This is a genomic window from Mycobacterium kyogaense (genome assembly GCF_036946525.1).
In the GTDB taxonomy this organism is placed as follows: domain Bacteria; phylum Actinomycetota; class Actinomycetes; order Mycobacteriales; family Mycobacteriaceae; genus Mycobacterium; species Mycobacterium kyogaense_A.
Window position 1 is genome coordinate 1 of record NZ_JAQIIY010000016.1, and the last position, 55,930, is coordinate 55,930.

At 65.7% G+C, this 55,930-nt stretch carries 58 protein-coding genes, 1 tRNA gene and 2 pseudogenes (1 of these 61 cut by a window edge); 32 read left to right on the forward strand and 29 right to left on the reverse strand.

Annotation, left to right across the window (positions count from 1 at the left end):
- Positions 1-350: pseudogene (locus PGN37_RS14035) on the reverse strand (hypothetical protein); the annotation flags it as partial.
- 199 nt (positions 351-549) lie between these two features.
- Here PGN37_RS14035 and PGN37_RS14040 point away from each other — a divergent pair.
- Positions 550-1,173, forward strand: a complete 624-nt coding sequence (locus PGN37_RS14040; RefSeq protein ID WP_335331634.1) for a TetR/AcrR family transcriptional regulator — start codon at positions 550-552, stop codon at positions 1,171-1,173.
- Here PGN37_RS14040 and PGN37_RS14045 read toward each other — a convergent pair.
- Positions 1,161-1,760, reverse strand: coding sequence for a TetR/AcrR family transcriptional regulator (locus tag PGN37_RS14045; protein WP_335331635.1), 600 nt, complete (start codon positions 1,758-1,760; stop codon positions 1,161-1,163). The two genes, PGN37_RS14040 and PGN37_RS14045, sit on opposite strands and share 13 nt — an antisense overlap.
- Before the next feature lie 110 nt (positions 1,761-1,870).
- Between PGN37_RS14045 and PGN37_RS14050 the strand changes: the two genes are divergently transcribed.
- The 3 genes from PGN37_RS14050 to PGN37_RS14060 all read left to right on the forward strand — a co-directional run bounded on the left by PGN37_RS14050 (position 1,871) and on the right by PGN37_RS14060 (position 4,671).
- Positions 1,871-2,872: a spirocyclase AveC family protein gene (locus PGN37_RS14050; protein WP_335331636.1), complete on the forward strand. Its 1,002-nt coding sequence runs from the start codon at positions 1,871-1,873 to the stop codon at positions 2,870-2,872.
- A 12-nt stretch (positions 2,873-2,884) separates the two neighbouring features.
- A complete protein-coding gene (locus PGN37_RS14055; RefSeq protein WP_335331637.1) occupies positions 2,885-3,667 on the forward strand; it encodes a hypothetical protein in 783 nt (260 codons plus the stop codon).
- A 194-nt stretch (positions 3,668-3,861) separates the two neighbouring features.
- A complete protein-coding gene (locus PGN37_RS14060) occupies positions 3,862-4,671 on the forward strand; it encodes a hypothetical protein (RefSeq protein WP_335331638.1) in 810 nt (269 codons plus the stop codon).
- On the opposite strand, the gene PGN37_RS14065 is transcribed toward PGN37_RS14060, so the two are convergent.
- Positions 4,668-5,336 carry a TetR/AcrR family transcriptional regulator gene (locus tag PGN37_RS14065; protein ID WP_335331639.1) on the reverse strand — a complete coding sequence of 223 codons (669 nt, stop codon included), beginning with the start codon at positions 5,334-5,336 and terminating at the stop codon, positions 4,668-4,670. The genes PGN37_RS14060 and PGN37_RS14065 overlap by 4 nt on opposite strands.
- 144 nt (positions 5,337-5,480) lie before the next feature.
- On the opposite strand from PGN37_RS14065, the gene PGN37_RS14070 reads away from it, so the two are divergent.
- From PGN37_RS14070 to PGN37_RS14150, 17 genes are all read left to right on the forward strand, one after another.
- Complete coding sequence (locus tag PGN37_RS14070) at positions 5,481-6,476, forward strand: DUF7064 domain-containing protein (RefSeq protein WP_335331640.1); 996 nt, start codon at positions 5,481-5,483, stop codon at positions 6,474-6,476.
- Between the two features lie 96 nt (positions 6,477-6,572).
- Positions 6,573-7,694, forward strand: a complete 1,122-nt coding sequence (locus PGN37_RS14075; protein ID WP_335331641.1) for a phosphotransferase family protein — start codon at positions 6,573-6,575, stop codon at positions 7,692-7,694.
- A gap of 54 nt (positions 7,695-7,748) precedes the next feature.
- Positions 7,749-8,564, forward strand: a complete 816-nt coding sequence (locus tag PGN37_RS14080) for an ABC transporter permease (RefSeq protein WP_442932933.1) — start codon at positions 7,749-7,751, stop codon at positions 8,562-8,564.
- Positions 8,564-9,412, forward strand: coding sequence for an MlaE family ABC transporter permease (locus tag PGN37_RS14085; protein ID WP_335331643.1), 849 nt, complete (start codon positions 8,564-8,566; stop codon positions 9,410-9,412). The genes PGN37_RS14080 and PGN37_RS14085 overlap by 1 nt, the downstream gene beginning before the upstream one ends.
- A 10-nt stretch (positions 9,413-9,422) precedes the next feature.
- On the forward strand, positions 9,423-10,547 hold the full coding sequence (locus PGN37_RS14090; protein WP_335331644.1) for an MlaD family protein: 1,125 nt from the start codon (positions 9,423-9,425) through the stop codon (positions 10,545-10,547).
- Positions 10,544-11,548, forward strand: coding sequence for an MlaD family protein (locus PGN37_RS14095; RefSeq protein WP_335331645.1), 1,005 nt, complete (start codon positions 10,544-10,546; stop codon positions 11,546-11,548). Before PGN37_RS14090 ends, PGN37_RS14095 begins: the two co-directional genes overlap by 4 nt.
- Positions 11,545-12,516 carry an MlaD family protein gene (locus PGN37_RS14100; RefSeq protein WP_335331646.1) on the forward strand — a complete coding sequence of 324 codons (972 nt, stop codon included), beginning with the start codon at positions 11,545-11,547 and terminating at the stop codon, positions 12,514-12,516. Before PGN37_RS14095 ends, PGN37_RS14100 begins: the two co-directional genes overlap by 4 nt.
- Positions 12,516-13,595 (forward strand): MlaD family protein, encoded by a 1,080-nt coding sequence (locus tag PGN37_RS14105; RefSeq protein ID WP_335331647.1) that lies wholly within the window; start codon positions 12,516-12,518, stop codon positions 13,593-13,595. The genes PGN37_RS14100 and PGN37_RS14105 overlap by 1 nt, the downstream gene beginning before the upstream one ends.
- Positions 13,592-14,587 (forward strand): MlaD family protein, encoded by a 996-nt coding sequence (locus PGN37_RS14110; protein ID WP_335331648.1) that lies wholly within the window; start codon positions 13,592-13,594, stop codon positions 14,585-14,587. The genes PGN37_RS14105 and PGN37_RS14110 overlap by 4 nt, the downstream gene beginning before the upstream one ends.
- A gap of 62 nt (positions 14,588-14,649) precedes the next feature.
- Positions 14,650-15,537 carry an MlaD family protein gene (locus tag PGN37_RS14115; RefSeq protein ID WP_442932934.1) on the forward strand — a complete coding sequence of 296 codons (888 nt, stop codon included), beginning with the start codon at positions 14,650-14,652 and terminating at the stop codon, positions 15,535-15,537.
- 28 nt (positions 15,538-15,565) lie between these two features.
- Positions 15,566-16,195 (forward strand): hypothetical protein, encoded by a 630-nt coding sequence (locus PGN37_RS14120; protein ID WP_335331650.1) that lies wholly within the window; start codon positions 15,566-15,568, stop codon positions 16,193-16,195.
- Entirely contained in the window at positions 16,192-16,821 is a 630-nt protein-coding gene (locus PGN37_RS14125; RefSeq protein ID WP_335331651.1) for a hypothetical protein, read from the forward strand. Before PGN37_RS14120 ends, PGN37_RS14125 begins: the two co-directional genes overlap by 4 nt.
- 19 nt (positions 16,822-16,840) lie before the next feature.
- Positions 16,841-17,299 (forward strand): hypothetical protein, encoded by a 459-nt coding sequence (locus tag PGN37_RS14130; RefSeq protein WP_335331652.1) that lies wholly within the window; start codon positions 16,841-16,843, stop codon positions 17,297-17,299.
- 11 nt (positions 17,300-17,310) lie between these two features.
- Positions 17,311-17,748 (forward strand): hypothetical protein, encoded by a 438-nt coding sequence (locus PGN37_RS14135; RefSeq protein ID WP_335331653.1) that lies wholly within the window; start codon positions 17,311-17,313, stop codon positions 17,746-17,748.
- Positions 17,745-18,266, forward strand: a complete 522-nt coding sequence (locus tag PGN37_RS14140) for a hypothetical protein (RefSeq protein ID WP_335331654.1) — start codon at positions 17,745-17,747, stop codon at positions 18,264-18,266. The genes PGN37_RS14135 and PGN37_RS14140 overlap by 4 nt, the downstream gene beginning before the upstream one ends.
- Before the next feature lie 23 nt (positions 18,267-18,289).
- Complete coding sequence (locus PGN37_RS14145) at positions 18,290-18,595, forward strand: hypothetical protein (RefSeq protein WP_335331655.1); 306 nt, start codon at positions 18,290-18,292, stop codon at positions 18,593-18,595.
- Between the two features lie 62 nt (positions 18,596-18,657).
- Positions 18,658-18,963, forward strand: a complete 306-nt coding sequence (locus PGN37_RS14150) for a DUF732 domain-containing protein (protein ID WP_335331656.1) — start codon at positions 18,658-18,660, stop codon at positions 18,961-18,963.
- Here PGN37_RS14150 and PGN37_RS14155 read toward each other — a convergent pair.
- From PGN37_RS14155 to PGN37_RS14165, 3 genes are read right to left on the reverse strand one after another with little or no spacing between them, the layout of a single operon-like run.
- Positions 18,927-19,208 carry a cytochrome C oxidase subunit IV family protein gene (locus tag PGN37_RS14155; RefSeq protein WP_335331657.1) on the reverse strand — a complete coding sequence of 94 codons (282 nt, stop codon included), beginning with the start codon at positions 19,206-19,208 and terminating at the stop codon, positions 18,927-18,929. The two genes, PGN37_RS14150 and PGN37_RS14155, sit on opposite strands and share 37 nt — an antisense overlap.
- Positions 19,205-19,801, reverse strand: a complete 597-nt coding sequence (locus PGN37_RS14160) for a cytochrome c oxidase subunit 3 (protein ID WP_335331658.1) — start codon at positions 19,799-19,801, stop codon at positions 19,205-19,207. Before PGN37_RS14160 ends, PGN37_RS14155 begins: the two co-directional genes overlap by 4 nt.
- On the reverse strand, positions 19,798-20,592 hold the full coding sequence (locus PGN37_RS14165) for a hypothetical protein (protein ID WP_335331659.1): 795 nt from the start codon (positions 20,590-20,592) through the stop codon (positions 19,798-19,800). Before PGN37_RS14165 ends, PGN37_RS14160 begins: the two co-directional genes overlap by 4 nt.
- A 148-nt stretch (positions 20,593-20,740) precedes the next feature.
- On the opposite strand from PGN37_RS14165, the gene PGN37_RS14170 reads away from it, so the two are divergent.
- Together PGN37_RS14170 and PGN37_RS14175 are read left to right on the forward strand one after the other, a co-directional pair.
- Positions 20,741-21,364 (forward strand): flavodoxin family protein, encoded by a 624-nt coding sequence (locus PGN37_RS14170; protein WP_335331660.1) that lies wholly within the window; start codon positions 20,741-20,743, stop codon positions 21,362-21,364.
- Positions 21,365-21,375: 11 nt separating this feature from the next.
- Complete coding sequence (locus tag PGN37_RS14175; protein ID WP_335331661.1) at positions 21,376-21,687, forward strand: hypothetical protein; 312 nt, start codon at positions 21,376-21,378, stop codon at positions 21,685-21,687.
- Positions 21,688-21,690: 3 nt separating this feature from the next.
- Here PGN37_RS14175 and PGN37_RS14180 read toward each other — a convergent pair whose 3' ends face one another.
- The 10 genes from PGN37_RS14180 to PGN37_RS14225 all read right to left on the reverse strand — a co-directional run bounded on the left by PGN37_RS14180 (position 21,691) and on the right by PGN37_RS14225 (position 31,811).
- On the reverse strand, positions 21,691-22,431 hold the full coding sequence (locus tag PGN37_RS14180; protein ID WP_335331662.1) for an amino acid ABC transporter ATP-binding protein: 741 nt from the start codon (positions 22,429-22,431) through the stop codon (positions 21,691-21,693).
- Entirely contained in the window at positions 22,428-23,255 is an 828-nt protein-coding gene (locus tag PGN37_RS14185) for an amino acid ABC transporter permease (protein ID WP_335331663.1), read from the reverse strand. Before PGN37_RS14185 ends, PGN37_RS14180 begins: the two co-directional genes overlap by 4 nt.
- Positions 23,252-24,109, reverse strand: a complete 858-nt coding sequence (locus PGN37_RS14190) for an ABC transporter substrate-binding protein (RefSeq protein ID WP_335331664.1) — start codon at positions 24,107-24,109, stop codon at positions 23,252-23,254. The genes PGN37_RS14185 and PGN37_RS14190 overlap by 4 nt, the downstream gene beginning before the upstream one ends.
- 69 nt (positions 24,110-24,178) lie before the next feature.
- Positions 24,179-25,114 (reverse strand): TAXI family TRAP transporter solute-binding subunit, encoded by a 936-nt coding sequence (locus PGN37_RS14195; protein WP_335331665.1) that lies wholly within the window; start codon positions 25,112-25,114, stop codon positions 24,179-24,181.
- Between the two features lie 19 nt (positions 25,115-25,133).
- Positions 25,134-26,504, reverse strand: a complete 1,371-nt coding sequence (locus PGN37_RS14200) for an MFS transporter (RefSeq protein WP_335331666.1) — start codon at positions 26,502-26,504, stop codon at positions 25,134-25,136.
- A gap of 121 nt (positions 26,505-26,625) precedes the next feature.
- Positions 26,626-28,044 (reverse strand): sensor histidine kinase, encoded by a 1,419-nt coding sequence (locus PGN37_RS14205; RefSeq protein WP_335331667.1) that lies wholly within the window; start codon positions 28,042-28,044, stop codon positions 26,626-26,628.
- Between the two features lies 1 nt (position 28,045).
- Positions 28,046-28,702, reverse strand: a complete 657-nt coding sequence (locus PGN37_RS14210; RefSeq protein ID WP_335331668.1) for a response regulator transcription factor — start codon at positions 28,700-28,702, stop codon at positions 28,046-28,048.
- A 67-nt stretch (positions 28,703-28,769) separates the two neighbouring features.
- The gene (locus PGN37_RS14215) at positions 28,770-29,789 is read right to left on the reverse strand and encodes an SDR family NAD(P)-dependent oxidoreductase (RefSeq protein ID WP_335331793.1); all 1,020 of its coding nucleotides are present in this window, start codon (positions 29,787-29,789) and stop codon (positions 28,770-28,772) included.
- 10 nt (positions 29,790-29,799) lie between these two features.
- Entirely contained in the window at positions 29,800-31,116 is a 1,317-nt protein-coding gene (locus PGN37_RS14220; RefSeq protein ID WP_335331669.1) for an MFS transporter, read from the reverse strand.
- 83 nt (positions 31,117-31,199) lie between these two features.
- Positions 31,200-31,811 (reverse strand): TetR/AcrR family transcriptional regulator, encoded by a 612-nt coding sequence (locus PGN37_RS14225; protein WP_335331670.1) that lies wholly within the window; start codon positions 31,809-31,811, stop codon positions 31,200-31,202.
- A gap of 71 nt (positions 31,812-31,882) precedes the next feature.
- Here PGN37_RS14225 and PGN37_RS14230 point away from each other — a divergent pair.
- From PGN37_RS14230 to PGN37_RS14240, 3 genes and pseudogenes are all read left to right on the forward strand, one after another.
- Positions 31,883-31,956 (forward strand) — tRNA-Leu (locus tag PGN37_RS14230).
- A gap of 738 nt (positions 31,957-32,694) precedes the next feature.
- Positions 32,695-33,375, forward strand: coding sequence for a recombinase family protein (locus PGN37_RS14235; protein ID WP_335331671.1), 681 nt, complete (start codon positions 32,695-32,697; stop codon positions 33,373-33,375).
- A gap of 115 nt (positions 33,376-33,490) precedes the next feature.
- A pseudogene (locus tag PGN37_RS14240) lies at positions 33,491-34,869 on the forward strand (tyrosine-type recombinase/integrase).
- Positions 34,870-34,900: 31 nt separating this feature from the next.
- Here the strand turns inward: PGN37_RS14240 and PGN37_RS14245 are convergent.
- From PGN37_RS14245 to PGN37_RS14260, 4 genes are all read right to left on the reverse strand, one after another.
- The gene (locus tag PGN37_RS14245; protein ID WP_335331672.1) at positions 34,901-35,350 is read right to left on the reverse strand and encodes a hypothetical protein; all 450 of its coding nucleotides are present in this window, start codon (positions 35,348-35,350) and stop codon (positions 34,901-34,903) included.
- A 3-nt stretch (positions 35,351-35,353) separates the two neighbouring features.
- Positions 35,354-36,301: an HAD family hydrolase gene (locus PGN37_RS14250; RefSeq protein ID WP_335331673.1), complete on the reverse strand. Its 948-nt coding sequence runs from the start codon at positions 36,299-36,301 to the stop codon at positions 35,354-35,356.
- On the reverse strand, positions 36,302-36,658 hold the full coding sequence (locus PGN37_RS14255; RefSeq protein WP_335331674.1) for a hypothetical protein: 357 nt from the start codon (positions 36,656-36,658) through the stop codon (positions 36,302-36,304).
- Between the two features lie 144 nt (positions 36,659-36,802).
- Positions 36,803-37,786, reverse strand: a complete 984-nt coding sequence (locus tag PGN37_RS14260) for a DUF2971 domain-containing protein (RefSeq protein WP_335331675.1) — start codon at positions 37,784-37,786, stop codon at positions 36,803-36,805.
- A gap of 1,173 nt (positions 37,787-38,959) precedes the next feature.
- Here PGN37_RS14260 and PGN37_RS14265 point away from each other — a divergent pair.
- Positions 38,960-39,751, forward strand: a complete 792-nt coding sequence (locus PGN37_RS14265; RefSeq protein ID WP_335331676.1) for a M15 family metallopeptidase — start codon at positions 38,960-38,962, stop codon at positions 39,749-39,751.
- A 164-nt stretch (positions 39,752-39,915) separates the two neighbouring features.
- On the forward strand, positions 39,916-40,365 hold the full coding sequence (gene cynS, locus PGN37_RS14270; RefSeq protein WP_335331677.1) for a cyanase: 450 nt from the start codon (positions 39,916-39,918) through the stop codon (positions 40,363-40,365).
- 9 nt (positions 40,366-40,374) lie between these two features.
- On the opposite strand, the gene PGN37_RS14275 is transcribed toward cynS, so the two are convergent.
- Positions 40,375-41,457, reverse strand: coding sequence for an FAD-binding domain-containing protein (locus PGN37_RS14275; protein WP_335331678.1), 1,083 nt, complete (start codon positions 41,455-41,457; stop codon positions 40,375-40,377).
- A gap of 68 nt (positions 41,458-41,525) precedes the next feature.
- Between PGN37_RS14275 and PGN37_RS14280 the strand changes: the two genes are divergently transcribed.
- The gene (locus PGN37_RS14280) at positions 41,526-42,890 is read left to right on the forward strand and encodes an MFS transporter (protein WP_335331679.1); all 1,365 of its coding nucleotides are present in this window, start codon (positions 41,526-41,528) and stop codon (positions 42,888-42,890) included.
- Between the two features lie 22 nt (positions 42,891-42,912).
- Here the strand turns inward: PGN37_RS14280 and PGN37_RS14285 are convergent, their stop codons facing one another.
- The 4 genes from PGN37_RS14285 to PGN37_RS14300 form a co-directional block, all read right to left on the reverse strand.
- Positions 42,913-43,806 carry a helix-turn-helix domain-containing protein gene (locus PGN37_RS14285; RefSeq protein ID WP_335331680.1) on the reverse strand — a complete coding sequence of 298 codons (894 nt, stop codon included), beginning with the start codon at positions 43,804-43,806 and terminating at the stop codon, positions 42,913-42,915.
- 53 nt (positions 43,807-43,859) lie between these two features.
- On the reverse strand, positions 43,860-44,648 hold the full coding sequence (locus PGN37_RS14290; RefSeq protein WP_335331681.1) for an SDR family oxidoreductase: 789 nt from the start codon (positions 44,646-44,648) through the stop codon (positions 43,860-43,862).
- 103 nt (positions 44,649-44,751) lie between these two features.
- Positions 44,752-46,191 (reverse strand): alpha/beta hydrolase, encoded by a 1,440-nt coding sequence (locus PGN37_RS14295; protein WP_335331682.1) that lies wholly within the window; start codon positions 46,189-46,191, stop codon positions 44,752-44,754.
- Between the two features lie 46 nt (positions 46,192-46,237).
- The gene (locus tag PGN37_RS14300) at positions 46,238-46,555 is read right to left on the reverse strand and encodes a WhiB family transcriptional regulator (protein ID WP_335331683.1); all 318 of its coding nucleotides are present in this window, start codon (positions 46,553-46,555) and stop codon (positions 46,238-46,240) included.
- A 280-nt stretch (positions 46,556-46,835) separates the two neighbouring features.
- On the opposite strand from PGN37_RS14300, the gene PGN37_RS14305 reads away from it, so the two are divergent.
- From PGN37_RS14305 to PGN37_RS14315, 3 genes are read left to right on the forward strand one after another with little or no spacing between them, the layout of a single operon-like run.
- The gene (locus tag PGN37_RS14305; RefSeq protein WP_335331684.1) at positions 46,836-47,537 is read left to right on the forward strand and encodes a hypothetical protein; all 702 of its coding nucleotides are present in this window, start codon (positions 46,836-46,838) and stop codon (positions 47,535-47,537) included.
- On the forward strand, positions 47,534-48,808 hold the full coding sequence (locus PGN37_RS14310) for an MFS transporter (RefSeq protein ID WP_335331685.1): 1,275 nt from the start codon (positions 47,534-47,536) through the stop codon (positions 48,806-48,808). Before PGN37_RS14305 ends, PGN37_RS14310 begins: the two co-directional genes overlap by 4 nt.
- Before the next feature lie 5 nt (positions 48,809-48,813).
- Positions 48,814-50,094, forward strand: a complete 1,281-nt coding sequence (locus PGN37_RS14315) for an SLC13 family permease (RefSeq protein ID WP_335331686.1) — start codon at positions 48,814-48,816, stop codon at positions 50,092-50,094.
- Positions 50,095-50,106: 12 nt separating this feature from the next.
- Here the strand turns inward: PGN37_RS14315 and PGN37_RS14320 are convergent, their stop codons facing one another.
- The 4 genes from PGN37_RS14320 to PGN37_RS14335 all read right to left on the reverse strand — a co-directional run.
- Positions 50,107-52,449: a hypothetical protein gene (locus PGN37_RS14320; RefSeq protein WP_335331687.1), complete on the reverse strand. Its 2,343-nt coding sequence runs from the start codon at positions 52,447-52,449 to the stop codon at positions 50,107-50,109.
- Positions 52,450-52,560: 111 nt separating this feature from the next.
- Complete coding sequence (locus tag PGN37_RS14325) at positions 52,561-54,024, reverse strand: FAD-dependent oxidoreductase (protein WP_335331688.1); 1,464 nt, start codon at positions 54,022-54,024, stop codon at positions 52,561-52,563.
- Positions 54,025-54,150: 126 nt separating this feature from the next.
- Positions 54,151-55,242 carry a glycerate kinase gene (locus PGN37_RS14330; RefSeq protein WP_335331689.1) on the reverse strand — a complete coding sequence of 364 codons (1,092 nt, stop codon included), beginning with the start codon at positions 55,240-55,242 and terminating at the stop codon, positions 54,151-54,153.
- Positions 55,239-55,930, reverse strand: partial view of a sugar phosphate isomerase/epimerase family protein gene (locus tag PGN37_RS14335; protein ID WP_335331690.1) — the 3' portion only. Its footprint extends 142 nt past the window's final position; the window shows 692 of its 834 coding nt (coding positions 143-834); its start codon lies beyond the right edge, outside the window — the gene reads right to left on this strand; it ends in the stop codon at positions 55,239-55,241. Before PGN37_RS14335 ends, PGN37_RS14330 begins: the two co-directional genes overlap by 4 nt.

Consider the following 55,930-nt stretch of genomic DNA (forward strand, 5'->3'; position numbering starts at 1 on the left):
GCCACGTAGCACGGGGGTATCAGGAGGGGCACCGTGATGCCGAAGTTCGTGAACGCCGGCATCAGGTTGTTGGCCCAGTGCAGATGGCCCAGCAGGTCGAGCATGGGCTCGAGCAGACTGCAGATGAGGCCGCTGGCCATGACGATCAGCGGGATGTAATTGCGGCTGCGGACCGCGGCCCTGATCGCCCAGGGCAGGGCGAACACAACCACCAGCGCACCGGCGACGAGAAAGAACGCGATCTCGGCGCCCAGGCTGACGCTGAAGTCGCCCGGGGCGGGCTGAATGTTCGGCGGCCAGCCCTGGCCCTGGGCCAGGATCGCCCAATTCGTGTTCGACAGGGGATTCATCGGCTCGACCTCTCGTTGTGGAGTACTCGCGCTGTCGGGTGGCGTGACCTCAATGACCAGCACGTCACAGCGGCGCCTCCGCTGTGCACCGGCTCACACTAACACCGTGTCCAGACAATGTGTATAGCAATCTGAAAATAGATTAGATTCGATGGTCAGCAGGCTCGGAACGTGCTTTCTCGCAGGTAAGGTGACTCCGATGACGGACGTGACGCGACGGCCGCGCTCGGTGGACCTCAACGGCGTGCCGGTCGAGGCCATCTATGCGGCGACGTCCCGGCTCATGGAGCGCACGTCTTTCGCCGACATCAGCGTGGCGCACATCCTGAAAGAGGCGAACGTTTCCCGAGCGACGTTCTACTTCTACTTCTCCTCGAAGTTCTCCGTTCTCAGCGGTCTGCTCGAGGCGGCGATGGAGGACATCTTCGGAACAGTGCAGCCGTTTCTGCAGCGTTCGCCCGACGATCCACCGGCATCGGCGCTGGAGCGCAGCATCCGGGCGGTCACGCAGGCGTGGCATCGGCACCGGGCGGTGCTGCAGGCTGCCAACCAGCATTGGCACAGCGAGCCTGCGCTGCAAACGCTGTGGCTCGCGGTCGTGGAGCGCTTCGTCGCTGCGGGTGCGGTCGAGATCGACCGTGAGCGAGCGTCGGGACTGATCACGACGGATCTGCCGAGCCGAACGCTGGCGGCCACCCTCTTCTGGAGCACCGAGCGGGTGCTGCACGTCGCGGGGATGGGGGTCGACCCCGACCTCACCGACGAGGAGGCGATGATCGGTCCCCTCGTCGCGATGTGGAACGGCACGCTCTACGGCAACTGAGAGTCTGTCGCGCGGGCCAGCGTCAGTGACGTCATCACGAAGCGTTCGATCATCGCGCGTTCCTCGTCCTCAGGGAGATTGCGGCGCAGGATGATCGACGCGTAGACGGTATGTAGCCAGTCGGAGAGGTCGCGATTCGACAGGTCGTCGCGGAGCAGCTTGCGCGCGCGGCCGATGTCCAGCCAGGGCCGCCAGAAGCGGACCGCCCGCTCGACCAGTTCAGGTGACCACAGTGCCTCGTGTGCGGTGACGGGGCTTCCGTCGCCCAGCAACGTCGACAGTTCGGGATCGTTGCGCAGCATCTCGATGATCTGGACGGACAGATCGACGAAGGACTCCCGGAAGTCGCCGTCCGGGATTGCGGCGCCAGGGACGGAGTCGTCGGCGATCTCGACGATCCGCTCGATGGCCGAGGCGAGGATCAATTCCCGCCGATCGAAGAAGACCTTGTACACCATCTGTCGGCTGTAACCGGCCTCCCGCGCAACATCTGTCATCGTCACCGCGCGTACTCCGTTGACGCGGAACAGATCTCGGGCGGCCGTCACGATGCGTTCCCGAGCGGCTGCGCGCGGCGTCGGAGGCATGCCGGAAGACTACTCGTTTTGCGAGGGGAGATTGACAATCCAGTCAATGTGGCGTCATTCTGCATCCACTGTTTACATCAAGCCCAGTTTGTCACCTGGAGGTGCATCCCATGCCGCAGCCCGCAGGCGCCGGCAATCCGGCCACCGAGGAGCGGATCGCGCCCGACCCGCCGCCGCTCGGGCGCCAAGGGCCCGCGACGTGCCTGGCGCTCATCGGCCTCGTGTGGTTCGTCGTCTGCGTCGACGTCGTGGTGCGTTGGGTGACCTCGGGCGAGGAATTCACCCCGGCGCCGAGGGTGGGGCCCGACGTCATGGCCGACTGGCGGCTGGTTGCGCTGCGGATCTTCGAGGTGATCAGTCTCGCGGTGATGGCGTTGTTCGTCTGGTACTGCGTGGTCAAGCCGCTGCGTACGACCGGAAAGTTGAGCCTCGACGGGAAATTCGTCATCGGCGGCATCGTCTGCTTCGTCGCAGACGCCTTCCTCAATGTGCAGCAGTACCTGTTCGCTTGGAACAGTGCGAATGTCAACCGCGGGGTATGGGTCCGCTTCCTGCCGTTCCACAATACGGATGCCCCGAGCCGCTACGCGGAATCGTTGATCTGGGGCCCGCCGATGTACATCTATTTCTGTGCGGGGGTGGCCATCGTCGCGTGTCACGAAGCCACGCGCATCCGGCGACGGTGGCCGGCCATCTCCAAGTTCCGGTTGTTCGTGCTGATCTTCGTCGCCGAATTCGTCTTCGACTTCGTGGTCGAGAACGTGGTCATCAGGACAACCCATGCTTACGCGTTCGCGAAAACCTATGAGCCTCTGACCCTCTGGCCGGGTGCGATCCATCAGTTCCCCATCTACGAGTCGATCCTGGTGGCCTTGGTCGGGTGTGTGTTCACCTGGGCCCGGATGGAAGCGGGTGAGCGACCGGAGGGGGAGTCGCCGATCGAGGTCGGCTCCGAGCGCTGGCGTCCGTCCCTGAGGCCGCACGTCCGCAACCTCGCGGTGCTCGGATTCTGCATGGTCACGTTGGTGTTCGTGTACCACCTGCCGTTCAACTGGCTCGGGCTGATCGGCACGTCGTACGCCGATCTCCCGACGTACCTGCTGCCGGGCTGATCGGTGGATGCCATGGCGCCGGTGACAACGCTGGGAACCGACTCTCCTGTCTGGCCGCTGGGTCAGTGGATCGCCACGATCCTGACCTTCACCCTCGCGGCCTGGGTGCTCGTCTGGGTGGTCCGTCTGTGCCGCCGCGAGTCGATCGTCTGGCCGGTGTGGGTGCTCGTCAGCGGCACTCTCACCTGCCTGATGGAGCCGCTCTTCGATCATCTGTACGGGCTGTGGTTCCGCGAGCAGGGGCAGTGGCATCTGTACACGACTTTCGGTAGCCACCAACCGATATGGGTGCCCGCGGCATACCTGGCCTTCTACGGCGGCGCCACCGTCTTCGTCGCGCGCACCATCGCACGCAGACCCACGGCACGCACGGTGTGGACCATGTACGCGTTCATCGTGACCATGGCGATCGCGGCCGAGATGACCTACGTCAGCGTGCTGAAAGTCTATGAGTACCAGGACAGCCAGCCGTTCGTCGTTCTCGGCTATCCGATGTTCCTCGGCTTCACCAACGCGATGTCGGCATTGGTCAGCGGGATCGTGCTCTACCGGCTGGTGCCGCAGCTGACGGGGTTGGCCCACGCGTGTCTGATCCCCCTGGTGCCGATGGCTTTTGCGGCAGGGCTTTTCGGCTCCGGAATCCTGTATCTGTCGGTACGGCATTCGGTCGATGATCCGCCGATGCTGCTCGTCCATCTCGCCGCTCTGACAGTGGTCGTGAGCATCGCGGGCACGGTGGGACTGCTGACACGGCTGGTCGTCGTGCCGGGCCGAGGCGTCCCCGCTGCGAAATGAATGACAATTCACTCTTGAAAACAGATTCAAAAAAGGGTTACGCTGCGTTTGCGCATGGGCTGTGACCGGCACCACCATCGGCCGCCGACCCATCGGCTGCCGGTGCGCGCGAGTACCCCGATCCAAGGAGTGAAGTGTCCGGACACGCGATTTGGCTTGCAGCGCCACCAATTCCACCGCATCCCACCACGCCGATGCCTTTCGTACCCGAGGTGATCTTCACGATCTTCCTGGGGATACCCGTCGTCGTCATGGTGTTCTTCGCCATCAAGCATTTGCTGACCGGCCGCGGCCCGTTGTTGATGTACTGCCTCATCGGCGGTGGGATCGCGTGCCTCTTCGAGCCGGTCGTCGACACGCTCGGGTTGGCCTACATCCGTGAGCAGGCCACGTTGACGACCTTCTCGTCGATGGGGCGCGACTTCCCGCTCTTCATCAACTTCGTCTACATCTGGTACGTCGGCGGCCTGGCCTACCTCGCGTACCGCGTCTTCAGCACCGGGGTGACGCGCAAGGCGGTCTTCCAGCTGTACCTCATCGACGTGTTCATCAACATCTGGCTGGAGAGCCCTGGCGTTCTGATGGGTGCCTACGAGTACTACGGTCCGCAGCCACTGAACTTCTGGGGATTGCCGCTGTGGTGGGTGTGCGTGAATCCCATCATGCCGTTGACGGCAGGGGCGCTGATCTACAAGATGGGCCCGCACCTCAAGAGCTGGCGACTCGCCCTGGTCATCGCGTTCATCCCGATGGCGGACGGTATCGGCAACGGCGCGACGGCGTGGCCGGTGTGGACGGCGCTGAATCTGAACGCTTCGCTGTGGGTCACCCACTTCGCCTGGCTTGTGACGCTCGGACTGGCGCTGACCTGCGTGTGGGTTCTCTCCCACGTCGTCGGGCGGCCCGAGGAGGAGGTGTTCATCACCTCCAAGGCCGGAATCCTCAAGGCGGCGATCTTCGGAACCGCGCCGGCGCCGACGCAGGAGCCGGCGGAGGTTCGCTAGTCCTGTGGATTCTGTTCGGCGCGAACGACCTTGTCGACCACGGCGGCGGCATCTGCGGGGGCGAGGCCCATCGAGGAGAGCACCTGCTGGGCGAATGCCCGCTCAGGGTGGGTGTCGAGCCGGCTTTCCAGGATCTCTCGAATCAGGGCGAAGGCGCCCCCGATCACCGACGTGAGGAGCACGCTGATGTCCGGAGTGACGAACCGGCCGCTCTCGAGACCCCGCTCGATGGCGACCCGTGCATACGGGTGGAGGGCTCGTCCGAACAGGGCATCGGAGTGGCCGATGTTGGCCACCAGGCGGGCGAAGTCGGGATCGACGTTGGCCAGGTCGATGATGCGGAGGCAGCCGAGAGCCACGACCTCCGCGGGATCGACGGACTCCTTCTCGTCGGTGACGACGGTGGCCGCGAGCTCCTGGAGGCTCTCGGTGAAGATCGCCTCCAGGAACGCTTCTTTGGAGTCGAAGTAGTTGTAGAACGAGCCCAGCGCGACATCGGCTGACTCGGTGACGTCCTGGATGCGAAGCTTCGCAACACCTTTCGCGGCCACCAAGGATCGACCAGAGTCCAGCAGCATGCGGCGGGTGCGCTGGCTCTTGCGTTCGCTACGGCTTCCGGACTGGCTTCCGGGCTGTTTCGTCGGCACCTCGATATTGTCGCCCATGAAAGCCAATTCACACTTGAAAATTGATTCAGTATTAGATAAATTTCCATCCGTGCAGGTGAGCTGGATCACGACGAAGGGACTGACGTGACCGCGGGAACACATTCGAGGAAGCTTCACGTTCATCCGGGAGCCACCGACCTGATGGCCCCCCTGCCGGCATCCGGGGACGCCTGGAATCCCCACCTCATCCACACGCACTACTTCGGCTTCTCGATCCCCGAGGCGGCGATCGGTGGGTTCCTCTACGTCCGGTATCAGCCTGCCTTCCCGCTGTCCCAGGGCGGGGTGTGCATCTTCGCGGGCAACGACAACATCGACTACAACGACATGGCCTTTCTCGACTACGAGATCACGATGCCGTGGCCGACGATCGAGAACAACACCGTCAGAACCGAGAACGGACTGGCGATCGAGTTCATCGAGCCCGGGCGGACGGCGCGGATCACGTACACCGCCGACGACGGGCGGGCCGAGATCGACCTGCGAGCCGATGCGGTGACACCCCTTCTGGCGCGGGGGCACGTGATGCCGGGGGAGGAGGACCACCACGGCGATGTCTCGCGAAACCCCGGCGGCAGTGAGCAATTCATGCACATGACCGGACATCTGACGCTGGACGGAATCACGCACGACGTCGACTGCTACGCGCCGAGGGATCGGTCCTGGCATCAGGTTCGGGTCGAGCGGCGCGGCGCCGTTCCGGTTCCCCCGGTGGGCTGGTCGCCCATGTATTTCGGACCGGACCTCATCTTCAACCAGATCAGTTTCGAGCCGCTGGACACCGAACCGCGGTGGGCGGGTCTGTACGACATGGGGGACAGGCCATCGCACCACTACGCATGGGTGCAGCGCGGTGCCGAGTCACGATCGATCACCTCGGTACGCCGGAACGTCCTCGAGTACCACCCACGCCTGCACATGGCGATGAAGCAGGAGATCACGGCTGTCGACGACACCGGCGAGTCGTATCGCTTCCAGGGCGAGGCGATCGCCAGCGCCTCGATACCTGCGTGGCCCAACGCGACGTTCCGCGACTCGGTGTACCGCTGGGAGGACCAGCAGGGCCGCATCACTCACAGCACCTACCAGGAGATCTGGTTCGACACGTACCAGCGGGCGATGCGTTCGGCGCACTAGCGCTGTCAGCCAGACGCACTGCTGCCCAACCAATTCGGCCACCGCGTAACCGGGATGGCCACTGTCACCTGACCAGACGACGAGCGGAGAAATCCCATGGCCATTCTGAACACGCTTGACGAAGCGAGCGCCGCGACAGCACTCGAGACCTGGTTGGCCCGCATGCTGCCGGCCGCCGACGATGTGGCGATCTCGGGTCTGTCCATCCCGCAGTCGGCGGGCATGTCGATGACGACGATCCTGTTCCGGGCGTCGTGGACAGAGAACGGCAACTCGGTGACAGCGGAACTGGTGGCTCGCGTCGCCCCGCCCCAGCCCGGCGTGTTCATGGATCCTGACCTCGAGAAGGAGTTCACGCTGCTGAGCTCCCTGGCCGAGCACACAGCACTCGCGGTGCCGAAAGCGCGCTGGTACGAGGCAGATCCGGCGGTCCTGGGGTCTGAGTTCGTCGTCTTCGACCGCGCCTACGGCGATGTCCCGCCCGACGACCCGCCGTACGTGCTCGAGGGGTGGGTGCTCGACCTGGAACCCAGCCGTCGTGGGTTGCTGTACGACCGCGCGGTCGACGTCGTCGCCGAGGTCGCGGCCGTCGATTGGCAGGCCCTGGGGCTCGGTGAACTCCTGGACAAGCCGCAGTACGGGCCGACGGGCATCGACCAGCAACTCGGCTACTGGGAGGACTTCTACCGCTGGGCATCACGTGACGGGAAGAGCAGCCCCACGGTCGAGGCTGCCCTGCAGTGGGCCAAGGCGAACAAGCCCGAGGGTGAAGACTTGACGGTGAACTGGGGAGACGCCCGGATCGGGAACATCATGTACCGCCCCGACGACCTGTCGGTGGCCGCTGTGCTGGATTGGGAGATGGCCTGCATCGCCAGCCCGGAGATGGATCTGGGGTGGCTGATCCTGCTGGTGCGGTACTACTCGGAGGGCATCGGCGTACCCATTCCCGAGGGCCTACCCGACGGCCAGGCGCTGATCGCGGCGTGGGAGCGCGCCACCGGCCGGACCGCGCGCCATGTCGCGTTCTACGAGGCCTTCGCTGCACTTCGCCTGTCGATCATCATGGTGCGGGCCGGCAACCTGCTCATCAGTGTGGGGGCCTTTCCTGCCGACCACCAGATGCCGGTGTCGAACCCGGCCAGTCAGCTGTTGGCCACACTGCTGGATCTTCCTGCACCGCAGGGTGAATCGGCCAGTTATGTCGAGGCGCGATGACGACCCCCTCAGTGACACGTGGCTAGTTTCGGACTGGCACGCACATCGGCCTCGCTGAGATCAGGTGGCCGCACGGCGGCGAGGCTCAGGTCGGTTCCCGTGCAGTCGGCCGGGACCACCGGGCGCGCGATCCATCTCGCCGTCGACGTCGTGCGCTACTCGGTGCAGGATGCGCTGACGTTCCGGTTGCCGTTCGGTGAGTTCCTGTGGCAGTCCTGGGCGCTCCTGAAAGTGACTGCGACACCGGCGATCCTGATGGCCATCCCCATCGGCGGGATCGTCACGGTGGTGGTGTCGGGGCTGGTGTCCCAGCTGGGTGCGACGGCTCTCCTCGGCGCGGCGAGCGGGGTCGGCGTGCTTCGGCAGGGCGCGCCCGTCACCGCTGGACTGCTGATGGGAGGTGCGGCGGCCTCGGCGATCGCATCGGACTTCGGTGCGCGTGCCATCCGCGAGGAACTCGACGCCATGCGAGTGCTCGGCGTGGATCCGGTGCGGCGCCTGGTGGTGCCCAGGTTCCTGGCCCTGCTGCTGATCGCACCGATCCTGACGCTGGTCATCATCGTATCGGGCACAGCGTCCGCCTTCCTTCTCTCGGTGACCGTCAACGACGTTGCACCAGGCAGCTTTTGGGCTTCGTTCGGCACCTTCGCCAAGATGACCGACGTGTACTTCGCCCTCGCGAAGGGAATGGTGTTCGCCGCGATCGTCGCCGTCATCTCGGCGATGCGGGGGATGGAGGCCAAGGGCGGCCCCCGCGGCGTGGCCGACGCCGTCAACGCAGCTGTGGTGATCAACGTGGTGCTCATCTTGTTCGCCAACCTCGCGATCACGCAGATCGCGACGATGTTCTTCCCGACGGCGGTGGCGTGATGTCGGCGCCGGCCACCCTGAGATACCCGCTGACGCGGTCCGTGCGGGCGGTGAAGAAGCCGCTGCTGGGAATCGGGCACTGGGCGTTGTTCATCGGTCAGGTGTTCTTCTACCTCCCGCTGACACTGCGCAAGTACACCCGGCAGACGTTGGCCGCGACCATCAACATGGCGTGGGGGCGGGGTGCGCTGATCGTCGACGGCGGCACGATCAGCGTCCTGCTCATCTTGGGCGTGGCGACCGGCGCTTCCCTGGGCATCGAAGCACTGGCGATTCTCGACATCCTCGGATTCGGTTCCCTCTCAGGGATCATCGGCGGAGTCGGCGCGGTCCGCATCCTCGGGCCGATCGTCGCGGGCATCGCCTTCATGTCGCAGGCGGGCACGCGGATGACCGCGGAGATCGGTGCCATGCGCATCTCGGAGGAGATCGATGCGGTCGAGACCCTCGGTCTGCGGCCCATCCCGTTCGTGGTCGGCACTCGCCTGATCGGTGCGCTCACCTGCGTCATACCCGGATACCTGCTGACCCTCATGGGGGTGTTCGCCACCATCGAGCTCGTCGCAGTGACGTTCAGCGGTCAGCCCGGCGGTACCTACACGCACTACTTCGTTCAGTTCCTCACCCCGATGGACCTCCTGTACTCGACGATCAAGCTGACCATCTACTGCGTGGCGGTGACGCTCATCCATTGCTACTACGGATATTTCGCCTCGGGTGGTCCGGTCGGCGTCGGCCAGGCCTCGGGTCGCGCCGTGCGCGCCAGTCTCGTGACGATCGTCGTCCTGGACTTCGCGACCACGGTGCTGCTCTGGGGAATCCGTCCCGAGTTCGTCTTCAGGGGTTAGCGGGTATCGCATGTTGAGAGGATCAGAGCAACACCAGGAACGGGTCCTGCTGACCATCAGCGGCTGTGTGCTGCTGTGCATCGCACTGGTGGTGTATCTCGGGGTGGCGAAACCCTTCAGCCGGTGGACGGACGACCCTGACGCATTCGTCTCCGTCGTCATCAACACCCCCTATGTCGGCCAGGGTGTCGAGAAGGGCACGCCGGTGGTTCTCCACGGTGTCTCGGTCGGACAGGTCACCGCTGTCAGCAGTACCGCCTCCGGTGGCGTGCGGCTCGACACCGAACTACAGGCTCAACCCACCCGCGGCCTCACCGACGCCATGAGCATCGACTTCCGCCCGATCAACTACTTCGGTGTGCCCGGGGTCAACGTCACCCCGAACGCGGGTGGTCGGGTCCTCCACGACGGTGCGGACCTGTCGCTGATGCCGACGGGCAACTTCACCCTGTCCGAGTTGCTCAACCAGATGGGGTCGGTGTCGGCGAGTTCTCTGACACCGCAACTCATCTCCGTCATCGACCGCGCCACCCGGTATGCCGACGGTCTGAATCCGGCCGTGGAGTCGGCGGTCACGATGGCCAGAGCGGTCGATGCCGTGCAGACCGTACCCACCGACGTGCTGCTGACCAATCTGGCGACAGCGGTCGCGGCGTTCCCGCCCTTCGCGGACTCGGTGCTGACCGTCGGCACACGGCTGATCAAGTTCGACTACTACCCGGGGCAGGTGATCGACGAAAGTGCCGCGGCCAGTGTCCCGAGGTTGCAATCCCCGTACCTGCAGGCCGCGCGCGTTCCCGACCTGGGCGATTTCTCCGAGGACTACTACCAGAAGCAGTTCCTGGTCACCCTGGATGTGGTGCAGAACGGTCTCTTCGGCGCCGTGGGCAAGCTTCTCAGCAGTCACGTCGACGATCTGACTCCGCTCATCCTGGGGATCACCGCGATCACCGACACGGGCCCCGTGCTGCTGCGCCCGCAAGACGTCGCGCAGAAGCTCGCCGAACTGCGCACCCGCTTCGAGCGGCTCTACGCCGGAAACGGTGAACAGCGCGCCGTGTCGGTCCGAATCCTGTTGGACAGCTTGCCCGGTGTGGCGGCCCCGCTCGGTGTGACGACGGAGGCAACGCCATGAGCATGATCGCCACCGCGTGGCGGATGGGGCTGGCCATCGTCGTCGCGATCGCCTTGTTCGTCCTGCTGCAGAACACGCTCACCAATCCCGTCGCGGTCACCACCCGCACCTACACCGCGGATTACACGGACGCATCCGGTCTGCATCCCGACGGTGACGTGCGGGTGCGTGGCGTCCGCGTCGGAAAGGTCAAGAGTGTCGAGCTCGCACGAACCAACGGGCAGAACGTCGCTCGCGTGGTCTTCACGCTCGACGACAAGTACGGCATCGTCGGCGTCACCCGGCTCGCCATCAAGTTCCAGGCGCTCACCGGTGTCCGCTATGTCGACGTGACCAATGCCGTGGAGGGATACCGCACGGAGGACGTGGTGACCGACATCCCGACCTCGATGACGCAGCCGTCGTTCGATGTGACCGCATTGTTCAACGGATTACAGCCCGTGCTCGCCACCTTGAGCCCTGACGAGATCAACACGTTCACGGCGAACGCCGCGTCCTTCCTGACCGGGGACGGCAGCGGCTTGGCGCCGCTGCTCGACAGCATCAGGCGGCTGACGCAGTTCGTGTCCGATCGCCAGCAGGTCGTGGCGACACTCATGAACAACCTGGCAGGCATCGCGGATGCCATCGGGGGCTCGTCGGACGAGTTCATCCACCTCGTGGATCTGGCGAATCAACCCATCGACAGCGCCAACAAGATCCTCGACGAATTCCGCAAGGATCTGCTCTACAGCAAGGACTTCTTCGATCCCACGACGCGGCTGCTCCACAACGCCGGCTTCCGCAACGGCATCAACGTCGACGAGGCGCTGGACCGCGCCTCGAGCAACCTCGACAACTTCTTCGACGCCTTCAAGCTGGTACCCGTCATCAACGAGAACATCCCCCCTCCGGGCGATGACGGTTCGGCGCTGGAACCGTGCTCGCACGGCAACTTCCAGCTACCGGAAACAATGGATGTGTTACTCAACGGCCAGCGGGTGGTGCTGTGCAACCGATGAAAGTCAAGGCAGCTCTGCGTAGTCCGATCACCTGGGGTGTCGGCGCGATGGCCTGCGCGATGGTGGTGGCATTGGTTCTCGCCTACCTGTACGCCAACGAGCCGGGCACCAACAAGATCGTCACCTTCTACACCGACGACGCGAATGCGATCCGCACGGGTGACGACGTCCGGATGGCGGGCATCAAAGTCGGAACGGTCACAAACCTGGCGTTGCAGCCGAACGAGGTGCGCGTGACGGCGAAGATCGACGATGACGCATTCGTCGGAGATCAGTCGCAGGTCGACGTCCGCATGCTGACCGTGGTCGGCGGCTACTACGTCAACATCGCCTCGATGGGAAGCGTCCCCTTGGGGGCCCAGGTGATACCGAAGTCGCGAGTCACCATGCCGTACAGCCTGGTTCGAGCACTCACCGACTCCACCAAGATCACCACCGGGGTCGACACACGCCCCGTCAACGAATCCCTGGATCAGGTCGCGCAGGGATTGAGCGGCACCAACATCGAGGTGGTCTCGACGGTGATCGATGCCGGGAACGCATTGATGTCGACGGTCGAACGGCAACGCGGCCAGGTGACGAGCATCCTCAACCTCTCCGACGAGTACATCCGATCCCTGTCGGCGTACCGCGACAAGTTCGCGCAACTGGTCAGGAAGGCGTCGATCCTGACCCAGACCCTGGTGATCTACGACAGGGGGTTCTCCCAGACGCTGCAGGGCTTGGGCGACGTGCTCCTCGCGCTCAAACCCCTGGGGGACTTCTACGAGACACACCGCATCGAATTCGTCGAGAAGGTGCGCTCCTTCTTGGAGAAGGGCCGGTTGTTCGTGGAGCGAAACGGTCTGATCATCCGGGGGCTCAAGCGAGTTCAGAATCTGTTCGACCGGGTGCTGGACGCGCAGAACGCGGAACCGGCGCTGCTGGCAACAGATCTCTGCGTGCCCGTTCCGGGGAGCGCGTGCTGATGGCCGCGATGCGCCGAGCACTCGCGACGCTCACCGTCACAGCCGCCGCCATCGGCGCCACGTCGTGCACGACGGGAAACCGGGACGAGGCCAGAAGTTTCTGCGCGATCATGCCCGACAGCGTCGGCCTCTACGTCGACAATCCGGTCACACATCTCGGCTTCCCCATCGGAAAGGTCGATGCGATAACGCCGTCCGCGCAATCCGTGCGGGTGGACTTCTCCATCGACGGCAGTCAGCAGATCCCTCACGACGTCACGGCGGTCACGAGGTCGACCTCCATCCTGGCCGACAGGGCGCTCGAGCTCGTCGGCGACGACGACACCTCGGAGCATCTCGCGGCCGGAAGCTGTATCCCGCTCGACCGTTCGGTGACACCGAAGAGTCTGTCCGAGGTCATCGGATCCTCGACCACCTTCATCAACGCCATCAACCCCGCCGGGTCGGACAACATCGGTCGGGTCGTCGACGGAATCGACCAGGCCGTGCGCAATCAGGGAGCGCCCGCCCGCGACCTCCTCACCACGACATCGGCTGTGATGGACTCGCCGGATCAAGCCATCGGGGACCTCGGCTCCATCACGACCAATCTGCGGCAGCTCACGACCATGCTGGTCGACCTCAATCCGACCATGCAGGGCGTCTTCGACGACGCGGCCACGTCGGTGGCCCGCGAGGCCTCCGACACCTTCAAAGGCGCGAGCGACTCGTTCGAAGGAATCCTTCCGGTCATCAACGCCGCGTCGAGCATCGAAGCCGAATTGGGCCCCCAGGTCCAGCAACTGCTCGACGCCACCTCGGTCGCAGTCCGGAAGGCGAGCCCCCGCGCGCCGTACTACGCGAGCCTGCTGAACGTGGCGCCGCGGGTCCTGAACGGATTGGCCAACCTCGCCAACAATCACGACTTCACGCTGTATTACCGTCCGCCGCTGTACCGGCTGCGGACGCCCGACGGGGTCCTGCAGTGCAACATCATGAACGCCTCGATGCCCGGCAGTTGCGCGAACGTCAAGGGCACTCCGTATGCGGTGGATGTCGCTCTCCTGCAATATGTTCTGACCCAGGCGGCGCAGCGATGAGGGCGCGAGTACGGACCGCGGTGGCGGCCGCAGCGACCGCTCTGCTCGTCTCGTCATGCGCAGCCGTCGACGTCAACGACATCCCGGCTCCCGGCATGTCCTACGACGACGGGTACGACGTCGTCATGCAGTTCGCGAGCGCGCTCAACCTGCCGGACCGGGCCAAGGTGGTGCTCGACGGCGTCACCGTCGGTGTCGTCACCGAGGTGGCGCTCACCCGCGACGATGTCGACGTCACGGCTCGCATCGCTCGCGGTGTCGTCATCCCCTCGGATATCCACGCGGTGCTGCAGCAGGCGACTGTGCTCGGCGACATCTACGTCGCCCTCGAGCGGCCGACGCCCGGCGCGGCACCGGCGCCCGCGGTGCACCCCGGCGGCGCGATCCCGCTGGCGCAGACCACCTCGCCGCCACAACTCGAAGACACCATCGCGAGCCTGGCAAACTTCGTCTCCAGCGGTTCGATCCAACGCGCCCAGAACTCCGTCATCCGGCTCAACCGCGTCATGCCCTCCAGCGATGAGGTGCGCCGCTTGACCACCCGCGTCGAGACCGATCTGTCCGCACTGTCGACCAACCTCGACAAGGTCGACCAGCTCCTCGACGGTGCATCGAAGACCGCGGCAGTGGTCAACAGCCACATCCCACAGCTCCAGTACTGGTTCTCACCCACGGGGCAGCGGGGATTCGAGCACATGATCGGCGTGGCGAACTACATCGGAACGATCCTCCCTGGAATCGGGAGTATCACCCTCGGCGGTTACTGGCTGGTGCCCTTCCTCAACTCGCTGGCCGATTCGACGGGGGCACTGCAGCAATCGAAGGTCGCCACCGAGACCGAGATCCCCAAATACAGGCAGCTGTTCACCGACTTCTTCCTGCCCGTCGACAAGTACCCGGCGATCAACATCACCTCGATCATCGGTCCCGACGGCCGAGAGCTGTCGGGCAACGTGGGTGACGTCCTGAGGATTCTGGGAGCAGCGCAGTGACGGTCTTCAAACTGCGTGATGCTCTGTCGTTCCTGGCCTTCGGGGCGATCATCGCCGTCGTGATGGTGTACTTCGCCTCGTTGGGGCTGCGGATCACTCCGCCGTCGGACCGAACCACGCTGTCCATGGACGTCCCGGAGATCAACGGGCTCGTCGTCGGCTCCAACGTCCTGCTCAGGGGTGTCCCGGTCGGAAAGGTGACCAGCACAACGACATCCATCGGAGCCGCCAATGTCGGCTTCTACGTGGATGGTCGGTTCCCGATCCCCGTGGACACCGAGGTGCGCCTCGAGAACCTCTCGGCGCTGGGCGAGACCTACATCGAGCTCCGTCCCCGCAGTTCGGGCGGTGAGCTGCTGCACGACGACCAGCGCATCGCCACCGAATCGGTGGTTCAACCGCCCTCGATCTCCGAACTGGCGACCAGCGTCGTGCGGGTGCTGCACCAACTCGACCCGGATGCTCTGTCGCGCATCATCAACGAAGCCGACACCGCCCTGCCCGACCCAGCCCGTGTGCTGCCCAACCTGGCGCGCACGAGCACCACGTTCAACACGATGCTGAACAGCTTGAACGGCGAAGGCCGGGCACTGCTGTCGAACTTCCAGACACTGCTGGTCAACTCCGAGTGGGTCAGCCGCGACATCACGGCGATCGTGCCCGACCTCAACACTTTTGGCATCTATGGTCAGGACTTCTTCAAACACCTGCCGGTGCTGTTCGGCCGTGATGCCCCGCAGAAGATCCGCAATTTGAACAACCTCGTCGCGCGACTGCAGAGCTTCCTCGACGACCGCGGTGGTGACCTCAAGATCCTCGGAGAGGCGATGCAGCCCAAGCTCAACGAGATCGCCGGCGTGCTGATGAATTTCGACAGCGGCCAGATCCTGGATCACTTCCTGCAGCAGGTTCCCGCTGAAGGCGCCATCACCCTGCGGGTCAGGCCATGACATCCACGTCGATCAGAAAGGCACGACGATGACCATCCAGGAGACCACGAAAGAGGCGGCTACCGACGACGTCGACGACTCGGCAGACGTCGGCACCGCCGCCGGATCCGAGGGCACCGAGACGGTGCGCCGCAGGGGATCGGTGTCGATCAGCCTGCGGACTCTCACCGTCGGCGCAGTGATCACCGTGCTGACCGTCGCGGTGGCGGTGCTCGGCTGGCTGTACCTCGACGCCCGCCGGCAGGTGAACGCCCAGAACGCCCGCGCCGCCGACGAGGCGCACGCCGAGAAGATCGCACTCGACTATGCGGTCAACGCCGCGACGATGGATTTCAAGGACCTCCAGGCCTGGCACGTCAAGCTGATCGCGGGCACCAGCCCAGAGCTCAGCAAGAAGCTGTCGGACGCGGGCACATCGATGGAACAGGTTCTGGTTCCGCTGCAATGGCATTCCACCGCGCAACCACTGGTCGCCAAGGTCAGGTCTAACACCGGCGGAATCTACGTGGTCGACAGCTTCGTCAGTGTGCAGACCAAGACCGTGCAGGCGCCCGAGGCGTTGCAGTCGACGGCGACCTACAGCACGACGATCGACAGCAACAACGGATGGCAGATCACCGATGTGGGCGGAATCGGCTCGGCGATCGGCCCGAAGTGAAGCGCTCCGCTCTCGTCCTGTGTGCCTGGCTGTGGTCGGTGGTCGCCGCCATGGCGAGCCCGGCAGCGCACGCCGATCCGAACGACATCGTCCCGGTACCCGATGTGCCGTCGGACAGCGCGCTGATCCGGCCCCTCCCGGTCGTCGTTCCGCAGGTCACCGGGTGGACGCCGAAGTACCCGTTCCCGTACGACCAGACGAAGAACGCGGTCACCCCCGCCGACGTCAGGGCGATGGACGAGATGTGCCAGTGGTACACGATGCAGTACGCCACGCTGCGGGCGCAGATCGACAGGCTGCAGTACAACCGGATCGGCCCGGACGGCAAGGACTTCGACTACAGCCGGGATGGCATCCAGCAGCAGGTCGACATCGTCACCGGCAACATCGGTCACGCCGTCGACTACCTCACTCCGCGCGCCCTGTCGCTGACCCGGGCACAGAACAGCTTCGGCGACCTCTACTTTCCGATCTACGAAGGTGAGGCGTTCTTCAAGCTGTGGGAGCAGCTCTCCAACGTCAACAACGGGATCCTGGCCCACCAACCCGACTGGTTCACCGGACCGTCGGTCCTGAAGGCCAAGCGGTGGGGAAGCGACATCCACCGCTCACATGTCTGCGAATGAATCCGCACAGGGAGGGCACATGATGTCGCCACCGTACGGCCGTGCGACAGCGCTGTCGGTTGTCGCGCTGCTTGCCGTCGCTGTGGCCGTGGCGCCTCCAGCCGCAGCGGATGTCACCGATGCTCTCCGCAGCGCGGTCTTGGCTGCCCGCGGTGCGGGATGCCCACCGCTGCACGTCAACCCGGTGGTCGACCAGGCTGCGGAGGCGATCAACGCGACGACGGACGCGTGGCTGAACCATGCCTCGCGCGCGGTCCCGGAGACCGACGCGCTCCCGGTGCTGCACGACCTCGGTTACGGCGGCACGAAGGCCACGATCCTCTCCGGTGCTGCGAACCAGACTGCCAACTCGATCAAAGCCGTTCTTCTGCAGGGGTTCACGAAGATCCCTGACTGCTCGTACACCGACCTCGGCGTCAGTGCCCTGTACAACGCGCAGAAGGACATGATCCTCACGACCGTGGTGCTGGCGGCATGAGACACCCTGGCATGAAGCACCGTGGTGCTGTCGCGTCGGCGGTGGTCGGTCTGATTGTGGTGCTGCTGGCGCCGCCTGCCCAGGCGGAGGACACCGTCACCTACGACATCTTCTCCGACTCGGTGGGTGCGCTCGCCGGTGTCGAGTATCGCGACACCGCCGGTAAGCACCTGCTGCGCGACGTCGTGCTGCCGTGGCGATTGACGGTACCTGTGGCGGATGCCGCGAGTCCGACGGGTGACGGCGCCGAGCTTCGTGCCGACTGGCGTCCGAACTTCCGGACAGCCGCAACGGTCGGGCGAGTTCTGCAGGGCCACTTCGTGACGGTCAGGATCTGGGTGGGGAGCGAGCTGTTGTGCGAAAGCATCCTCGACGTCGGGAACGCCACCTGCTACGGCAGTGTGGCGCACCGAGCGGAGAACGAGTCCTCGCCGGGCAATCTGCCATGACGGGCCGTGCACGTCTGCGGCCGGCCCGATGGATTGTTGTCGTGTTCTGCGCGACCGGCCTCGGGGCCGCGCTGATGCCGGCGGCGCAGGCGCAGCCGAACAGCGGATCGCCGTCGAGTCCCTACCCGCCGGACAACCTGATCCTGAACTACTACCAAAAGGCCACCTACAGCGACTATTTCACCGCATCGTCCGGCGGCGTGTGGTTCTCGACCCCGCTCGGGTTGAACTGCGGTATCTGGGACCGGGGCAGCTTCGGGTGTTCCGGCGACATTCGCGGTGCACCACCAGGGACGACGAACATCGGGTGGGTCAACGGCAACATCGTCATCCGGTACGACTGGCTGCTGGGTGTCCAGTTCCCGCCGGGCAGAGCGGAGCGCGCACTTCCGCCGCGCACATACCTCGAATACAACGGGACCCGATGCGCCACCATGGCGGACACGAGCACGTATTGCTCCCGTGGCCCTTTCAGGTTCTACATCACGCCCACGCACACGTGGCTGAGTCCGCCGTGACGGCTGGATGGCAGGAGAACGAGATGACGAGTCGAACATCGTGGGCGGCGCTGCTGCTGGGAGTCGCGACGGTCGGCATCGCGGTGTGTTCACCCGCGCAGGCACAGCCGCTGACCCCGTTGGCGCCGAACGAGATCCACTATCTGGAGCAGCTGCGCCGCGTGTTCGCCGTGAGTCGGAACCCCACGTCGTTCCGCAGTGACGGTGAGTTGTTGACGCTCGGCCGGTACGCCTGTGACGAACGCCGCGCCGGACTCGTGGGGTCTCCGGTCACCTACGTCGACCCGGTGGTGACGCAACTGGCGTTCATCTCCCTGTGCCCGCAATGACATCGGTCCGCAGGTGCGCGCACCGGCGCCGGGGCTGGAGGCATCTCGTTGCCGTCGTCGCGGTGACGACGATTGCTGTGGCATCCCCTCCGGTGGCACGGGCCGACGATGCGTCCTTCGTCGATGCCGTTCACGCACTGGGATTTCCGCAATCGGCGCCCAATCTGGTCAGCACCGCCGAGTCCGCCTGCTACTTCCTGCGGCGCGGCCGGGACCCACAGCAGGTGCTGGAACGCATCCTCCGCTACACACGCGTCGAGCCTGACCAAGCCCGGCAGTTCTTCGTCCTCGCGACAACGGAGTACTGCCCGCAGTACTCAGACCTGGCGCGTCACAGCCAGGTGTATAAGCCCATCAGTGCGAGGTAGAGGATGGCCAGGTAGAGGTCGAAGCTCCGGGCCAGAGCACCTGGCGCCGAACGTAATTCCATGAAGTCCGACCCGATGAAGCGGATCTTGACGATCGCGATCCCGAGCACCAACGCAGTGACCACGGTCGGCGAGAAGAATTGATGCCCGCCGATGGCCCATGTCGTCGCCGTGAAGCCGACGAGCAACGCCCAGACGAGCAGAGTCCGTCGCGGCACGAACACGCGAGAGGTGGCGACCGTCATGAGTGCACCAGGTAGAACAGAGCGAACATGGCAACCCACAGCAGATCCACCAAATGCCAGAAGACGCCGCCACTTTCGATGACCTGAGTGTCGCGAGCGTCGGGAATCGCGCGCCGGGTCAGGGACCGCATGTAGACGAGGATCACGGTGCCGACGACCACATGGAAGAAGTGGATGCCGGTGAACGTGTAGTAGAGCAGGAAGTAGATGTCGGTCGTGGGCGCCATTCCGGCCGCGAGCTTCTGGGCCCATTCGACGGATTTTAGGACCAGGAACACTGATGCGCACAGAATCGCCGCCGTCACGGCTCGGTCGGCGACGCGACGCGCTCCCGCCCGGTACGCGTGAACCCCTTGGGCAACAGCCAATGACCCGGTGAGTAGAACGATGGTGTTGACGATGCCGATATCGCGGTTCATCGCGGCCTGACCCGCGGCGAAGGTGGCCGGCGCCTCGGCCCGGTAGTACATGAACGTGAGGAACAGTGCGCCGAATGCGAGAAGGTCGCCGAAGGTCACGAACCAGATGCCTGGTTCGCCGGGAACACGGGGAGCCGCCGGATCTGTGGTGCCGGGCAGATCGGTGATCGTCATCGCCGCTCCGCCGGGTGGGTGCGCCGGAGGTCTTCGCGCTCGCGGCGGACCGCGGAGATCGTCGCGTGGGTCATGATCAGGAACCACGCCCCGAACGCGTTGGCAGGTATCCAGAATGCGGCGACTCCGTTCCACGCGAACGGTCCGCTGAGAAAGTAGAACAGTACGGGCCCAGGCAGGAACAGCACCGCAGACCATGCGTTCGCGTAGCCCACCCAGCGCGGATACACCGGTTGCGGTCGGCGGTCGGAGAAGATGGCCAACGCCAGCACGACACACTGGGCGAACGCGGGGGCGAACGGTCCGATGAAGGTCGTGAAGCCGAAATCGCTGAGCATCTCGGTGACGTCGGGATTGCGGTCAGGACGGTACGCGGCGACCAGGAAGATCAGGCACGACACGGTCGCGACAGCCGCGGTGACTGCACCCGAGAACACCTGGGTGTTCGCCAAGACCCGGGACGGTCCCTCGATGCGGCGCATCTGTGCGGCCACCACGGACGTGAACGGCGCCAGGAACATGATGCCGCCCATCGTGACGATGCACCCGGTGATGATGCGGTACTGGTTGTCGGTGAAGTAGGCGACGACCTCGGCCTGCGGCTTGACCGGGGACGGGGCAGGGATGAACCCGGCGATCAGACCCCAACCGGCGAAGAACGCCACGATGAACGCGACTCCGCACCACGCCGCCCCGATCTGGATGCGGGCGCGAAGGTCACGCTCGCGGGCCAGTTCCGGAGATTCCGAGGCCGGGACATCCACGTGCGCATGCTCCCTGAGACCGTCCACTCTGCGACTTTAGCCACAATTTGAATTGGTTTTCAATAGTGAGTGATGATTCATCTGCGGACGACACGGGGTGCGTAGAGACGATGACTGAGTTGTGACCCGCCGTCGCTGACCGTTTGGCGGGTAGGGCCTCGGGTATCGCTCCATCATGGCTGACAGTGGCACGTCGATACGCGCGGTTGCGTTGGTATGCAGCCTGAAACCGAGTCCGGCCGAGTCGAGCAGTGCGCTCATCGTTGAGCATGTGTTCGAGACCCTGCGTGCTCACGATGTGCACTGCGACGTTGTGCGCTGTGTGGACTACAACATCGCGCCGGGCACCGATGCCGATATGGGCGACAGTGATCAGTGGCCGCAGATTCGCGAGAAATTGCTGGCCGCCGACATCCTGCTGGTGAGCACGCCGACGTGGGTGGGCCATGCGTCGTCGGTGGCGCAACGAGTGCTCGAACGGCTGGATGCCGAACTGTCGAACAATGACGATCAGGGGCGGCCCGCGATGTTCGGCAAGGTGGCGATCGTTGCGGCCGTGGGCAACGAAGACGGCGCGCACAAGATCGCCGCCGATATGTTCCAGGCGCTCAACGACATCGGCTACACGATCCCTGCGCAGGGGTCGACGTACTGGAACGGCCCCGCGATGAATTCGACCGACTACAAGGATCTGGACGAGGTGCCTGAGGCCACCGCGTCGACCAACGCGATGGTCGCGCGTAACGCCGCGCACCTCGCCCGGGTACTGCGGCAATCCCAGTACCCGCCCGTCGAGTGAGAGGAGCGATGATGCCGGATACATCACGAGATCCCGTCGACCATTCCCGCACGAACCGTCAGTTCGCCGGTGAAACGATGAAGGCGGGCAAGAACGCGGTGGGCCTGATCGGTGTCGGGCTCGGTGTGCTGTCTTTGGTGATCGCCCTGTTCTCGTTCGCCAACGGCTCACGCACCACCGGAGTGGTCGCAGTGATCCTTGCGGTGGTCTTGGCCGGTGCCGGATTCGCGTGGCTCACCTTGCGGCACCGCAAAATCGTGCGGAAGACGGAGGAGTGGCACCGGGATCACCCTGAGGTGCCCTACGAGCCACCCACGAGTTGAGGCTCAGCGCCCAGCGGTGAAACGCTGCAGGAACTGTCGCGTGCGATCTTCTGTGGGCGTGTCCAACACCGCTGCAGCCGAGCCCGATTCGACGATCTGACCGCCGTCCAGGAAGCAGACGGTGTCGGCCACGTCGCGGGCAAACGCCATCTCGTGGGTGGCCATCACGATCGTCGCCCCCGACGCCGCGAGTTCTCCGACGAGAGTCAGGACCTCGCCGACCAGCTCGGGATCCAGCGCGCTCGTGATCTCGTCGAGCAGAAGCAATTTCGGCTCGTAGGCGAGCGCGCGTGCGATGGCGACGCGCTGCTGCTGGCCGCCGGAGAGCTTATCGGGGTAGGACGTCGCATGCGACTCCATACCGACCCGGGCCAGCAGTTCGCGTGCCCGCTGCTCGGCCTCGCGCTTATTGCTGCCGTGCACCACCCGCGGGGCAAGCGCGACGTTGCCCAGCGCAGTCATGTGCGGGAACAGGTTGAACGACTGGAACACCATGCCCACGGCCTGGCGTGCCTCTTCGGCGTTGACCCGCGGATCGCTGATGTCGCGGCCGCCCAACAGGATTCGCCCGTCGTCGATCTCCTCGAGCAGATCGATGCACCGCAGCAGCGTCGACTTACCCGACCCGGACGCGCCGATGAGCACGACCACCTCGTGCTCGGCCACGTCGAGGTCGACCCCGGCCAGCACGGTCCGGTCGTGATACGCCTTTACCAGGCCCTGCACCTGCAGTAGCGGACTCACAGCGCGCCCTGCCGTGTCGCCGACCGGCGCGCGACCCAGTCGGCCAACCTCGCCGACGGCACCGCGAGCGCCACGAACAGCAGCCCGGCCACCACGTACGGGGTGAAGTTGTAGGTGGTGGCGGACTGGATCTGTGCGGCGCGCACCGCGTCGACGGCACCCAGCACGGAGATCAACCCGCAGTCCTTCTGCAGCGCGACGAAGTCGTTGAGCAGCGCCGGGGTGACCCGGCGGGTGGCTTGGGGGAGCACCACCAGCCGCATGGTCTGGCGGTAAGTCAGGCCCAGCGAACGGGCTGCGGCGAACTGAGAGGGATGCACCGATTCGATGCCGGCCCGCAGGACTTCGGCGACGTAGGCCGAGTAGACCAGCACGAGGGCGAGACCGCCGAGGATCACGGGGCTGGTCGGCAGTCCGGTGAGACGTAGACCCGGCAGCCCGAAGCCGACGAGGTAGAGGCAGATGAGCAGCGGCAGACCGCGAAACAGGTCGACGTACCCGGTGGCCAGGGCGCGCAGCGGGAACCACACCGGCCCGCGCAGGGTGCGCAGCGCGGCGAGGGTGAGGCCGACGATGAGGACGAGGATCTGGCAGACGATGAGCACGCGGATGTTCAGCCACAGCCCGTTGAGTAGGGCGGGCAGGCTGTCCCAGCCGATGCGCAGGTTGAAGAACGAGTCCCGCACGCGCGGCCACCCCGGCGCCGACGTCACGGCGAAAAGCAGAACTGCGGCGAACACCAGCGTCGACAGCAGCGCCACTAGCGTGGATCGGCGCGCCCGCGCCTGCCGGTAGGCGACACGGTCGATGCCGACGGTGGTCACGACAGGACCGGTGCGTTCCCCGCCTGGGCGAGCCAGGTCTTCTGCAGTTCGGCGAGTTCGCCGCGGTCACGGAGTTGGTCGACGGCGCGGGAGACGCACCCCGTCAACGGGCTGCCCTTGTCGAGGACGATGCCGAACTGTTCGGGCTTGTCGGTGCCGGCAGGCAGCTGTCCGACGATCTTGCCGTCAGTCAGCTCGGCCTGGATCTGGAACGCGGTGGGCAGGTCGACGACGAGACCGTCGATCTGACCGTTGGCGAGCGCGGCCTTCGCGTCGTCGTTGTTGTTGAACACGGCGACGCCGGGGTCGATCTTCTGGGCGGCGGTGTAGCTCGTGGAGCCCACCTGCGCGCCGAGCTTGAGGCCCTTGAGGCCGTCGACGGTGGTGACGTTGGCTGCCGGAGAGGACTTCAGCGCGACGACGGTCTGTGTGACGTCGTAGTAGGGAGAGGAGAAGTCGACGGCCTGCTTGCGTTCGTCGGTGATGGAGAACTCGTTGAGATCGGCATCGAATTGCTTGGGTCCGGGTGCGATCGCGGCGTTGAACGGGACGCGAATCCAGGTGACGTTCTCCTTGGCGTAGCCGAGTTCGTTCGCGACGGCGTAGGCGACGGCTGATTCGAACCCCTTGCCGTTGGCGGGGTCGTCGCTGTCGAACCAGGGGGCGTAGGCCGGCTGGTCTGTGGCAAAGGTGAAGGTGCCGGGCTTCAGGGTCGTCAGGGTGTCCTTGGTGCACGTATCGGCGCCGGCCGAGGCCGACAACGAGGCGGCCGGTTGCTCGTCGGCCGGGGCGCAGGCGGTCATGGCCGCGGGAACGACAGCGAGCGCGCAGAGGACACCAGTGAGGCGATGCATGCGCGGCATCATCGCGCATTCGGCCGCCGGACGCCATGGATCCGCTCCAGGTGATCGGTGACGGGCGGATCAGCCGTGCCGACGCCGATACTCGGCGGCGGCACCAGGATGCAGCGGAATCGTGCCGGTCTGGATCAACGACTGCGCGTCGAGGAACTGGCTCCCGATTGCCTGGGCCGGGACGAGCGACGCCGGATCGTCGAGGAGAACGTCGACCATCCCGGCGACGAGCGGGTCGGGGACGTCGCGGCGGGCCAGCAGCAGGTTGGCCACGCCCACGGTGGTGACGGCGGGGTGGGAACCGTACACGTTCGCTGGAACCGAAACCGGTTCGTAGATGGTGCCGTATCGCTGTCGGAGCGTCGCGACCACCGCTCCCAGATCGAGCAACCGGATATCGGCCGCCACATCGGCGAAAGCAGGGGTGGGTAGGCCGCCCGCCCACATCGCCGCGTCGACCTCGCCTGCCGCGAGTTGTGCTGCGGCACTGTGCATCGACTGCTCCACCCGGCGTGTCTGCGCGGAGATCCCGACGATGTCGAGCACTCGGGTCGACAACGTGGTGGCACCCGATCCCGGTGCTCCGATGCTGACGACGCGGCCCGCCAACTGCTCCGGTGTGGTGACGGGCGAGTCGCTGCGGACCGCGACCTGGAAGTAGTTCTCGTAGACGCGGCCGATGGCCGTGAGGTCGTCCGCGACGGCGAGGTCCTGGGCGATGTCACCGAGGCTCATGGCGAGGTCGGCGCGGCCGAACCGCAGCATCTGCAGGTTCTCGATCGAGCCGCCGCTCTGTAGCGGCTCGAGCGTCGCGATGTTCGAACGGCCCGCGGCGGCGGCGAGCAGACCCGAGAATTCCCAGAAGAATCCGCCGGGCTCCCCGGCTGCGAGCCGAGCACGGGGTTCACCGGTGCTGCGGCACGATGCGGCCGCGAGCGCGACCGGTAACAGCGCGATGCCCCGCATCACGGACCTGCGGTCCATCAGCGGGGACATCGGCGTCATAACCGGCCAGCGTAGAGACTCAGACGAAGGCGCGGCCTTGTTCGCGGTCCAGGGCTGTCTCCGACTTGTTCTTCAGCACGAACAGGTACACCAGCAGCGAGATGGCCACCACGACGGTGACGTAGAGGATGAACCACCCGACATGGCCGCCGCCCTTGGCCGCCTGGTAGATCAGCGGCGCCGTGCCGCCGAACGCGGAGTTGGCCAGTGCGTAACCGAGGCCGACACCGAGCGCGCGGATGTGGGACGGGAAAAGCTCGGCCTTCACGATGGCGTTGATCGACGTGTAGCCGGTGAGGATGATGTAGCCGACACACACGAGCGTCAATGCCGTTGCCCACGAGGTGGTTTGAGGGAGGTAGGTGATCAGCACATAGGTGTAGACGAGCGCGCCGACACCGAAGAACACCAGCAGCGGCTTGCGGCCGACCTTATCGCTGATCAATCCGCCGATGGGCTGGATGAGCATCAGGAACGTCAGGCCGGCCAGGTTGACCCACGTTGCGGTCATGCCCTGGTCTTCGAACGTCGACTTCACGATCGCCGGCGCGTTGACGCTGTAGGTGTAGAACGCGATGGTGCCGCCGATGGTCACCAGGAAGCAGGTCAGCAGTGCCCGCCAGTGCGCCGTCATCAGCTCGCGCATCGAACCCGAGCCCTTGTCGTCACCGCGGCGAATGGCCTCGAGCTGCTCGGGGGTCAACGACTCGTCCATGCTGCGGCGCAACCAGAACACCACCACCGCGGCCACACCGCCGATGAGAAACGCGATGCGCCAACCGAACTCCTGGATCTGCTCACGGCTGAGGAACGTCTGCATGATCAGCAGGGTCAGCTGAGCCAGCACGTGCCCGCCCACCAGCGTCACGTACTGGAAGGACGAGAAGAAGCCGCGCCGTTCGCGGGTGGCCGCTTCGGACATGTAGGTCGCCGATGCGCCGTACTCGCCGCCGGTGGCGAAACCTTGGACCAGGCGGCACAGCACGAGGATGACCGCGGCCCAGACGCCGATGCTCTCCCGGCCCGGGGTCAGCGCGATCACCAGCGAGCACGCGGCCATCAGCGAGACGCTGAATGTCAGGGCGGCGCGGCGGCCGCGCCGGTCGGCGAAACGCCCGAAGAACCACGAGCCGACGGGGCGCATCAGGAACGTCACCGCGAAGATGCCGTACACGTAGAGGGTCGAGTTCTTGTCCGCCGAATCGAAGAACTGGCTTTCGAAGTAGGTGGCGAACACGGTGTAGACGTAGACGTCGTACCACTCGACGAGGTTGCCTGAGGATCCACGCAACGTGTTGAGAACGGCTCGCCGCGTGGCAGCCCGCGACGATGTGGGAGCCGGCGATGCGGCTCCGTCAGGGTGGGGGTCTCGCGTGGTCGAGTAGGTCATAGCTGTGCCTCCTTGTCCGTGACCGGCGAGCCTGACCCGTGGTCGACATCGCCGTCGTGTCACCACTGTGAAGGCAGTCACAGCCCGTTCGGAAGGCGCGGCGGCGATCCCTAACAGTCCCTTAGGACGGAAGTTCGTCGTCGGTGGACGGGCCCTCGGCGCGGGGGAGCCGCAGCTCGATGCGCAGCCCGCCCGTGTCGCCGGCGCCCACCTGGAAGTCTCCGCCCGCACGCTCGGTGAGGGCGCGCGCGATGGACAGCCCGAGCCCGGTGCCCTGCCCCACGGTGTTCGAGGCGCGGAAGAACCGGGTCGCGAGCAGCGGTAGATCGTGCTCGGACACTCCCGGACCGTCGTCGCAGACCCAGATGACGACCTGCTCCCCGTCACGACGGGCGCCGACGTCGACGTGGGCGCCCGGGCCGGCGTACTTGACGGCATTGCTCAGTGCGGTGTCGAGGATCTGGGTGAGGTCGGTGTCGGGGATGTGTGCGTACAGCCCCTCGGGCGCCGTCACGGTGGCGTCGATGGCTGAGTTGACCAGGGAGGTCGACCAGAAGTCGTGGCGTTCGGCGAGGACGGCGCCGACGTCGGCGGCGGCGAAGTCATCGTCGTGGCGTGTCTCGGCGCTGGCCAATGCGAGCAGATCGGCGACGATGCCTTCCAGGCGGTCGACCTCGACCGTAGTCTTCCGATGGGCGGCCGATGCAGATTCCGGCACCGCCATACCGAGGGTGTCGAGCCGAATGCGCAACGCGGCCAACGGGTTGCGCAGCGCGTGTGCGGAGTCGGCGACGAAGCGCCGCTGCGCCGCGGCGGCAGCCTCCACGTCACGCGCCGTGGTGTCGAAGGCTGCCGAGAGGTGTCGCACCTCTTCCGGACCGGCGTAGCGAGCTCTGCCGGTGTCGGGGTGGGCGGCCGCGGCGGCGGGTTCGAGGACGCGGTTCGTCAGGGCAGACACCCGGGCGGCGAGGTCGGTCAGCGGTCGAACGGTCCAGCGCGACAGCGCAACTGCGATCAGGGATGCGACGACGAGCAGCGCGCCGGCGCCGGCGACGATGGCCAACCACGCCTGGGTCACGTCCTTCTTCGCCTCGGATGTGGAGGCGGCGAGGATGACGGCGCCGTCGACCTGGGTGCCGGTGCCGACCGGGACAGCCACCAGGACGTCCGACGGCGACCAGGGCGTCACCGAATCCGGGAACCGGCTGCGCTGGTTGCGCAGGGCCTCTGAGACCGCGTCGGCGACGTTGTCCTGCGTGCCGGTGACGCCGGCGGCTGCTCTAGAGGTGCCGTCGCGACCGACGACCACGACGGGTTCGCCGTAGAGGCTGTAGTACCGGTCCACGGCCTGCTGCAGATCGACGGCGTGCGAATCATCTTGGCGGGCAGCCAGATCGGCGAAGTAGGCGGCGGCGGAAAAGCGGCTCTCGCTGAACCGTTGCAGTCGTTCGCGGCTCAGCGTGACGGCGAGCGGAATCGCGGGCCCGACGACGGCGATGGTGGAGTAGATGACGAGCACCAGCAGGACGCGACGCCACACCTCAGCAGCTCCACCGGTAGCCGTAGCCGCGGATGGTCGCGATGGCATCGGGGCGGGCGAGTTTGGCGCGCAGAGAGGTCATGTGGACGTCGAGGCTGCGTGAGATCGCGACGTAGGCGTCACCCCAGATGGCGTCCATCAGTTCCTGGCGGCTGACGGCTTCGCCGCGGCGGGAAACCAGGTAGGCCAGCACATCGAATTCCTTGGGCGCCAGCGAGATCTCGTCGCCGGCGACCTCGACGCGGCGGGCGTTGAGGTCGACGGTGATGTCCCCGGCCTCGACGATGTCCGGTTCCGGTTCGTCCGCGATGCGCCGGCGGGCGGCGACCTCGATGCGGGCGCGCAGCTCGCCCAGGCGGGCGGGTTTGACGACGTAGTCGTCGGCGCCGGTCCGCAGGGCGCGCACCACGGAGCGTTCGTCGTCGCGGGCGGTCAGCACGACGACGGGGATCTGGCTGACGGCGCGCAGCTGCCGCAGGATGGTCAGGCCGTCGGCGTCGGGAAGGCCGAGGTCGAGCAGGGCGAGGTCGACGTCGCGGTGGCCGAGCAGCAGATCGGCGCCGCGGCGCATCCGGACCGGGCAGTGGCCGACCTCGGCGAGGGCGTCGACCAGCGCCTCGCCGACGCCGTCGTCGTCCTCCACCACTGCGATGCGCATCGCCGACCACGGTACGACAGGATCGAGCCGGTCAGGCTCTCGTTGGCCGTTCTGGCGGTGTGCCGGCTCAGGCCGGCGTCGACGTCCGCATCGACGCCGTCACCCGTCCGAGGACTCTCGTCCGCCAGACCCGTGGAAGGAACGCCAGCGACCACGTCAGGAACTTCGCCTGGGCGCCGGGCACGATGGTGACGCGGCGACCGAGCGCCGCGAGCGCCGCGGACGCGACGACCTCAGGTGACGTCGCCGACGACATCGTCATGCCTGCCCGCGCCGCGAATCCGGTGTGTACCGGGCCCGGAGCCACGGACAGCACGTCGACGCCGCGGGGCGCGAGCTCGGCGTGCAGACCCTCGGCGAGGGCTTGCACATAGGCCTTCGTGGCGGCGTAGTTGGCTTGGCCGGGTACCCCTTGCCAGCCCAGGATCGAACCGAACAGCACGATGCCACCTCGTCCGCGCCTGACCATCCGAGCGGCGAAGAAGCGCGAGAGTTCCGCCACAGCAGTCACGTTGACGGCGATCATGTCGGCCTCGGTGACGGCGTCTGCGTCGGCAAGGTGTCCTGTCGCGCCGAAACCGGCTGCCAGCACGGCCAACCCGATGTCGACTCCGGCGACGGACTCTTCGAGTTTGGCGACACCGAGGGATGTACCGAGATCGACGGCCACGATCCGGGTGTGAACGCCATGTTGGGCTTCGATGTCTCGAGCGAGTGCACGCAGCGTCTCAGTGCGGCGCGCGACCAGCACGAGATGAAGGCCCCTGCCGGCGAGCTGGTGTGCCACCGCGCGGCCGATGCCATCGCTGGCTCCTGTCACGACCGCCCATGGGCCGTACCGGTCGGCGTAGCTCATGACTGCGTCTCCAGCGGATGCGAGGGGGAGGGCGAGGAGCACGAACAGTGCTCCGGCGAGGCACACCCCGGCGGCGGTCAGGCACCCCGCGCTCAGACCGGACAGGAATGCGTCGCCGACGGCTCCGCGAATGGGACCGGAGATCGCAGCGGGGGACTGTGCCGCGACAGCAAGCCCCTGCGCCAGGCCTTCGCCGGCGATAGCGCGGGCAGGATCGGGCAGGATCTGCATGTCCGCAGCATCATTGAGGTTGTCGAGGTAGAGCGTCGAGAAGATGCTGCCGAGCACGGCGACGCCGAGCGTGCCGCCGACCTGACGGGTGGCGTCGTTGACGGCCGAGCCGGCGCCGGCCTGCTCGGGTCGCACGACGCCCATGATGGAATCGGTCGCGGGGGGCACTGGTCAGGCCGAGTCCGCCGCCGAGAAGGACCATCTGGGCGGCCATCTCCGGGTAGCCGATGCTCAAATCGGAGACGCTGACCCAGGCGAACGCCGCCGCCATCAGGATCAGGCCCAGCGCCACAATCACTTTGGTGCCGATGCGACGGACGGCGAGCTGGGTGCCGAGCACAGAACCGATGGCGATGGACAGCGCCACGGGGAGAATGCGAATGCCGGTCTCCAGCGGGCCGAAGCCCTGCAGCAGCTGCATGAACTGCGTGATCAGGAAGATGAAGCCGAACAGTGCGAAGAATGCCACGGTGACGGCTCCGCTGGCCGCGCTGAAGCGCAGGTTGGCGAAGAGGCTCACGTCTATGAGGGGATCGGCTTGGCGGCGTTCCCAGACCGCGAAAGACATGCCTGCGAGGATCGTCACCGCGAAGCCGGCGAGTGTCGGTGGCGATGTCCAACCACGTTCAGGCGCTTCGATGATCGTGTAGACGAGCGCGGCGAGCATGACGACGGACAGCAGCAGTCCGCCGCGATCGAGGCGCGACGACGTGTCGGCCTTCGCGGCGGGGATCACCAGGGGCGCGGCGACGGCTGCGGCGAGCGCGATCGGGGCGAGAGCGAGGAACAGGCTGCCCCACCAGAACACTTCGAGCAGTGCGCCGCCGAGGATCGGGCCGATGGCCACGCCGAGGCCGGTGACTGCGCCCCACACCCCGATCGCTGCGGCGCGTTGGCGGGGGTCGCGGAAGGTGTCGGTGATGATCGCCAGCGTGGTCGGGTAGATCATCGCCGAGGCCACGCCCATCACCACGCGCATCGCGATGAGTTCGCCGGTGGTGGTGCACAGCGCCGCGCCGATGCTGGCTGCGGCGAAGAGGATCAGGCCGGCGATCAGTGTGCGACGGCGGCCGAACTTATCGCCGATGGTGCCGCCGGCCAGGACCAGGGCTGCGAACGCCAGGTTGTAGGCGTCGACGATCCACTGGAGGCCGCGTGTGGAGGCGTCGAGCGACGAATTCAGCGTGGGGAGAGCGACATTGACGATGGTGGTCTCGACGTTGATCGCCAGGGCGGCGACGAGGACGACTGCCAGTACGGCGCCGGGTCGTGTCGTCTTGCGGGTGACGCTGTCGGCCGTGGAACGGTCGAGCGTGCGTGAGGCCATGGAAGAACCGCCTTATGTTGACGCGGATAACTTGGTCGAGCATGGCAGTGCAAGTTATCGCTGTCAACATTTGGGTGTGATGGCTAGGTGATGCCCGCCCCGATGACGTCGAGCAGGCGCGCGGTGATCACCTTCTTGCGGGCGTCGTCGGTCGTGGCCAGCGGCCCGTCGAGGTAGAGGGCGGAGAGACCGTGAACCGAGGCCCAGGCGGCTTCGTCGAGCCCGTCGCGGTTGCGCTGATCGAGGAGGCCGGCGGTGACCAGGTCGTCGATGCAGCCGCTGAGGATGTGGAAGGGATGGCGGCTCGTCGGTATGACGTCGTCGGTGCGGCTAGGCGGGCCGGGAGTAAACGCGGCGCGGAACAGGCCGGGTTCGGCGAGCGCGAAGTCGACGTAGGACTGTCCGGTGGCGCGCAGGCGGGCTAGTGCGCGGGGGCCGCGGGGGCCGCGGTTGGGGACGTGGGCCAGCGCCTCGAGCATCTGGTCGCCGAGAAGGCCCATGGCGTACTCCTTGACGGCGGCGAGAAGCGCGTGGCGGTCGGAGTAATGCCGGTATGCCGCAGCGTTACTCACGCCGACAGCGCGCTGGACGTCGCGCATGACGACGGCATCGGGGCCGCCGGTACGAGCGAGTTCGACGGCCTGCTCGAGCAGCGCCTGACGCAGATTGCCGTGGTGGTACGAGCTCGCTGCCATGTTGACCAGTCTTACATCGGCGCGCGCCGCATCAGGGCCAAGGCGGCCTGAAGTATGTTCTGAAGGCGTACGCCCCCATAGCCCAATTGGCAGAGGCAGCGGACTTAAAATCCGCCAAGTGTCGGTTCGAGTCCGACTGGGGGCACCGAGAAAATGCAGGTAGAGGCAGTTTCTGGATCGAACAGACGATCGACTACCCACGCTTTCGACCCTCGCGTCAGCAGCGCGTCAGCAGTCAGCCGGTCGCGCTATGCGACGCTGACGCGGGCAACCGGGTCACTCCGGACATCGCGAGCGGCGACATGGCCCTCCCGGTCAGTGTGGTGACAGCTGGCGGGTCCGGACGTACCCTGCAGCTGTGCCGGTGACACGGCACCAACGCGCAGGAAACGGCGCGTCCGATTGAGTCGGCCCTTCGGGAGGCACGGCCACCGGAATGCAAACAGTCCGGCGTCGAGTAGCGGGCTGTCCATCCGGCTAGCGCGGAACGCGGTCCACCTTTCACTGACCGGTGAGTGTTGCCCGTGTTTCAACCCGAAGGGGTACCTATGACGCTTGACGACGACGCGGCTAGATTCGGCCGTCATTTCGAGGGTGGCTGGCGGCGCCACCACCGTCCAGCCCGCGCGTTCGCGCCCGCGACAGCAAGCCACAGCCACCCTCGTGGCATGTCACAGGTGAGCAAGCCATGCAGGCCGCGAACTGGGCAAACCAAGCAATGGCGGAAAGCCACGGTCTGCCCTGGGGTGGAAGTGACCGCTGCCGACGTCGTTGAGCCCGAATTTGCGCAGGTCAAGCATTGAAGCGACCTTTGTGCCGGTCGGCTAAAAAGTGGGGCTTAAGGCGCAACCGGACGGTTACGCCCCGACTGAAAGGACACAACATGCCGAGCAAGGCAGAGACCAGAGAAGCGTTGCAACCGTTGATGTTCGGATACTCGCGAGTGATCACAGATGAGCAGGCGATGAGTCGCAACGGTCTTGAGGCGCAGCGTGACGTGATCCACGCTCGGGGTGTGCGGCGCGGCTGGACAGTGGAGCACTTCGCTGACGAAGGCCTGTCGGGTAAGGCCATCGGCCCGAAGCTGTCGGAAGTGTTGCAGCTTCTCGCTTCTGGACAGGGTGACGGACTGGTCGTGGCCAAGCTTGACCGCCTGAGTCGATCAATCGTCAACGCTTCCAACATCATCGAGGCAGCACAGGCGCAAGGGTGGTCGCTGGTGATTCTAGATCTGGGCGTGGACCTGACCACGGCAGCCGGTCGGATGATAGCCATGAACCTGGTCAACTTCGCGCAGTACGAACGCGAACTGATTAGCGAGCGTACGAAGGCCGCTCTGGCCGCGAAGAAGCGACGCGGCGAGCGAATCGGACGGCCAAGGGCTGCATCAGCTTCAGTTGTTCGTCGCATCGTGCAGGACAGGCAGGCCGGTTGCACATATGATGCCATCGCTGCCGCGCTCTCAGCTGACAACGTCCTGTCGCCGCTAGGGAAAGCAGCCTGGCAGCCGTCCACTGTTCGCCGCATCTACGCCAGCGCCACGACTGAGGCGGTGAACGCATGAAGCGAGACACCGAGCATTTGGAGCACTTGCGCGACGAGCAGGAACGCAAGCTTCCTGAGCCCACCTGTTGGGGGATGGCCGACATTTTTGCCGACGATGGAAAGGACAGCGAGTAATGGCATACATCCGCAAGAGCGAAATCGGCAAGCGCGATAAGTTCGGCAACCCCGTCCTTAGCTATCAGGTGGTGTGGCGGGAGCCGGTGCGAGATGAGTTCGGCGCGCCCACAGGCAAGCTCAAGCAGACCAGCGAGACCTTCCCGACCGAGCGCAAGGCCAAAGCTACATTGCGCAAGGTGGAGACTGATCTGGAGAACGCCGCAGGCGTGAGCCCCAGCTCGGCCAAAGCGAAGGCAAACACGCCGTTGGGCACCTATGCCCGGCAGTACCTTGACGGCCTGGTGGGCAGTATCGATCCGAACACCATTGAGGACTACGAGAAGGTCTACCGCGCCCACATCGGGAAGCTGTTTGGCAGTCGGCCCGTTGCGGCGATCACCACTGCAGATGTGACAGCGTTTCGGGCGCAGCTGCTGGCACCGCATGTGCGCCGTCACGGCAGATCAAAGCCCACCACCACCCCCGGCACCTGCCTGGTGACACGCAGCCCTAAGACGGTAAAGCACATCATCGGAGCTCTGAAGCGGATTCTTGATGGATGATCAGGCCATCGCCGCCAATCCTGTGGTTGCCGGTCGCCGCCGTACCACTAAGCGAATCGGTGCCCCGTTCAAGCACCGACCGTTGGCTGCCAATCAGGTGGCGGCAGTGTTCGATTGGATCGCTACGGATCAGGTCATGGTCCGGGAAGCACCGAACTCGTCGGGACCTAAAGGCAGCACCTACACCCGGCCAGGAAACCCGGTGTACGCGCTGGCCGTGTTGTTCGCGGCCCACACACACCGGTGTGCGCGCTGCTGAGTTGCAGGGTCTGCAGGTGCAGGACGTGACGCTGTCAGACATCCCGGGCACGGTTGGACGCATCACCGTTTCTCGGACCGCCGCCCGCAAGCAAGGCCAGTGGGTGTACGGCACGCCGAAGAGTGATGCAAGCGCGGATCGCATAGTGCCGCTAGCCCCGTGGCTGGCCGACGAACTGCGCGACTACCTGACAACGGTCCACCCCTTCGGTGCCGGCAAGAGGCGCATCGCGCACGCGCCGCTGTTCCCCGGTCGGCGGAATCGCTATGTCTTCGATTGGGCCAAGCCTGTGTGTGCAGCGGCGCTGTACGAGCACCATTTCCGGCCCGCCTGCAAGTCTTTAGGTCTCGGCAGCGTTCGCTTTCACGATCTGCGGCACACCTTCGCGACCATGAACCTCAGCGCGGGGGAGCACTACGTGCAGGTATCGAAGTGATTGGGTCACAGCACATTCGTGCTCAGGCTGACCACCTACGCGGACTACATCAACGAGGATGATCAAGCTGCGCCAAGGGTGGGAAGAGGTGTCCCAGGAAATGGCAAAATTTTAACGCTGCGGCGGGAGGCAAACTAGTCGGCCACCTAAGCCTTCAAGGCTCAGATCGTCACGGCCGCTCGATGATTGGGACCGCCCGATGCTCTTTGGGTGCTTTGTGAAAGTACGTGCGAACAGCCGAAACAAACTCTCTGTGTGAATCAAATATTCCTTGGACAGCACTTTCCTCGTCGTGATCAAAGCGTTGTGGGTGCAAAACCAAAGGCACATAACCGATTAGCCTTTCGGCTGCGCGTTCGATCTCAGGCGTGCCGATAATGTCGATGCTGTCCGCTGCCTCTTCAAGCTTGTCGAGGCACTGGAGGTCCCATTCTTCACGAGGCTTCGTCGCGATGTCGCGCTTGAACCGTCCCGCGGCCGAACTGAAGGCGGCGCATTGTTTCAGCAGCTCGGGGTCTGAACGGCGGCGTTCGTTCTTGCGGGCCAGATACAGCACGATGCCTTGCGCAATCAACACGCCGACCAAGGCGAATAAGCCTGAGAGGAGCGCCGTTTGCATGGCTTAACCGGTGATGTGACCTGGTGGAGCCACGATGCTGGCAATACTCTGCTCACGCTGCTCGGAGATTTTGTCGGCGATCTTGGTCAGCGCCCGCATCAACCAGCGGTATGCCTCGCTGCCTTCTCTGTAGTCCGCTGGAGCGGTGTGATTTACGCGCCCAGTTTCCTGAAGGGTTTGAACGTCGTCATAAGACTTATCGTTGTCAAGGTGAACTGCGAGCGTTTGGCCGCCACTCTTCCGCACTACGGAGAACACTGGAATGTCACTCGGTCCGTCGGCGATGTAAACCATGTTTGTGAATGGCACCCGCCGGTCTTCCTCGGCTATAAGGGAATTGACATCTACCCCCGGCAGCTTATTGACGCCTTTGTTGATCTCAAAGACGGCGCGCGTCTTGGTCGTGTTGTCGATGGTGTAGCCGATTTGAGTTAGTACTCCGTTTGGATCGAAGGTGCTCTCATCGCCGCAGACCGTCGCCGGAGCTGGCAGGAGCTCGCACGCGTACACACCGTCGAGGTGCTCACGAATCGCATTACCTTCGATCATTTTTCGGAATCCGGTTGAAACTACGTAGTGCTCCAGCGTGATTCCGTGACCACTGTATCGCGGGTGGGTTGCTATGACATTCTTTGTGCGCTGCAGGAAATCTGGCATCCCAGGATTCAGGGGAACCTGGGCGCCCAACTCCTGCAGCATGGCGTTTGTCAATCCGGGGAACCTGCCGTCTCGAACATATTGCAGCGTATGCTCTAAGTAGGCAGTATCTTTCGATACTTGAAGGTCAAACTTCGCGTAGAAGTCGATGAGGCTGTTTACTTCTCGCCAGAAGGTACTCTCGTCAACATCAAATCGCTCAAATATCGGCGTCTGCATATATGAGGGCGTTAGCGTCTTGTCAAAGTCCCAGATGAAAGCTATGACGTTCTGAAGGGTGAGAGGCGGTGGCACTCACGCGACCTCAGGTCCAGTGAACCGCACTGTCCCATCTTCGTGTTCAACCCAGCCGTGGAGTAGCAGGCCGGTACCCCATAAGGCTTCGTGTGCGCGGCCCAACTCGACAATTGGAAGTATCACGGCTACGTTTACCCCCGATTTCCGCACCTTCGTGAGTGTCTCCAACGCGTCGCTAGCAGATGCGGCGTCATCGAAGACGCTCTCTAAGAGGCGGTGCTGACGGAGATATACGAACGTCGGAGCCAGCATTTCCACGTCGGATGAGTCTTGCTCGCTCCACCGAGCGGCGATAGCGCTGGCGATCGCGCTGGCGGGAACCGAACTCTTGGTCGCGCTTCCGGCGTCCGTCATGCCGCAAGTGTAGGAGTTGATCTTCATTCGGGCAGTCATTCCGTCCTGCGAGTCGGGCGCATTGGTTGCCATGCCCGACAATGTATGCGGCACCACTGACATAGTTTCGAACGCGCGTTCGATGGGCTCCCACGCCTGGCGGGCTCAGGCGCGGTACGCATGTTCAGAGGCGACAACTTGCGTATGGCGGAAGCCGTAGCGATCCAGCAGCCGCCGCATCGTGGACAGCGCTAGTTCGCGGCTCTCGATGTTGGGACCGACCACGACTTGGGCTAGGGCGGATTGCTCAAAGGGGACTTCGGTGTATGGCTTAATGCCAGCGCGTCCGCCTGCCCGGAACTTGACGTCAACCGTCTGAAGCGGGCCCTGCGCAGCCCACCTGAATTCTTCGAGTTCTGACAAGGCTTTCTTCATTGCTAGTGACGACGAGCCGAAGTGTTCTGCAACTGTGAAGCGCCATTCTCGCTCACTCAGATATGTTGTCTTTTTCACCATTGCGAGCATGGACAGAAAGAGTGGGATTCGGTTGATTACGTTGTAGAGCCTGTTCGGAAGGAGTCCTTCGCCGTTCTTTCCGCATGACCTTTCAATTTGAAATATCACTTGGTCGATAGCGCGCCTGCGTGCCTCGTCGCCATACCCGACTGGCTGTGTGAACGCGCCCCACGTGAAAGGGATCTGCTGGTCGGTGTTCCCGAGAGTTGCCTCAATCTGCACCAATCGACCGTTCGGTGCGTGGTGGAAGTAGGGAACCTGTAGCAATGTAACCGATTCCGTGTCGAACCCCAAGGCCATGCCTCGGCCGTCATCGGCATACGACCGCCACTGACTTAGCTCATCGCCATCTTCGGAAAAGGACGTAGAAAAGATGCGGTCTTCAATCGCGTCCGGATCAATGGAATCCGTCATCGACATTGCCTGCAAGGCGACGTCGTAGGCCTCGGAATATTCGGGTTTCTCCGCCTTCGCTCTCGTAAGCGAAGAGATCAATTCTTCCCATGCATACTTTAGTTCTAACGGATCGTTAAGAAATCGGATGTCAGTTGCCCGCAGCATTCCTTGCTCAATGATCGCTGCAAATCCGCCCGCATCTGTGTAGTGGTAGAGCATCTCAGGTGAATCCGTCATGTTTTCGAGCTTATGGCCGAGAGCCGACACGGCTGGCTGGCCCGGCGCGCCTGGGCAGGACCGCTGGCGAATCGGATCGTCAATAGTCGGACCGCGAGTGTTGTGTCAGCACCGCGTCAGCAGCCGTACAACAACCTGCGGACATGCGGCAACGGACCGTGCAGGCGCAGATGGTCGCCGATGCCGTTCCTCTACGGTCTGAAATGGGCTTTTGTGGCCGCTGCCGGGTCTCCCGGCGGCAGTGCAGCCACTGCTAAGAGATCGGAAACAGCGACTTAAAATCCGCCAAGTGTCGGTTCGAGTCCGACTGGGGGCACAAAGATCGTGCACGAAGGACCTGGTCCTGCTTCTTGCGTCGCCACCCCGTCGTCGTTCGTACCAGTCTCGGCTTCTTACCGTGCGTTTCCTGCGACGAGGCCGCACTCACGAGCTCGGGCTCGCTGCGTTGATCTCCTTACGCGGACGACGCCGACGCTCGACTCGTTCCCAGCGGGTCGTGCATCGGCGCGCAACCTGGTTCGGTCGAAGCCATCGTAGAGTTCGCTGCCTGAGGAGTCTGCGAGCTTCCGATTAGCTGAAACTGATATTGGAGTTTGCTGAATGCCATCGTTCGGCTGATGCTGCGCATTACCGTGTCGACAGCGCCGGCATTCTGGCCGCGCAGGGAGGGACATTGCCATGAAGGCCCATCGCGCGGTTGCTCTAGCCGCCCTCGCCGCACCACTTATTGCTTTTTTCCCTGTTCCAGCCGCTGCGATCGCAGATTCCGGGTCCGCCGTGGTGGCCCCGGAGCCCTCTGGCAGCGCCGCCCACGATCCGACAGAAGGCCGCCTTCCGGGTTGTGCGCTACACCGGCATCAACCCGCATGGTCCCACCGCGTCCACTGTGGCTGACGGTAACCGCAAGGAGTAGCGGAACCCGCCACCCAGAATCCCGTCGTCTGAACGACGCGGAGCGACGCCGTCGCCGCACGCCCACGGGTGTCGTCGACGTAATGCGTGAAAGTCACGGCCTGATCAACCCGGCGATATCGGTTGAGTCCGCCTGGGGGCACGGCCGGGAGACCTAATTTGAGAGCGATGACGGCTCGATCATTGGGCGGCGCCAACCCGCCCCACCAGCACGTATCAGCAGCGGAGAAAATCGACCCATCTGCGGGTACCCCGGCCCCCATGACCCGCTTCCTCGCCATATGTGCGGCACTCCTCATCGCCGCCGTCGCGTTATCCGCAACAGTCGCAGCACAGCCCGCCAAGCCGACCGCGCCCGCCGATTTCGTCGTGCTGTCCGACATCGACCCGACGATCCTGCAGGACATCCGATACTCGACGCCGCACAACTTCACGGGCGACCCGGTCACCGGCTATACGGAGCCGCTGTGCATCCTGACCAGACCGGCGGCCGACGCGCTGTCCCGCGCGCAGCGCGCCCTGCTGCCGCAGGGCTATTCGCTGAAGGTGTACGACTGCTACCGGCCCCAGCGCGCCGTCAACGATTTCGTCGCCTGGGCCCAGGACATCCCTGATCAGAGGATGAAGCCCGAGTTCTACCCCCGGGTGAACAAGACCACCCTCTTCGCCGACGGCTACATCGCCGACAAATCCGGTCACAGCCGCGGCAGCACCGTCGACCTGACGTTTGTTCGCCTGCCGGCCGCGACGACCCCGCCCTACATCGTCGGTCAACCCCTGGTGGATTGTGCTGCACCGCAACCGGTTCGCTTCCCTGACAACAGCATCGACATGGGCACCGGCTTCGACTGCTTCGACACGCTCAGTCACACCTTCGACCCACGCATTCACGGCGCACAACTGTCCAATCGACTCCTCCTTAAGGATGCGTTGGAAGCACAGGGGTTCGAGTTCTACGACAGCGAGTGGTGGCACTTCACTCTCGCCGACGAGCCGCACCCCGATACCTTCTTCGACTTCCCCGTCGACAGGGCCGCCGTCCCGTCCCGCTGACGAGCCCTCACGCAATCTGGGGCTTGGTTGTGAGCTGGTGGCAACACGACTGTTCATGCGCTGTTGCGAATCGGCAATACGATCAGGGAACCCTTCGTGAGCCCGAACGAGTTCGGCGGCATGTTGATCGACGCTGGCGAGTCGACGATAGGACGGAATGCTCGATGACCCCGATCATGCCCAAAAGCGAAGCGGCAGAACTGATCAAGGCTGCTCGCATCCGCAAGAAGCTCGAATGGTCCGACATCGCGACGGAGATCGACGCGCCACTGGTGTGGTGCGTGGCCGCCCTGCTCGGCCAGCACCCCATGCCGGCCGCTCAAGCCGAGCGGGTGTGCGCGTTGCTCGACCTCGACGGTGCCGTGGCCGAGAGTCTGCAGCTGCAACCCAGCCGTGGCATCGACCCCGCGCTGATGTCCGATCCGACCATCTACCGATTCCACGAGGCGCTCGCGGTCTACGGGCCCGCGCTCAAAGAGCTGATCCACGAGGAGTTCGGTGACGGCATCATGAGCGCCATCAACTTCAAGGTCGACATCAAGCGCCGCGCGGATCCGGACGGCGACCGTGTCGTGGTCACCTTCGACGGGAAGTTCCTCGACTACCGCTGGTGACGCGGACGCCTACCGCGTCGTCCGCTCGCACTGCTTCCAGAAGCTGGTGAACGACGCATATGACTTCTCCGGCACGTCGGGAAACATCCGCGGCATCTCGTCGGCGGTGCCGCGCCAATGTGGCACCGAGGGATGTCGCATGTGGACGACGTCGTCCCCGAGGTCGAGGTCGTCGAACTCGGCGACCACCACCTGGGCGCCCGGAATCTGCTGCGCGCATCGCACCACGTAGTCGGTGACCATCGGCGAGACCGGGAAGCGGTCGAACCAACTGGGTTCCAGCAGGACGATCCGGTTGGCGTCGACGTCCTGGCGCCATGCGGCGTTCAGCCAGAACGAGTGATAGAGCACCGTGGGCTTGGCCGGGTCGACCACCGGCTCGTCGCTCGGCGGCGGCGTCCACGTGAGGTCGAGCTCCACGCGTTCGGTGAGGACATCGGGAACCGCCATCTCGGCGAGCACACCGTAACTGTGGTCGATGATCGTGTCGTGCTGCGTCATCGGTGAGTACTTGTTGACGTTCTGCTGGGCCGGCACGTACTTCTTGTGGCTGTTGGTGCCCGCCACCCACTGCCACGACAGGCTGTTGCTGGCGGGGTCGCCGTCGAGCAGGTGGTAGTACAACCAGAGGCTGGGTTCCCACCAATGGGTGCGGCCGATGTTGCATGTCAAGCCCGCCAACCACATTCGAGCGTGGTTGTGCATGTAGCCGGTGTCGTAGAGATTCCCGACGGCGGCGTCGAGCGCGTCGATTCCGGTGTTGCCGTCGCGCACGGCTCGGGGCATCCGCCGCGAGCTGACGGGGTGCTGCGGGCGCTTGACGTCGGTGAAGATGCGGTCGCCGAGGAACGTCCACTCCCGCTGCCAGTACTCGCGCCACGCCAACTCGAAGACGAACTTGTACGCCTGCGACGGCGTGTACCGCTCGAGAATCAGATCGCGCACCTCAGGCAACGTCACCAACCCGCGGGTGAGGTACGGCGAGATCTGCGTGCCGCCGTCGGTGAAATTGCGCGTCCGCGCATAGCGCGCGGCATCGATTCCCGACACCCGGTCCAGCACGTCCTGACGAGACACGGCAAACGACTCCACCCCGCCGAGGGTAGCCACGGGGTCGGACACGCTCCGGTCACGCGCGGCGAATGCAAGGATGTTCACCCATGACCACACGCGAACCGGACCTAGTCGACGGCGTGCCCCGCGGGCGGATCGTCGTCGCCTCGATGGTGGGCACCACCATCGAGTTCTACGACTTCTACGCCTACGCCACCGCTGCCGTCGTGGTCTTCCCGCACCTCTTCTTCCCCAAGGGCAACCCGACGACGGCACTGCTGGCATCGCTGGCGACCTTCGGCCTTGCCTTCGTCGCACGTCCGGTCGGATCAATCCTGTTCGGACACTTCGGTGATCGGATCGGACGCAAGACCACGCTGGTGGCCTCGCTGCTGGTGATGGGCATCGCGACATTCCTCATCGGCGTGCTGCCCACCTACCACCAGGTGGGGTTGCTCGCCCCGGCGCTGCTCGCGATCATGCGCTTCAGCCAAGGCCTGGCGCTCGGCGGCGAATGGAGCGGCGCGGCCCTGCTGGCCACCGAGACAGCCAAACCCGGCAAGCGCGCGTGGGCGGCCATGTGGCCGCAACTCGGCGCCCCGTTCGGATTCCTGCTCGCCAACGGCGTGTTCTTGATCCTGGTGCTGTGGCTGGGATTCAACACCGCCAGCCCGGATCTGGACGGCGCGTTCCTGACGTGGGGCTGGCGCATCCCGTTCCTGCTCAGCGCGGTGATGGTGGCGATCGGGCTCTACGTCCGACTGCGGCTGACCGAGACCCCGGTGTTCGCCCGCGCGATCGCCCGCGGCGAGCGGGTGCGCGCACCGCTGGCCGAGGTGTTCCGCAACCACTGGCGTCAGTTGATCATCGGCACGTTCGTCATGCTGGCCACCTACACGTTGTTCTACGTCGTCACCACCTGGGCGCTGAGCTTCGGCACCGGCAAGAAGGCCGCCACCGGTGGGGGATTGGGCATTCCCTATCTCGAATTCCTTCAGCTGCAGATCGTCTCGGTGCTCTTCTTCGCTGCCATGCTGCCGGTCACCGGACTGCTGGCCGATAGGTTCGGTCGCCGGGTGACGCTGCTGGTGATCACCGCCGCGATCATCGTCTACGGCACCACCTTCGGGCTGCTGCTCGATCCGGCATCGGCGACGACTACTTCGACGTTGGTGTTCCTGATCATCGGCATGACGTTGATGGGCCTCACGTTCGGGCCGATGAGTGCTGTGCTGCCCGAACTCTTTCCGACCAACGTGCGGTACACCGGGTCGGGTGTTGCCTACAACGTCGCCAGCATCCTGGGCGCGGCGATCGCACCCTTCGTCGCGACATGGTTGGCCACCTCCTACGGGGTGGCGTGGGTGGGCGTCTACCTGATGTGCGCCGCGCTGTTGACCGGCATTGCTCTCCTGGTGATGCGCGAGACGCGAGACGCCTCGCTCGACGACATCGAGCAACTCGTTCCATAGCGGGCGGTCGGTCGGCGTCGAGCTAGTGCAACGTCTTCGCCGGCTCTGTCGCGGAAGCCTCCTGGCTGGCCGCCCAGCATGCCAGGACGGCGAGGCTGTCTGCAGCCGGCGTCCCGGCGGCTGCGGTGTAGACGTTCAGATGCATCTCGGGTTCGGCGGCCAGTTGCATCGACTCGTAGTCCAGGTCGAGCCGGCCGACGACGGGATGGTGTAGACGTTTGCGCCCGGTCCGCAGAACTCTCACATCGTGCGATGCCCACCGCTGCCGAAAGGGCTCACTGCGGGTGGACAGTTCGCCGATGAGCGCGATCAGGTCCTCGTCGTGCGGGGTGCGACTGGCTTCCATCCGGAGTTTCGCCGCGACGTCGCGAACGATCTGGTCGTAGTCGACGAAAAGCTCTCGTGCAGAACTGGGTTCGAGGTAGACGAACCGCGCGATGTTGGCGGGGCGGCGCCTGTCGGCCAGTATCGGAGAGTAGAGCGCGCGGGCGAGCTGGTTCATCGCGAGTACGTCGAAGCGGCAGTTGCGGATCCAGGCGGGAGCGTCGGTGATGGCGTCGATGACCTGCTGCAGGCCCGGACGCACCGCCACCTCTGCCGAGGCGCGGTGCGTCCTCCTCGGCTTCCCACACTGCCGCGCCAAGTGCAGCAAGTAGAGGCGCTCAGCCTCGTCGAGCTGGAGGGCGGAAGCCACCGCGTCGAGCACTTCGGGCGACGCTCCTGCCAGGCTGCCGCGTTCGATCCGCACGTAGTAGTCGACCGAGATCCCCGCCAGCAGCGCGACCTCCTCCCGCCGCAGACCCGTGACCCGGCGGTTCCCTCCGTAGGCCGGCAGGCCCGCGTGCTGGGGTGTGATGCGGGCGCGGCGCGACGTCAGGAACTCCCGAATCTCGGCGCGCACGTCCGTCGTCGTCATCCCCACACCGTACGGCCGGTCCGCCCGGGGCGGGAGGTACTGCGGGTGCCCCGCTAGACGCCCGACGCAGTCGTGGCGATCCCACCGTCGACCGGCACGATCGCGCCCGTCATGAACGCCCCGGCCCTGCTGGCGAGGAACACCGCCACACCCGCCATGTCGTCGTCGCGGCCGAGCCGACGCAGGGGCGTGGCAGCCCGAATCGTGTCGCCCATGGCCTCGAGGGTGCCCTCCATCATCTGCGACGGAAAAACCCCTGGTGCAACGGCGTTCACCGTCACGTGGTGCGGGCCCAGTTCGCGGGCGAGCACCCTGGTGAGCTGGTGCAGTGCCGCCTTGCTGCTGGCATATGAATAGTTGGGCGACTGCGCAACGTGGATGGCAGCGATGCTGCCGATGTTGATGATCCGCGACGGATCGTCGGCGGTGCCCGCCCGCTGAAGTGCCGGAAGCAGCGCCTGCACGAGCCAGAACGGCGCTTTGAGGTTCAGATCCAGGACGGTGTCCCATGCCTCGTCGGGAAAGCTCGTCAGCGGCTCGCGCCACATCGCTCCCGCGTTGTTGACCAGGATGTCGAGGGGGCCGCCGTCGACGGTGATGGTCTCGGCGAGACGCCGGCATTCGTCATGCCGAGAGAGATCTGCCGGGATCGCCGTGACTTCGCCGAATTCGGACAGCAGCTCCTGAGCCCGTGCGCACGCCTGTGCCCGGCGCGAGCCGATGATCACGCGGGCACCCGCTTGGAGGAGGCCGCGGGCGATCATCGTCCCGATTCCGCTGGTGCCGCCGGTGACGAGAGCAACCTTGCCCGACAGATCGAAAAGACTTGTGTGAGATGACATGTGGTGGCTCCCATCGGTGGCGACGCGGTCAGTCACGACACGCTAAGCCCGGGACTCGGCCATCAGAAAGGCTCTGGTGGTACCGGTATTCGGACGGCCTAGCTCATGCGCTTGGCGATTGCACCCGCTGGGCCAGCCAGGGCAGCGCGTCGGAGAAGGCGCGCTGGGCGAACTGCCAGGTGTGGAAGCTGATGATCTTGTGTACGGAGCACGAGATCTGCACGGCCTGACCCGCTGCGCAGAGGTCCTCGGCCGCGCCCAACTCGTCGGTGTCGCGTTCCCCGTCATGGCCGCCGAATCCCGACGGGGAACTCGACTGTGGCCGGTGCAGTCCGGCGTTCTTCATCAGTTGGTCGGCGTTCGCCGGTGCGACGGTGTCCTCGAACCAGCCCGCGACGTCGGTGTAGGGGCCGTGCGCGGCCATCACCGTGCGCGGATCGAAGGCGTCCCACTGCGCTGCGTCACCGCCGTAGAGCCGGTCGATCGTCTGCTGCTTGGTGCCCGCGGTCGGGCCGTGGTCGCCCGCGATGTCTTCGAACGTCGCGAACAGATTCGGATGCATCACGGTCAGGTCCACCGCGCACGTGCCGCCCATGGACCACCCCACCACCGCCCAGTTGATCGCCGCGTCGGATGCGCCGTAGTTGGCGACGAGGTAGGGGCGCACGTCTTCGGTGAGATGGTCGGCGGCGTTGCCGCGCGGCCCGTTGACGCATTCGGTGTCGTTGTTGAAGCTGCCGCCGACGTCGGGGAACACGAAGATCGGGGTCTGGCCTTGATTCTGGCCCCGGTGCTGGCTGGCGTACTGGTCGATGATCGGCATGACAGTGCCGCTGCGCATCCAGTCTGCCGGGGTGTTGAATTCTCCGGCGATCATCATGACCACCGGCAGTCGCGGTGGGGTGTCACCGGCGAACCAGGCGGGCGGCAGGTAGATGTACTCGCTGCGATGCGTGAAACCGCTTGCCATGTCAGGAATGTCGACCTTCACCAGCTTCCCCGAATCGGGCGTGGTGTTGCGCAGCGAGGGAAGCGCCGACATGTCGACCTCATGGGGGAGCGGGCCCGCGGTGATCGCACCCCAGGCCGATTGCAGCGACGGGTAGTAGCCGACCCACTGGTTCAGCGAGATCGCCGCGGCCAACAATGTCAGGGGTACGGCGAGCACCGACAGCCCCCGCCGCCACCATCTGGTGGTGCGCCAGCCCAGCACCGCGATCGCGACCGTCGCTCCGAACACCGCCGTCCACACCCACAGCACGAACGGTGCGGGGTCCGACGCCAGCCCCTCGGAGTTCATGTAGGTGCGGGCCGCCAGCGCGACGAGGACCCCGACGACGATCGACATCGGCACCCAGACCACCCGCCACCGCCGGGTCCGCCAGCCGATGACGGCGATCAGCACCACGACGGCGACGATTTCGACGGTGAGCGGGAACCAGCCGCCGAGCAACGAGATCCCTCGCTGGAATCCGTGAAAGTCGGGAGCCGGGAGCTGCGGCAACGGTGGTGGCGGCGTCGGCGTCGTCGTCGGCGGGGGCATCCACCCATCGTGCCGACGCTAGCTGTGCACTTGCCAAGCGCCGCCGTCAGACGGCGGACCGGTGGAGAAGGTGTCGCGCGCGCTCGCCGGCAGTCGTGGCGCCCCACACCCCGTGCTGCTCGGGTGTCCGCAACGCGTGGTCGCGACACTGTTGCAGAACCGGGCACTGGCGACAGATCAGCTTGGCGGCCTTCTCTTTTCTGTGGATCACCGCTCGTGACGAGTCATCCGGGAAGAACACCTCGACCGGGTAGCCGAGGCACTTTCCCCTCAGCTGCCAGCTCCACGCGTCCTCGGTGGGCGGGGGCAACCGAAGGCAATGCGTCCGCGCGAACGAGGCCAGATAGCTGCTGTGGCGCGTCATCAGCGTCCTCCGTGACTCACGCGCTGCGGCACCTTTGGCCACAGCAGTCACAGGAGAGTTCGATCGACCCCTCTGCGTCGTTACAACCCGGCTGTCAGATCCGGCTGCGCCGCAACCCCTTTCACAGCAAGTTGCCAGCAAAACTCACAGGTGACATCTCGTCATCTTCAGGTTGGCTTCAGGCCGCACGGTCAACATCACTGACGGCAAAGATCCGAGCCCACGCGAGACAAGGCGCGTGTCCACCCGCCGCCGACCTCTAGACACGGGGGAATTGACGTTGAGCGTGATCACACTGGATGTCGTCCTCATCCTGCCGCCGCAGCTGAGAGACCTCGCGGTCGCCACCAGCAATCACCTGGCCGACGCGATGTCGGACGTCGGCGGTGCGGCCTTCCGGCTCGGCGAGGATTTTCCCGGCCGCGACGACGGTCCGTGCGAGCCGCACATCTCGCTGTTCATGATGGCGGTCGACGAGACCGAGGTCGCGGAGGTGGCTGCGGCGGTCGCTGATGCAGCGCGCACTGTCACCCCGGTGGCGGCCTCGGCCGTCAAATACCGCCACAACCACGAGGGTGCGCCCGAGGTGTTCTTCGATCGCTCCGACGAGTTCCGGGCAGTCCAGCGTGCGGTCGTCACCGCGGCGGAACCGCTGCGCCGCGGTCGGATTCGTGAACTCGACCCCGGAGGTAACCCGCTGGCGGCCGTCCTGCAGGACCCGAACCCGAAGGATCCGGCGCGCGTTCGGCAGTTGCGCACCTACGGGTTCGACGACGTCTCCGACGACCAGGACGACCGGTTCAATCCGCACGTCACGCTGACCTGGCCGGTCGACGAGACCAGCCGCGTCGATCTCGGGACACTGTGTGCCCCCGCAGACTTCAGCGGGTTGCTCACCGACGTCGCTCTCTACGGCATGGCGCCCAACGGAACCTGCACCCGGCGCTACGGCTCCTGGACGCTGACCGGGGACCCGGTGTGACCACCGACAGTCCCGAACTCCGGCGATCGCTGTGGGCGCTCGACGGGGTCAACTTCTTTCTCGCCGACGTCCAGGCCGGCCTCGGCCCGTTCCTCGGGGTCTACCTGATCAACAAGGAGACCTGGAACCCGGCCAACATCGGCCTGATCCTGACCCTCGGAGGTGCGGTCGGGCTGCTGCTCAACGCCCCGGCCGGCGCCCTGATCGACGCCACGAAGTACAAGCGGGCCCTGCTGGCCGGGGCCGCTGCGTTGACATCGTTCGGCACGTTCATCGTGACGTTGAAGCCGACGTTCGCGGTCGTCACCGCCGCCCAGCTGCTCACCGGGATCGCCGGGGTGGTCCTCGGTCCTGTCATCGCCGCGATCGCGCTGGGCATGGTCGGGCCGAAAAGGTATGCCGCGCAGACCGGTCGGATGCAGGCGTTCAACCACGCGGGGAACGTGGTGGGCTCCGCCGTCGCCGGGCTGGCCGGCTACCTCATCAGTCTGAAGTTGGGTTTCTGGCTGGCCAGCCTGTTCGGCATCTTCGTGGTCCTCTCCACACTGCTGATCAAACCGAAACTGATCAACCACGACGTGGCCCGCGGGATGAAACCCAAAGACGACACCGACGACGGAGAGGACAAGCCGTCGGGCTTTCGGGTGCTCCTGCGCAACCGCCCGCTGCTGATCCTCGCGGCCGTCGTGGGGCTTTGGCAGCTCGCCAACGGTGCGATGCTGCCGATCACCGGCCAGAAGCTCGCCGTCGGCGACGCCAACAACGGTGCCCTGTACCAAGCCGCGCTGATCATCGTCGCGCAGGTCGTGATGATCCCGATGGCCATGCTGGTGGCCCGCCGCGGTGACCGGTGGGGTCGAAAACCGTTGATGGTGTTGGCTTTCGCGGTTCTCCCCGTGCGCGGCGTGCTGTTCATCCTGGCGCAGTACCCGGGTGAGGTGATCGCTGTGCAGGCTCTCGACGGTATCGGCGCCGGACTGCAGGGAGCCTTGTTCGCGATCATGGTGGCCGACCTGACCCGCGGCAGCGGCCGCTACAACATCGCCTTCGGCGCGGCCACGATGGTGCAGGGAATCGGAGGCGCGCTCAGCCCCACCCTCGCCGGCGCCATCGACGCCGCCGCCGGATACGGCGCCGCGATGTGGGCGCTCACGGCAATCGCCGTGGCGGCCCTGGTCCTGTTGGTGCTCGCCGTACCGGAGACGCGCACACCGTCTGACGATCCGCCCGAAACCTCCGACGTCACAACAGAACCCACCGCGGTCGGCTGAGGCCGATGATCTCTGGAGTCGGTGCGACGGTGCTGTCGGTTGCCCTGGTGGCGGCCGTGATGATGTTCGCGGTGGTGCGGCCGCGCGGGCTGCCCGAAATCGCCGCGGCCCTGCCCGCTGCCGTCATCGCGGTGGTGGTGGGTCTGGTCAGCTGGCCTGCCGCACGCTCGGCGATCGCCGAGATGGCGCCCACGGTCGGGTTTCTCGCGGCCATCCTGGTGCTGGCGCATCTGGCTGACGCCATGGGTGTCTTCGCCTGGATCGCCGATCAGTTGCGGCGCGGATCGCACGGATCTCCGACGCGACTGCTGAGCCTGGTGTTCGTCGCGGCGTCGGCGACCACCGCGATCCTCAGCCTGGACGCGACCGTCGTACTGCTGACGCCGGTCGTGATCGCCACCGCGCAGGCGCTGCGGATGGACCCGCGGCCGCATTCCTACGCCAGCGCGCACCTGTCGAACACCGCCTCCACGTTGTTGCCGGTCTCGAACCTCACCAACTTGTTGGCCTTCGCCGCAACGGGTTTGACGTTCGTGGAGTTCACGACGGTGATGGCGCTGCCGTGGATCGTGTCGATCGTCGCCGAGTTCGTCGTGTTTCGGATCTTCTTTGCACGACAGCTGTGTGCCCCGGCTGACGCACCGGGGGCTGCGCGGGCCGTCGTGGCGGACGACGTGACCTCGCCGCCGATGCCGACGGCAGCCCTGGCCGTGCTGGCGCTGACGCTCGCTGGGTTCGCGGTCTCCGGGTTCGTCGGGGTCGCACCGGGATGGGTGGCGGCCGCGGGTGCCGTGGTGCTGGCGGGATTCGCGCTACGGGCCCGGCGGACCACTCTGGGCCGCACCCTGGCCGCGGCCGACGTGCTGTTCTGTGGGTTCGTCCTCGCATTGGCCGTCGTGGTGGTGGCCGTGTCCGACGGTCCGATCGGCCGTGCGCTGGCGGAGCGCCTGCCGGGTGAACCCACCCTGCTCGGGCTGTTGGCGGTGGCCGCCGTCGCCGCGGTGATCTCGAACCTGGTCAACAACCTGCCCGCGACCCTGCTGCTGCTCGCCGCGATCGGTACGCATGCGCCACCGGCCCTGATCCTTGCCGTGCTGCTGGGGGTCAACATTGGCCCCAACCTGACCTACGTCGGCTCGCTGGCGATCATGCTGTGGCGCAGGGCATCTGCCGCGGCCGGTGCCGATCCGCAGTTGCGGGTCTACACAGTGCTGGGGCTCCTCACGGTGCCGGCCGCACTGGTGGCCAGTGTGCTCGCGCTGTGGGTCGGGGTAAGGCTGATCTGACCAGTCGATCGATCAGACCGTGCTCACCGCCGGGAAGCTGATGACGAGGGTGTTGCCGATGGGGTCGGCGATCGTCACGAATCCCGTTCCGTCATCAGTGAACACCGGCGCGGTGGCGCTCACGCCGCCGGCTCGATCGATCGGCGCAACCAGCTGTGCGCCGGTCGATGTCAGCGCGTACACGCCGGCGCTCGACGCGACGGTGTAGTCCAACAGGTACGCGGTGCCGTTGGGATCGAACGACAACAGCCGGTAGTCCCCGGTCGGGGTCAACGTGTCGACCGGTTGCTGGAACGTGCTCAACGGCACCACGGTGTTCCCGGCCGAATCGAACCCGACGATCTTGGTGATCGTCGAGTTCGGAGTCCCGGTGAAGAAGTAGCCGACACCGTCAGGACCGAACTGCACACCGAACGAGCCCTGCGCGGTGTTACCCGGCACCACCTGAGTCAACGTCCCGGTGCCGAGAGCGATCGCCTGGTGGGCCGTCGTCTGACCGCTGTTGGGGTCGGGGTAGTCGAGAAGTTGGTACGCCGCGCCGTCCGGACCGAAGAACACGGTGCTCGCCGACGCGCCCGCGGGCAGGTCGATGGTGCGGACGATCGAACCGTCCGGATTGATCACTGCCACATGGTCGATGCCGCCCGCGCGGTAATTCACGTACCCCACGTTCTCGCTGCCCGTCGTCGCCCCACCGCTCGTACGAACCGTGCGGGTCACCAACGGGCCCGGCAGGGTGGTGGTGGTGACGCTGCCGTCTGCCGCGACGATCGCGACGGCGCCGGTGTTCAGGGACGGGTCGGTGATCGGCGCGTAGACGGTGCCGTCGGGCGTGACCTGGAAGGTGAAGCCGGCGACGCGGCCCGTGATCGGATCCGAGGTCTGGGCGCCGGTGGTGGTGATCTTCGAGATGTAGGTGGTGCCCGCGCCGTTGTCCGTGGTGCCTGGGTAGGTGAAGGTCTCCAGATACAGCCCGTCGGCGGTCACCACGGTGGCGCCTGGCAGCCCGTTGACCGTTCGCGCCGTGCTGGTGGTGCCGTCCAGGGCGTAGACCCTAGTCGTCTTGGCTCCGAAAAGCGTTCGCTGACTTGCCAGTACATAGACCGTGCCGTCCTGGCCGAGGATCGGGGCGCTCGGCGTCGAACCGTAGGGCAGCCCGATGGTGCGTGTGGCTCCCGAGGGGGTGTACACCCGCAGCGTCGAGGAACCGAACTGCGACGACACCAGATACGCCGTCCCGTCATCCTCCAACCCCAGCGATGTCGTGTAGGGCAGGGTCTGAGCGGAGTTCGTCGGCGAGATGCGGTAGTAGCGATAGGGATAGGTCGCGCCGAGCATGTCGAACGGCTGCGGCAGTCTGGTTGCGAAATACAGCGCCCCGTCGGCACCCACGCGCACCTGTCCGGTGGGCGACCCGGTGATGGTCCTGACCGTGGTGACAGTGCCGCTGCTGTCGACGGTCGAGATCGTCGATCGGGTGCCGCGCTCGTTGGCGGTGATGAGGACCAGCGTGCCGTCGGGGCGGGTCACCGCACCGCCACGCACGTTGCCGACGATGTCGCCGGTGTCGGCGAGCACCTGGGCGTCCTTGTCGAGCACGAAGACCCGGACCCTGCCCGCGGCTGTGGTGACTTGGTAGATCGTGCCGTCCGTGGCGATCACCGGTGACTGGTAGGCCTGACCGGGAATCGCGGACGTGCCCGCGGCTGCGACATCGCGGGCCGCGATCACGCTGCTAGCTGTCGCAGCTTTGCTGCTCGCCTCGACGCTTTGGCGGCGAGCGGACGCCAGCATCGTCCACAGCAGGGGAGCGGTGGTCGACGGTGCCGCGGGGTCAGTCGACGGGGGTGTCAGCTTCGGGGTGAACAGCGTCGTGAGCGCCGTGGCCAAGGGCCGCGCCGGCTCGTCGGGTTCCTCGACGGTGGCGGTGTCGGACTCGGTTGTCACACGCTTGGTGGGTCTCGTTACTTGCGTCGGCTGCTGCGGGGCTGACACGGCGTCAGGCGGTTCGACGTCCGGAGCGTCGTCGGCGACGGTGCGCGACTCGTCGACGTCATCGCGCGGCTCGGTGACCGCAGCCCGCTTGCGTTTCGTCGCAACGGAATTGCGTGTCTTCTCCGTCGAAGCGGCGTCATCGGACGTCGACTCAGCCCTCTTCGTGAACAGACCGCGGCGCGCCGGCTTGTCTGCCGCGTCATCGGCGGCGGAGCGCACGCTGGGACCCGTCGAGACACTTGCCGAGCTGGTGTCATCCGGCGCCGCCCACGCCTCCCCGGGTATCGCCACGATGGCGAAGCCGATGCCCAGGGCGACGGCCAGCGCACCCACCCGTCCGATGTGCGTGTTCTTGTCCATGGCGCCTCCCCGTCGAGTCCCAGTCGTGTCCCATCGAATCATCCTGGGAAATGCCTGGGAGGGAATCGGGGGTTTCCCTCGTCTTCGCTCCCAGCCTGTGGAGCAAACCGTTCAGAACGCGCGCGTGCCGTCGACGAGGGGGCCGCAGCGCAGATCGAAGCGCTCGCGCAACGTGTCCAACGTCCGGCGGGCGCTGTCGCGGTCACGGCGGTGCCGGAGCAGGAAGGTCACCGACCCCCGCAGCTGGCGGGTCAGCGGGTACCAGGAGTCGACGTTGGATCCGCACCGCAGGAACACCGACGTCGGGAGGCGGTCGAACATGACGCTGAGGTTGTACTGCGACAGGCACAGAATCCCGAAGGGCAGGATGACTTTCGATTTCGCCCGCAGGTCGATGGCGTCCATCTCGTACAGGGGAGCGTCCACCAGCCGGTCGCGGTAGAGCATGTGGGTCATGAAGTACGCCATGAACGACGTCAAATGCATTGTCGTCGAACGAGGTTGGATCGACAGGACCGACCCTCCAGGCGACAGGTACGGCTGATAAGGCCCGGCATCGCGCATCACGTAACCCGTGCAGTTGATGATCCAGCTGCCGGGGGCGACCCCGCGGCTGCGGCCACTGGCGAACCGCATCACCGGGCCGTCGACGCCGTCGGTCACGTCGGAGAACCGATCCATCACCACCTCTCGCAGGCCCGCGGCGATGGCCCGACTCTCCTTGGCCGACATGATGCCCAGCACGTAGGTGTCGGCAACTTCGGTGGGCCAGACGCCGTAGGTGTCGCGGAACCAGGAGTTGGCCTCGTCTTCGTTGGTGCCGTCGAAGTGGCTGAGCATCTGGGCTCCCGAGGCGCTGGCCGGGGTGCCGGACCACCACCGCCTGCGTCCCTGCGGGAACGTCTCGTCGCGGCTGAGGAAGTAGGTCCCCGAACCGGCGACCATCGACACCTGACGATGCGGGTCGGCGGTGATCAGCGCGTGTGCGGTGTCCATCCCCGTCTTCCCGCCCCCGACGATCCACACGGGCGCACCGTCGGAGGCGATCTCGTCGACGTCGCAGAAGTTCGGCGACACCGAGCGCACCTGGTGGGACTCAACGGGTAGCGGATCGTTCGGGGTGATGGCGAAGCCGGCTGCATTGATCAGCCGCGGGGTGGTGATCGTGCGTGTACGGCCGTCGGCGGCACTCACGCGTAGCGTGACGATGCCGTCCGATTCGGCGAATCCGTCGAATTCCCAGCCGAACAGGGTGTCGACCGTGACCCGCCGGCGGACGACGTCGAGGCAGTGGGCGAAGTGGTCCAGCACCTCGGATCGCGTCGCCAGATGTCTGCGCTCATGACCCTGCGTCCACCGGATGTCGCCGGCGGTGAACCAGGGGTGCGGCTGGTGCAGGCGGACGTAGGGGTAGGTGTCGACCCACATTCCGCCGACACGCAAACGGCGGTCGACGAGAATCACCCGCTGTCCGCGGCCGAGGTATTCGGAGGCCACCGCGAGTGCGTTCATCCCGGCCAGGCCTGCTCCGACGATGCACACATCGCAGCTCTCGGTCTCTGTCAGATCGCCCACCGCGTCACCCGCTTCGCTCGTCACCTTCCGTAGGTGTGCCCCGCAACAGCAAAGCAAAACGTGGCGTCTGTGTGCAGAAATAGGCCGCGCGGCTATCGCGATTACCAAATGTTGCCAGCTGCACCTTCAGCACTCGCGGTGAGCGGCCGCGGCCCCCGCCTCTCGCAGCCAGCGCAGCGGATCGGCCAGCGCGGCGTCGACGGTCCCCGCGAGGTCCGCGAGCGACACCGCATGGCCGGGGGTGTCCGTCGCGATCTGTCCGGCGATCACGACCGCGGGCGTTCCTGCCGCCTCGCACTTCTGCAGCACCCGGCCGACGAGCTTCCCGGTGAGGGATGTGGCGTCGAATCGACCCTCGCCGGTCACCACCAGGTCTGCGCTCGGTATGCGATCGCCCAGACCCGACCTCCGCACAACATGATCGGCGCCGGAGGCGAATCCAGCGCCCCAGCACAGCAGCGCGTAGCCGCCGCCGCCCGCCGCCCCGGCCCCCGGCGCACCCGGGTCTGCCGTGAGCCCTGCGGCGGCCAGTACATCCGACCAGTGCCGCAGGCGATCGTCGAGATATCGGAGCACGGCGGACCCGGCGCCCTTCTGTGGCCCGAAGACATGAGCAGCTCCGCGAGGACCGAACAGTGGGGCAGTGGTGTCGACGAGCGCGACGACCCCACCCGCAGGCGCCGGCCGCAGCTCGGTCGCGTCGACGGTGGCGACGGCGTCGAGAGCGCCGACGGTCGTGTGCTCCAGCAGCCGGCCGCGCGAATCGAACGCCCGCAGGCCGAGTGCGCACAGCAAGCCGAACCCGCCGTCGGTGCTGGCTGATCCTCCGAGGGCGATCAGAACATCGTGAACGCCGGAATCGAGCACGCGCGCAAGTACCTCACCGGTGCCGCGACTGGTCGCCGTCACGGGCGACAGGACAGGCATCAGCGTGATGCCTGACGACTCGGCGAGTTCCACCACTGCCGAGCCGTTGTCGTTGCGCATCCAGCGCGCGTACACGGGTCTGCGGTCGGGACCGGTGACCCGCTCGCGGTGGCTGCGCCACGACCCGGCGGCGGCGATGGCGTCGAGCGTGCCCTCGCCGCCGTCGGCCTGCGGCAGTTCGATGACGGTGTCGTGCGGGCGCGCCGAACGCCAGCCTGCCGCGACTGCGCGTGCGGCATCTGACGCCGACGCCGAGCCCTTGAAGGAGTCCGGCGCGACGAGCACCTTCACGCCGACAGACCAGGCAGCACCAACTCGCGATACCGCTGCTTCATCGTCTCCACGACGCCGCGCGGATCGGCAGACCACACGTCGGCGTTGAAGATCTCGACTTCCACGTCACCGCGGTAACCCGCCGCGGACACCATTTCGGTCACCGACGCGAAATCGATGACACCGTCGCCCATCATGCCGCGCGACATCAGCGGGTCGGCAGCCATGGGCACCAGCCAGTCGCAGATCTGGTAACTGCTGATCCGGCCCTGCCTTCCGGCCTCGGCGATCTGCTGCGGCAACTCCGGGTCCCACCACACGTGGAACGTGTCCACCACGACGCCGACGACATCTGCCGGATGCGGCTCTGCGAGGGCGAGCGCCTGAGCCAACGTGGAGATCACCGCGCGATCGGCGCAGTACACGGGGTGAAGAGGTTCCAGTGCCAGCCGGACCCCGCATGCGGCGGCGTGAGGCGCCAATGCGCCGATGCGGTCGGCCACGCGCGCGCGTGCGCCAGGGAGGTCTCGGTCCGGGACGCCGCCGACGACCATGACGAGTTCCGGGGCCCCGAGCGCGGCGGCCTCCTCGATAGCACGCCGGTTGTCGTCGAGTGCGTCGTCGCCGAGCCCGGTGAGGAAACCGCCGCGGCACAGGCTGGATGCACGAATCCCGTTGTCGGCCAATATTTTACCCGACTCGGCGA

Excerpts from the sequence above, each read along its gene's own strand:
- PGN37_RS14040 (WP_335331634.1), top strand. The coding sequence starts at position 550 with ATGACGGACGTGACGCGACGGCCGCGCTCGGTGGACCTCAACGGCGTG.
- PGN37_RS14045 (WP_335331635.1), bottom strand. The coding sequence starts at position 1,760 with ATGCCTCCGACGCCGCGCGCAGCCGCTCGGGAACGCATCGTGACGGCC.
- PGN37_RS14050 (WP_335331636.1), top strand. The coding sequence starts at position 1,871 with ATGCCGCAGCCCGCAGGCGCCGGCAATCCGGCCACCGAGGAGCGGATC.
- PGN37_RS14055 (WP_335331637.1), top strand. The coding sequence starts at position 2,885 with ATGGCGCCGGTGACAACGCTGGGAACCGACTCTCCTGTCTGGCCGCTG.
- PGN37_RS14060 (WP_335331638.1), top strand. The coding sequence starts at position 3,862 with ATGCCTTTCGTACCCGAGGTGATCTTCACGATCTTCCTGGGGATACCC.
- PGN37_RS14065 (WP_335331639.1), bottom strand. The coding sequence starts at position 5,336 with ATGGGCGACAATATCGAGGTGCCGACGAAACAGCCCGGAAGCCAGTCC.
- PGN37_RS14070 (WP_335331640.1), top strand. The coding sequence starts at position 5,481 with ATGGCCCCCCTGCCGGCATCCGGGGACGCCTGGAATCCCCACCTCATC.
- PGN37_RS14075 (WP_335331641.1), top strand. The coding sequence starts at position 6,573 with ATGGCCATTCTGAACACGCTTGACGAAGCGAGCGCCGCGACAGCACTC.
- PGN37_RS14085 (WP_335331643.1), top strand. The coding sequence starts at position 8,564 with ATGTCGGCGCCGGCCACCCTGAGATACCCGCTGACGCGGTCCGTGCGG.
- PGN37_RS14090 (WP_335331644.1), top strand. The coding sequence starts at position 9,423 with ATGTTGAGAGGATCAGAGCAACACCAGGAACGGGTCCTGCTGACCATC.
- PGN37_RS14095 (WP_335331645.1), top strand. The coding sequence starts at position 10,544 with ATGAGCATGATCGCCACCGCGTGGCGGATGGGGCTGGCCATCGTCGTC.
- PGN37_RS14100 (WP_335331646.1), top strand. The coding sequence starts at position 11,545 with ATGAAAGTCAAGGCAGCTCTGCGTAGTCCGATCACCTGGGGTGTCGGC.
- PGN37_RS14105 (WP_335331647.1), top strand. The coding sequence starts at position 12,516 with ATGGCCGCGATGCGCCGAGCACTCGCGACGCTCACCGTCACAGCCGCC.
- PGN37_RS14110 (WP_335331648.1), top strand. The coding sequence starts at position 13,592 with ATGAGGGCGCGAGTACGGACCGCGGTGGCGGCCGCAGCGACCGCTCTG.
- PGN37_RS14115 (WP_442932934.1), top strand. The coding sequence starts at position 14,650 with ATGGTGTACTTCGCCTCGTTGGGGCTGCGGATCACTCCGCCGTCGGAC.
- PGN37_RS14120 (WP_335331650.1), top strand. The coding sequence starts at position 15,566 with ATGACCATCCAGGAGACCACGAAAGAGGCGGCTACCGACGACGTCGAC.
- PGN37_RS14130 (WP_335331652.1), top strand. The coding sequence starts at position 16,841 with ATGATGTCGCCACCGTACGGCCGTGCGACAGCGCTGTCGGTTGTCGCG.
- PGN37_RS14135 (WP_335331653.1), top strand. The coding sequence starts at position 17,311 with ATGAAGCACCGTGGTGCTGTCGCGTCGGCGGTGGTCGGTCTGATTGTG.
- PGN37_RS14140 (WP_335331654.1), top strand. The coding sequence starts at position 17,745 with ATGACGGGCCGTGCACGTCTGCGGCCGGCCCGATGGATTGTTGTCGTG.
- PGN37_RS14145 (WP_335331655.1), top strand. The coding sequence starts at position 18,290 with ATGACGAGTCGAACATCGTGGGCGGCGCTGCTGCTGGGAGTCGCGACG.
- PGN37_RS14155 (WP_335331657.1), bottom strand. The coding sequence starts at position 19,208 with ATGACGGTCGCCACCTCTCGCGTGTTCGTGCCGCGACGGACTCTGCTC.
- PGN37_RS14160 (WP_335331658.1), bottom strand. The coding sequence starts at position 19,801 with ATGACGATCACCGATCTGCCCGGCACCACAGATCCGGCGGCTCCCCGT.
- PGN37_RS14170 (WP_335331660.1), top strand. The coding sequence starts at position 20,741 with ATGGCTGACAGTGGCACGTCGATACGCGCGGTTGCGTTGGTATGCAGC.
- PGN37_RS14175 (WP_335331661.1), top strand. The coding sequence starts at position 21,376 with ATGCCGGATACATCACGAGATCCCGTCGACCATTCCCGCACGAACCGT.
- PGN37_RS14190 (WP_335331664.1), bottom strand. The coding sequence starts at position 24,109 with ATGCATCGCCTCACTGGTGTCCTCTGCGCGCTCGCTGTCGTTCCCGCG.
- PGN37_RS14195 (WP_335331665.1), bottom strand. The coding sequence starts at position 25,114 with ATGACGCCGATGTCCCCGCTGATGGACCGCAGGTCCGTGATGCGGGGC.
- PGN37_RS14200 (WP_335331666.1), bottom strand. The coding sequence starts at position 26,504 with ATGACCTACTCGACCACGCGAGACCCCCACCCTGACGGAGCCGCATCG.
- PGN37_RS14210 (WP_335331668.1), bottom strand. The coding sequence starts at position 28,702 with ATGCGCATCGCAGTGGTGGAGGACGACGACGGCGTCGGCGAGGCGCTG.
- PGN37_RS14215 (WP_335331793.1), bottom strand. The coding sequence starts at position 29,789 with ATGCAGATCCTGCCCGATCCTGCCCGCGCTATCGCCGGCGAAGGCCTG.
- PGN37_RS14220 (WP_335331669.1), bottom strand. The coding sequence starts at position 31,116 with ATGGCCTCACGCACGCTCGACCGTTCCACGGCCGACAGCGTCACCCGC.
- PGN37_RS14225 (WP_335331670.1), bottom strand. The coding sequence starts at position 31,811 with ATGGCAGCGAGCTCGTACCACCACGGCAATCTGCGTCAGGCGCTGCTC.
- PGN37_RS14235 (WP_335331671.1), top strand. The coding sequence starts at position 32,695 with ATGCCGAGCAAGGCAGAGACCAGAGAAGCGTTGCAACCGTTGATGTTC.
- PGN37_RS14245 (WP_335331672.1), bottom strand. The coding sequence starts at position 35,350 with ATGCAAACGGCGCTCCTCTCAGGCTTATTCGCCTTGGTCGGCGTGTTG.
- PGN37_RS14255 (WP_335331674.1), bottom strand. The coding sequence starts at position 36,658 with ATGACGGACGCCGGAAGCGCGACCAAGAGTTCGGTTCCCGCCAGCGCG.
- PGN37_RS14260 (WP_335331675.1), bottom strand. The coding sequence starts at position 37,786 with ATGACGGATTCACCTGAGATGCTCTACCACTACACAGATGCGGGCGGA.
- PGN37_RS14265 (WP_335331676.1), top strand. The coding sequence starts at position 38,960 with ATGACCCGCTTCCTCGCCATATGTGCGGCACTCCTCATCGCCGCCGTC.
- cynS (WP_335331677.1), top strand. The coding sequence starts at position 39,916 with ATGACCCCGATCATGCCCAAAAGCGAAGCGGCAGAACTGATCAAGGCT.
- PGN37_RS14280 (WP_335331679.1), top strand. The coding sequence starts at position 41,526 with ATGACCACACGCGAACCGGACCTAGTCGACGGCGTGCCCCGCGGGCGG.
- PGN37_RS14285 (WP_335331680.1), bottom strand. The coding sequence starts at position 43,806 with ATGACGACGACGGACGTGCGCGCCGAGATTCGGGAGTTCCTGACGTCG.
- PGN37_RS14290 (WP_335331681.1), bottom strand. The coding sequence starts at position 44,648 with ATGTCATCTCACACAAGTCTTTTCGATCTGTCGGGCAAGGTTGCTCTC.
- PGN37_RS14295 (WP_335331682.1), bottom strand. The coding sequence starts at position 46,191 with ATGCCCCCGCCGACGACGACGCCGACGCCGCCACCACCGTTGCCGCAG.
- PGN37_RS14300 (WP_335331683.1), bottom strand. The coding sequence starts at position 46,555 with ATGACGCGCCACAGCAGCTATCTGGCCTCGTTCGCGCGGACGCATTGC.
- PGN37_RS14315 (WP_335331686.1), top strand. The coding sequence starts at position 48,814 with ATGATCTCTGGAGTCGGTGCGACGGTGCTGTCGGTTGCCCTGGTGGCG.
- PGN37_RS14320 (WP_335331687.1), bottom strand. The coding sequence starts at position 52,449 with ATGGACAAGAACACGCACATCGGACGGGTGGGTGCGCTGGCCGTCGCC.